The organism is Janthinobacterium sp. JF4 (assembly GCF_059617925.1).
In genome coordinates this window covers 1-57,671 of the sequence record NZ_JCAQAV010000034.1, presented here as the reverse complement: position 1 = coordinate 57,671, position 57,671 = coordinate 1, and the positions used below count along the sequence as shown (strand labels likewise).

The 57,671-nt window shown below is 62.4% G+C and carries 51 protein-coding genes, 1 pseudogene and 1 riboswitch (1 of these 53 running past the window's edge); of the genes and pseudogenes, 16 read left to right on the top strand and 36 right to left on the bottom strand.

The annotated features are described in order from the left end of the window. Together radA and alr are read right to left on the bottom strand one after the other, a co-directional pair. Window positions 1-327: the 5' end (the start) of a DNA repair protein RadA gene (gene radA / locus AC54AF_RS21035; protein ID WP_131687285.1), read on the bottom strand. 1,050 nt of this gene lie to the left of the window's left edge; 327 of the gene's 1,377 nt are visible here — the first part of the coding sequence; it begins with the start codon at window positions 325-327; its stop codon lies off the left edge, out of view. A gap of 80 nt (window positions 328-407) precedes the next feature. After that, window positions 408-1,505 (bottom strand): alanine racemase, encoded by a 1,098-nt coding sequence (gene alr, locus AC54AF_RS21030; protein ID WP_496638082.1) that lies wholly within the window; start codon window positions 1,503-1,505, stop codon window positions 408-410. A 246-nt stretch (window positions 1,506-1,751) separates the two neighbouring features. On the opposite strand from alr, the gene lplT reads away from it, so the two are divergent. Continuing rightward, entirely contained in the window at window positions 1,752-3,014 is a 1,263-nt protein-coding gene (gene lplT / locus AC54AF_RS21025; protein ID WP_496638081.1) for a lysophospholipid transporter LplT, read from the top strand. A 99-nt stretch (window positions 3,015-3,113) separates the two neighbouring features. Here the strand turns inward: lplT and AC54AF_RS21020 are convergent, their stop codons facing one another. Genes AC54AF_RS21020 through tsaB form a run of 4 tightly spaced genes read right to left on the bottom strand, consistent with a single transcriptional unit; the run spans window position 3,114 to window position 6,133 of the window. Continuing rightward, entirely contained in the window at window positions 3,114-4,064 is a 951-nt protein-coding gene (locus AC54AF_RS21020) for a DUF1853 family protein (RefSeq protein WP_496638080.1), read from the bottom strand. Next, entirely contained in the window at window positions 4,045-4,923 is an 879-nt protein-coding gene (locus AC54AF_RS21015; protein WP_496638079.1) for a uracil-DNA glycosylase, read from the bottom strand. The genes AC54AF_RS21020 and AC54AF_RS21015 overlap by 20 nt, the downstream gene beginning before the upstream one ends. Beyond that, window positions 4,920-5,408, bottom strand: a complete 489-nt coding sequence (gene rimI, locus AC54AF_RS21010) for a ribosomal protein S18-alanine N-acetyltransferase (RefSeq protein ID WP_496638091.1) — start codon at window positions 5,406-5,408, stop codon at window positions 4,920-4,922. The genes AC54AF_RS21015 and rimI overlap by 4 nt, the downstream gene beginning before the upstream one ends. After that, window positions 5,408-6,133, bottom strand: coding sequence for a tRNA (adenosine(37)-N6)-threonylcarbamoyltransferase complex dimerization subunit type 1 TsaB (gene tsaB, locus AC54AF_RS21005; protein WP_496638078.1), 726 nt, complete (start codon window positions 6,131-6,133; stop codon window positions 5,408-5,410). Before tsaB ends, rimI begins: the two co-directional genes overlap by 1 nt. A 236-nt stretch (window positions 6,134-6,369) precedes the next feature. Here tsaB and dapC point away from each other — a divergent pair, with 236 nt between their 5' ends. The 8 genes from dapC to AC54AF_RS20965 all read left to right on the top strand — a co-directional run bounded on the left by dapC (window position 6,370) and on the right by AC54AF_RS20965 (window position 15,334). Continuing rightward, entirely contained in the window at window positions 6,370-7,602 is a 1,233-nt protein-coding gene (gene dapC / locus AC54AF_RS21000) for a succinyldiaminopimelate transaminase (protein ID WP_496638077.1), read from the top strand. 13 nt (window positions 7,603-7,615) lie between these two features. Continuing rightward, window positions 7,616-8,443: a 2,3,4,5-tetrahydropyridine-2,6-dicarboxylate N-succinyltransferase gene (dapD, locus tag AC54AF_RS20995; RefSeq protein WP_131687277.1), complete on the top strand. Its 828-nt coding sequence runs from the start codon at window positions 7,616-7,618 to the stop codon at window positions 8,441-8,443. A 100-nt stretch (window positions 8,444-8,543) separates the two neighbouring features. Further along, window positions 8,544-8,984 carry a toxin-antitoxin system YwqK family antitoxin gene (locus AC54AF_RS20990; protein WP_496638076.1) on the top strand — a complete coding sequence of 147 codons (441 nt, stop codon included), beginning with the start codon at window positions 8,544-8,546 and terminating at the stop codon, window positions 8,982-8,984. 55 nt (window positions 8,985-9,039) lie between these two features. Beyond that, window positions 9,040-10,587: an FAD-dependent oxidoreductase gene (locus AC54AF_RS20985; protein WP_496638075.1), complete on the top strand. Its 1,548-nt coding sequence runs from the start codon at window positions 9,040-9,042 to the stop codon at window positions 10,585-10,587. A gap of 132 nt (window positions 10,588-10,719) precedes the next feature. Continuing rightward, the gene (locus AC54AF_RS20980) at window positions 10,720-11,076 is read left to right on the top strand and encodes an ArsC family reductase (RefSeq protein WP_496638074.1); all 357 of its coding nucleotides are present in this window, start codon (window positions 10,720-10,722) and stop codon (window positions 11,074-11,076) included. Between the two features lie 48 nt (window positions 11,077-11,124). After that, window positions 11,125-12,261, top strand: coding sequence for a succinyl-diaminopimelate desuccinylase (dapE, locus tag AC54AF_RS20975; protein WP_496638073.1), 1,137 nt, complete (start codon window positions 11,125-11,127; stop codon window positions 12,259-12,261). A gap of 56 nt (window positions 12,262-12,317) precedes the next feature. Next, a complete protein-coding gene (gene prmB / locus AC54AF_RS20970; RefSeq protein WP_436540537.1) occupies window positions 12,318-13,208 on the top strand; it encodes a 50S ribosomal protein L3 N(5)-glutamine methyltransferase in 891 nt (296 codons plus the stop codon). A gap of 134 nt (window positions 13,209-13,342) precedes the next feature. After that, a complete protein-coding gene (locus AC54AF_RS20965; RefSeq protein WP_131687272.1) occupies window positions 13,343-15,334 on the top strand; it encodes an ATP-binding cassette domain-containing protein in 1,992 nt (663 codons plus the stop codon). Window positions 15,335-15,371: 37 nt separating this feature from the next. Here AC54AF_RS20965 and AC54AF_RS20960 read toward each other — a convergent pair whose 3' ends face one another. Continuing rightward, window positions 15,372-15,854 carry a chemotaxis protein CheW gene (locus AC54AF_RS20960; protein ID WP_496638072.1) on the bottom strand — a complete coding sequence of 161 codons (483 nt, stop codon included), beginning with the start codon at window positions 15,852-15,854 and terminating at the stop codon, window positions 15,372-15,374. A 194-nt stretch (window positions 15,855-16,048) separates the two neighbouring features. Between AC54AF_RS20960 and arfB the strand changes: the two genes are divergently transcribed. Next, window positions 16,049-16,447 (top strand): alternative ribosome rescue aminoacyl-tRNA hydrolase ArfB, encoded by a 399-nt coding sequence (arfB, locus tag AC54AF_RS20955; RefSeq protein ID WP_034779396.1) that lies wholly within the window; start codon window positions 16,049-16,051, stop codon window positions 16,445-16,447. Here the strand turns inward: arfB and AC54AF_RS20950 are convergent, their stop codons facing one another. Together AC54AF_RS20950 and AC54AF_RS20945 are read right to left on the bottom strand one after the other, a co-directional pair. Further along, window positions 16,448-18,307 (bottom strand): flagellar assembly protein A, encoded by a 1,860-nt coding sequence (locus AC54AF_RS20950; RefSeq protein WP_496638071.1) that lies wholly within the window; start codon window positions 18,305-18,307, stop codon window positions 16,448-16,450. A gap of 151 nt (window positions 18,308-18,458) precedes the next feature. Beyond that, window positions 18,459-18,848, bottom strand: a complete 390-nt coding sequence (locus AC54AF_RS20945) for a hypothetical protein (protein ID WP_131687269.1) — start codon at window positions 18,846-18,848, stop codon at window positions 18,459-18,461. A 263-nt stretch (window positions 18,849-19,111) separates the two neighbouring features. Between AC54AF_RS20945 and ompR the strand changes: the two genes are divergently transcribed. Continuing rightward, window positions 19,112-19,813: an osmolarity response regulator transcription factor OmpR gene (ompR, locus tag AC54AF_RS20940; RefSeq protein ID WP_223278807.1), complete on the top strand. Its 702-nt coding sequence runs from the start codon at window positions 19,112-19,114 to the stop codon at window positions 19,811-19,813. A 13-nt stretch (window positions 19,814-19,826) separates the two neighbouring features. Further along, window positions 19,827-21,185: a sensor histidine kinase family protein gene (locus AC54AF_RS20935; RefSeq protein ID WP_496638070.1), complete on the top strand. Its 1,359-nt coding sequence runs from the start codon at window positions 19,827-19,829 to the stop codon at window positions 21,183-21,185. Window positions 21,186-21,240: 55 nt separating this feature from the next. On the opposite strand, the gene AC54AF_RS20930 is transcribed toward AC54AF_RS20935, so the two are convergent. Both AC54AF_RS20930 and AC54AF_RS20925 read right to left on the bottom strand, forming a co-directional pair. Next, window positions 21,241-21,720 (bottom strand): Imm26 family immunity protein, encoded by a 480-nt coding sequence (locus AC54AF_RS20930; protein ID WP_496638069.1) that lies wholly within the window; start codon window positions 21,718-21,720, stop codon window positions 21,241-21,243. Between the two features lie 93 nt (window positions 21,721-21,813). After that, complete coding sequence (locus AC54AF_RS20925) at window positions 21,814-22,119, bottom strand: ferritin family protein (protein WP_496638068.1); 306 nt, start codon at window positions 22,117-22,119, stop codon at window positions 21,814-21,816. A gap of 142 nt (window positions 22,120-22,261) precedes the next feature. On the opposite strand from AC54AF_RS20925, the gene AC54AF_RS20920 reads away from it, so the two are divergent. Beyond that, window positions 22,262-23,419, top strand: a complete 1,158-nt coding sequence (locus AC54AF_RS20920; protein WP_496638067.1) for an iron-containing alcohol dehydrogenase — start codon at window positions 22,262-22,264, stop codon at window positions 23,417-23,419. 66 nt (window positions 23,420-23,485) lie between these two features. Further along, window positions 23,486-23,583, top strand: a riboswitch (TPP riboswitch). 85 nt (window positions 23,584-23,668) lie between these two features. Continuing rightward, on the top strand, window positions 23,669-25,828 hold the full coding sequence (locus AC54AF_RS20915; protein WP_496638066.1) for a TonB-dependent siderophore receptor: 2,160 nt from the start codon (window positions 23,669-23,671) through the stop codon (window positions 25,826-25,828). On the opposite strand, the gene AC54AF_RS20910 is transcribed toward AC54AF_RS20915, so the two are convergent. The 3 genes from AC54AF_RS20910 to AC54AF_RS20900 form a co-directional block, all read right to left on the bottom strand. Continuing rightward, a complete protein-coding gene (locus AC54AF_RS20910) occupies window positions 25,800-26,348 on the bottom strand; it encodes an AAA family ATPase (protein ID WP_496638090.1) in 549 nt (182 codons plus the stop codon). The two genes, AC54AF_RS20915 and AC54AF_RS20910, sit on opposite strands and share 29 nt — an antisense overlap. 17 nt (window positions 26,349-26,365) lie before the next feature. Further along, window positions 26,366-26,977, bottom strand: a complete 612-nt coding sequence (pnuC, locus tag AC54AF_RS20905) for a nicotinamide riboside transporter PnuC (RefSeq protein ID WP_496638065.1) — start codon at window positions 26,975-26,977, stop codon at window positions 26,366-26,368. 65 nt (window positions 26,978-27,042) lie between these two features. Beyond that, window positions 27,043-27,561, bottom strand: coding sequence for a DUF2867 domain-containing protein (locus AC54AF_RS20900; RefSeq protein WP_131687262.1), 519 nt, complete (start codon window positions 27,559-27,561; stop codon window positions 27,043-27,045). 67 nt (window positions 27,562-27,628) lie between these two features. Here AC54AF_RS20900 and AC54AF_RS20895 point away from each other — a divergent pair, with 67 nt between their 5' ends. Continuing rightward, window positions 27,629-28,276 (top strand): TetR/AcrR family transcriptional regulator, encoded by a 648-nt coding sequence (locus tag AC54AF_RS20895; RefSeq protein WP_496638064.1) that lies wholly within the window; start codon window positions 27,629-27,631, stop codon window positions 28,274-28,276. A gap of 39 nt (window positions 28,277-28,315) precedes the next feature. On the opposite strand, the gene AC54AF_RS20890 is transcribed toward AC54AF_RS20895, so the two are convergent. The 21 genes and pseudogenes from AC54AF_RS20890 to AC54AF_RS20790 all read right to left on the bottom strand — a co-directional run bounded on the left by AC54AF_RS20890 (window position 28,316) and on the right by AC54AF_RS20790 (window position 56,346). Then, a complete protein-coding gene (locus AC54AF_RS20890) occupies window positions 28,316-28,846 on the bottom strand; it encodes a hypothetical protein (RefSeq protein ID WP_496638063.1) in 531 nt (176 codons plus the stop codon). A gap of 93 nt (window positions 28,847-28,939) precedes the next feature. After that, the gene (locus AC54AF_RS20885) at window positions 28,940-29,698 is read right to left on the bottom strand and encodes a substrate-binding periplasmic protein (RefSeq protein ID WP_496638062.1); all 759 of its coding nucleotides are present in this window, start codon (window positions 29,696-29,698) and stop codon (window positions 28,940-28,942) included. 198 nt (window positions 29,699-29,896) lie between these two features. After that, entirely contained in the window at window positions 29,897-32,053 is a 2,157-nt protein-coding gene (locus AC54AF_RS20880) for a S46 family peptidase (RefSeq protein WP_496638061.1), read from the bottom strand. 87 nt (window positions 32,054-32,140) lie between these two features. After that, window positions 32,141-34,270 carry a PAS domain-containing sensor histidine kinase gene (locus AC54AF_RS20875; protein WP_496638060.1) on the bottom strand — a complete coding sequence of 710 codons (2,130 nt, stop codon included), beginning with the start codon at window positions 34,268-34,270 and terminating at the stop codon, window positions 32,141-32,143. Then, window positions 34,267-36,861 (bottom strand): chemotaxis protein CheB, encoded by a 2,595-nt coding sequence (locus AC54AF_RS20870; protein WP_496638059.1) that lies wholly within the window; start codon window positions 36,859-36,861, stop codon window positions 34,267-34,269. The genes AC54AF_RS20875 and AC54AF_RS20870 overlap by 4 nt, the downstream gene beginning before the upstream one ends. 128 nt (window positions 36,862-36,989) lie before the next feature. Then, on the bottom strand, window positions 36,990-38,420 hold the full coding sequence (locus AC54AF_RS20865) for an efflux transporter outer membrane subunit (protein WP_496638058.1): 1,431 nt from the start codon (window positions 38,418-38,420) through the stop codon (window positions 36,990-36,992). Further along, window positions 38,417-41,671, bottom strand: a complete 3,255-nt coding sequence (locus tag AC54AF_RS20860; protein ID WP_496638057.1) for an efflux RND transporter permease subunit — start codon at window positions 41,669-41,671, stop codon at window positions 38,417-38,419. The genes AC54AF_RS20865 and AC54AF_RS20860 overlap by 4 nt, the downstream gene beginning before the upstream one ends. Then, a complete protein-coding gene (locus tag AC54AF_RS20855; protein ID WP_496638056.1) occupies window positions 41,668-44,787 on the bottom strand; it encodes an efflux RND transporter permease subunit in 3,120 nt (1,039 codons plus the stop codon). The genes AC54AF_RS20860 and AC54AF_RS20855 overlap by 4 nt, the downstream gene beginning before the upstream one ends. After that, the gene (locus AC54AF_RS20850) at window positions 44,784-46,106 is read right to left on the bottom strand and encodes an efflux RND transporter periplasmic adaptor subunit (RefSeq protein WP_496638055.1); all 1,323 of its coding nucleotides are present in this window, start codon (window positions 46,104-46,106) and stop codon (window positions 44,784-44,786) included. The genes AC54AF_RS20855 and AC54AF_RS20850 overlap by 4 nt, the downstream gene beginning before the upstream one ends. Window positions 46,107-46,544: 438 nt before the next feature. Next, window positions 46,545-47,084, bottom strand: a complete 540-nt coding sequence (locus tag AC54AF_RS20845; protein WP_496638054.1) for a GNAT family N-acetyltransferase — start codon at window positions 47,082-47,084, stop codon at window positions 46,545-46,547. A 75-nt stretch (window positions 47,085-47,159) separates the two neighbouring features. After that, a complete protein-coding gene (gene sppA, locus AC54AF_RS20840; protein ID WP_496638053.1) occupies window positions 47,160-49,034 on the bottom strand; it encodes a signal peptide peptidase SppA in 1,875 nt (624 codons plus the stop codon). 33 nt (window positions 49,035-49,067) lie between these two features. Further along, window positions 49,068-50,588, bottom strand: coding sequence for a sodium:solute symporter (locus tag AC54AF_RS20835; RefSeq protein ID WP_496638052.1), 1,521 nt, complete (start codon window positions 50,586-50,588; stop codon window positions 49,068-49,070). 69 nt (window positions 50,589-50,657) lie between these two features. Then, window positions 50,658-51,875 (bottom strand): YeeE/YedE family protein, encoded by a 1,218-nt coding sequence (locus AC54AF_RS20830; RefSeq protein WP_496638051.1) that lies wholly within the window; start codon window positions 51,873-51,875, stop codon window positions 50,658-50,660. 86 nt (window positions 51,876-51,961) lie between these two features. After that, window positions 51,962-52,798 (bottom strand): annotated as a pseudogene (locus AC54AF_RS20825) (MFS transporter); the annotation flags it as partial. 250 nt (window positions 52,799-53,048) lie between these two features. Beyond that, window positions 53,049-53,393: a hypothetical protein gene (locus tag AC54AF_RS20820; RefSeq protein ID WP_496638050.1), complete on the bottom strand. Its 345-nt coding sequence runs from the start codon at window positions 53,391-53,393 to the stop codon at window positions 53,049-53,051. Window positions 53,394-53,485: 92 nt separating this feature from the next. Then, entirely contained in the window at window positions 53,486-53,926 is a 441-nt protein-coding gene (locus tag AC54AF_RS20815) for a hypothetical protein (protein WP_496638049.1), read from the bottom strand. 180 nt (window positions 53,927-54,106) lie between these two features. After that, a complete protein-coding gene (locus tag AC54AF_RS20810; RefSeq protein ID WP_496638048.1) occupies window positions 54,107-54,592 on the bottom strand; it encodes a hypothetical protein in 486 nt (161 codons plus the stop codon). A gap of 78 nt (window positions 54,593-54,670) precedes the next feature. Further along, window positions 54,671-55,474, bottom strand: a complete 804-nt coding sequence (locus AC54AF_RS20805; protein WP_496638047.1) for a hypothetical protein — start codon at window positions 55,472-55,474, stop codon at window positions 54,671-54,673. 11 nt (window positions 55,475-55,485) lie between these two features. Continuing rightward, a complete protein-coding gene (locus AC54AF_RS20800) occupies window positions 55,486-55,695 on the bottom strand; it encodes a hypothetical protein (RefSeq protein WP_496638046.1) in 210 nt (69 codons plus the stop codon). Between the two features lie 18 nt (window positions 55,696-55,713). Beyond that, window positions 55,714-55,929, bottom strand: a complete 216-nt coding sequence (locus tag AC54AF_RS20795; RefSeq protein WP_496638045.1) for a hypothetical protein — start codon at window positions 55,927-55,929, stop codon at window positions 55,714-55,716. A 174-nt stretch (window positions 55,930-56,103) separates the two neighbouring features. Next, the gene (locus AC54AF_RS20790; protein WP_496638044.1) at window positions 56,104-56,346 is read right to left on the bottom strand and encodes a hypothetical protein; all 243 of its coding nucleotides are present in this window, start codon (window positions 56,344-56,346) and stop codon (window positions 56,104-56,106) included. Window positions 56,347-56,532: 186 nt separating this feature from the next. Between AC54AF_RS20790 and gmtX the strand changes: the two genes are divergently transcribed. Beyond that, window positions 56,533-56,844: a gamma-mobile-trio protein GmtX gene (gene gmtX, locus AC54AF_RS20785; protein ID WP_496638089.1), complete on the top strand. Its 312-nt coding sequence runs from the start codon at window positions 56,533-56,535 to the stop codon at window positions 56,842-56,844. Between the two features lie 198 nt (window positions 56,845-57,042). Here gmtX and AC54AF_RS20780 read toward each other — a convergent pair whose 3' ends face one another. Then, window positions 57,043-57,594, bottom strand: a complete 552-nt coding sequence (locus tag AC54AF_RS20780; RefSeq protein WP_496638043.1) for a hypothetical protein — start codon at window positions 57,592-57,594, stop codon at window positions 57,043-57,045. Window positions 57,595-57,671 lie beyond the last annotated feature (77 nt).

Below are 57,671 nucleotides of genomic sequence, written 5' to 3'. Positions count from 1 at the left end.
CAGCAGGGTCGACTTGCCGATGCCGGGGTCGCCGCCGATCAGCACGACGCCGCCCGCCACCATGCCGCCGCCCAGCACGCGGTCGAATTCCTCGATGCCCGTGCCGAAGCGGGGCACGTCGATGGCGTCGATATCGTCGAGCGACAGCACGGGCGCCGTCTGCGCCAGCGACATATGCTGCGGGTTCGAATAGCGGTTGTTGCCGCCCGTCTCGGGCAGGGTTTCCACCATGGTATTCCACTGGTTGCACGAAGTGCATTGCCCCATCCATTTGTTGCTGATGGCGCCGCAATCGCTGCAGGTGTAGATGGTCTTGACTTTTGCCATGGTGTACTGTGCCCGGGTAAGGTGAATATGCTGTCTATATATACAGTGGATTCACAGTATATACAAACGGCGGGCCGCCGTCACTGTGCCGCTTCGACCACGGGCACGCGCGGCGCCAGGGCGCACATCAGCTCGTAGCCGATGGTGCCGGCGGCCAGGGCCACCTCGTCGATCGGCAGGCCCTCGCCCCACAGGGTGACGGCACTGCCGACTTGTGCGCCCGGCACCTGCGTCAGGTCGACCATCAGCATGTCCATCGAGACGCGACCGATGAGGCCCGTGCGCACGCCGTCGACCAGCACGGGCGTGCCTTCGGGCGCGTGGCGCGGATAGCCGTCCGCATAGCCGCACGCCACCACGCCCACCGTGATATCGCCGGCCGCTTCGTAGCGGCTGCCATAACCCACTACGTCGCCGGCGGCGATATGCTGGATGCCGATAATGCGGCTGCGCAAGGTCATCGTGGGCAGCAAGCCGAACGCTTGCGCGGACGTGCCGCCGGGAGCGCCGCTGGGCGTGCCGCCATACAGCATGATGCCGGGACGCACCCAGTCGCTGTCGAGCTGGTGCAGCAGCACGCCGGCCGAATTGCACAGGCTGCGCGGCAAAGCAGTACCAATGCTGGCCGCGCCCGCTTCAAAACGCAGCATCTGCTGGGCCAGCGGCAAACGCGTGGCCCCCGCCTCGTCCGCATTGGCGAAATGCGTCATCAGGGTGATCGTGCCGATATGCGGCATGGCGCGCAGGCGCGCATAGGCCCCCGCCACGGCTTGCGGCGTGAAGCCCAGGCGATTCATGCCCGTATTCATTTTCAGGTGCACATCGATGGCGTGCGGCAAGCGCGCCGCTGCCAGCATGGCGATCTGTTCTTCGCAATGCACGCTGCCGTTCAGCTTGTGCTGCGCCATGACAGGCAAATCGCTGGCGTCAAAAAAACCTTCCAGCAGCAAGATGGGCTTGGTCCAGCCCAGTTCACGCAAGCGCACGGCGTAATCGACCTCGACCAGCGCCAGGCCATCGGCGTCGGCAAAGCCCCGCATGGCCCGTTCCAGGCCATGGCCGTAGGCGTTCGCCTTGACGACGGCCCACACGTTGGCGCCGCGGGCACCGGCACGCGCGCGCGCCAGATTGTGTTGCATGGCATCGAGATGGATGGTGGCGATGAGGGGCCTGGGCATATGCGTGACACTCGGCGGGTGGGAAAGCCGTATTTTACCGGATGCACAGTACGCGGACACGGCAGACGCCCACGATCGTGTGCAGAGGACATTATTTACAAAATGCTCATATGTGATGTATTTTTCTACGGCAGAAAAATTAAGCTTCGCTTAGGCAAGACGATGCAAAGCAGCCCCTTGCAAACTTGGGGTTTGCCGTTTTTTCGTGGTATAAAGCAAGCCAGATATGATTTCAGGCAATTCAGAATGAATCGTGGTTTTTATACCATCATGGCGGCGCAGTTCTTTTCCTCGCTGGCAGATAACGCCCTCTTTTTTGTCGCCGTCGATTTATTGGTGTCCATGAAATCCCCGGCGTGGATCACGCCGCTGCTCAAATTGTCGTTCGTGCTGTTTTACGTGCTGTTGGCCGCTTTTGTCGGCGCCTTCGCGGATGCTCTGCCGAAAGGCAAGGTCATGTTCATCGCCAACATGGTCAAGATCTTCGGCTGCGCCCTCGTCTTCTTCCATGTGCATCCGCTGCTGGCCTACGCCGTCGTCGGTTTTGGCGCGGCCGTGTACTCGCCCGCCAAGTACGGCATCCTGACGGAACTGCTGCCGCCGGAAAAGCTCGTGGCGGCGAATGGCTGGATCGAAGGCTTGACCGTCACCTCCATCATCCTCGGCACCGTCATGGGTGGCGCGCTCGTCAGCGGCCACGTGTCCGACATGCTGCTGTCCATCGACATCCCCCTGATCAATACGGGCATCACCAGCAAGACGGAAGCGGCCCTGTGCGTGGTGGTCGGCATTTATGTGCTGGCGACCCTGGCCAACCTGAAGATTCCCGACACGGGCTGCGTGTATGCGCACCAGGAACGCAATCCTATCAAACTGATTACCGATTTTGCCAATTGCTATTCCATCCTGTGGAAAGACAAGCTGGGCCAGATCACCCTGGCCGTGACCACCCTGTTCTGGGGCGCTGGCGCCACCTTGCAGCTGATCGTGCTGGAATGGGCCAAGCAATCGTTGAACATGCCGTTCGACAAGGCGACCAGCCTGGTGGGCGTGGTCGCCATCGGCGTGGCCGCCGGCGCCGTGCTATCGGCGCGTTTCATTCCCTTGCGCAAATCGCTGACCGTTATCCCGCTGGGCATCGCCATGGGCGTGATCGTCATGATGATGACGCAAGTACACTCCGTGTGGATCGCCTACCCGCTGCTGATACTCATCGGCGCCCTGTCCGGCTTCTTCGTCGTGCCAATGAATGCATTGCTGCAACACCGCGGCCACGTGCTGATGAGTGCGGGCCATTCCATCGCCGTGCAGAATTTCAATGAAAACCTGTCGATTCTGACCATGCTGGCCGTGTATTCGATCATGATCCGTTTGCACCTGCCGCTCAATATCATCATCACCCTGTTCGGCCTGTTCGTCGCCGGCACCATGTACATGATCATGCGCAAGCACAAGCTGAACCAGCTGGAACATGACAATCTTTCTCTGATTGGCGAGCAGAAACATTAAACCCAAGCAAGGGCTGGGGTCAGACGGGGACGCCGAGTCCCGGCGGGGGAATGTATCCCAATGGGATACATTCCGATCGCAAAGCGACTGACCCCAGCATTACGCTGGCAGCGTACCAGCCAGCCGCCGCGCGGCAGCCTGCTCCGTCCAGTCAGGCGGCACGACAAAACCGCGCGTGCGCTCCACTTCCCAGCCTTCGACAGTATCTACCATGGCCACCATCACCGGTTGCGCCAGATCAAACAACTGCGCGCGCAAGGCATCGGCATCCAGCACCTCCACGTCGCGCCCCTTGAACGGCGCCAGCCATTGCAATCGCGGCAGCACGACATAGCGCCGCGCCGGCAATTGCGTTGGCGTGCACCAGAAGCCGTGTCCGTGTTCCTGGGAAATGCCGTCCATGACGGGCGTGGCGCCCGATGCATAGAACAGCCAGCCCTTGACCAGCGCCTGCGCCGCGCGCACGGGCTGCGTCAGCAGAGTTTGCGCGGCCGGATGACGGGACAAGGCCAATTGCTTATCGAGAATCTTGCGCATCTTCAAGCCCAAAGTATCGGCCAGGTTCGGGCCGATCAAGTGGTTGAAAATGCCGGGATCGGGCGCGCCTTCGAGCAGGTAGAACTTGGTGGCAAATTCCCAGTGCAGCAAGCCATCTCCGTCACGCAGCAGGAAATCGAACTCGCCCACCGTGTCGCTGCGGTTGACTTGCACCTGCAAGCCATGCGCCTGCAGCAGTCCATGCTGTTCAAAATAAAAGGCCAGCAGCTTTTCAGCATACAGGCCCAGGCGGGAATAGAATTTCGGCCCCAGCGCCGCATCGAGCGGCGACGGATCATCCTGCAGCGCTCCCAGCCACGCCGCGACAAAAGGCGTGACGGGCGCAAGGCTGGCGATGCGCCCGCCCCAATGCTGACTGGCCGGATCCAGCAAGTCGGGCGAATCGAGCAGCCAGGCCAGCGCGCGCACCCGGGGGTGCGTCAGATGCCCCCAGCGGCGCTCGAAGCGGGCCTGGAAGGTGCCGGCGGCCGCATCAATCACCGTGCGAATCACCGTGCGTGCTTTTCGCCAGGCACAGGTCGGCCCAGGCGCGGGCCTTGGCCTTGCCCGTCTCGTCCTGCAGCAGCATTTCCGGATGGAAGGTGGCCACGACCGAGGCATTGCCCAGCTGGCGCACGGTGCCGCGCACGGGTTTTTCGCCAGGACGGATGCCGGCGGCGGCCATCGAACCGAGCGTCAAGATAGTGCGCGGCTGCAGCAGGGCCAGTTCGCGCTCAAAATACGGGCGGCAGGCGGCCGACTCGGTTGCTGTCGGCAAGCGTTCCTGCCCCGCCTCGTCGAGCGGACGGCATTTCAGCAAATGCGTGATGTACACGTCGCGACCCGCATCGAGGTCGATGGCTTTCAGCATATTGTCGAGCAGTTTGCCCTGCTCTCCCGGCAAGGCGCGTCCTTCCCGTTCTTCCGCGCGCGAGGGGCTGCTGGCCAGCATCAGCCAATCGGCCTGGCGCTCGCCACGGCCCATGACGACGCCCTTGCGCGTCTTGCACAAGTCGCAGCGCGCGCACTTGGCGACGGCGGCCGTCAAGCCATCCCAGTCGAGGGCGGCGATATCGGCATCGCTCAGCGGTCTGGCGGGCGGCGGTGGCGGCGCATCGTCGAACCAGGCCGTGTCGTCCGACTCCGTGGCAGGAACTGGCGTGGCGGCCACGGCGACGGGCGCTTCGGCCTGCACCTCGGCGACCACCTCCATCACTGCTTCAACGGCTTCGGCAGCAGGTGGCACCACGGCGACGTCCATCTCCACGGCAGCCTCGACGACGGCGTCAACGGCCTCGGGCGCGCCACCCTGGCGCAAGCGCCACAGGGGGCCGACGCCCATTTCATCGAGGAAAACGGCGCTGCGGCTCATAAGGTATAACGCATCACGATGGCGTCCTCACGTTGCGAGTTGCTGGCCGGATAGTATCCCTTGCGCCGGCCGATCTGTTCAAATCCATAACGCTGATAAATATCGAGCGCGCGCACGTTCGACGGACGCACTTCCAGCAGCATCGATTCCATGCCCAGCTGGCGCGCGCAGGCGCAGGACTGGTTCAGCAGGAAGCGGCCCAGTCCCTGCCCCTGGATGGCGCCCTCGACGGCCACGTTGAGCAAGTGCGCTTCATCGACGACCAGCATCAGCAAAAAGTAGCCGAGCAAGGTGCCATCGACGTCGCGCAGCACCCAGGCCGGGTAGCCGCTCTTGAGCGAATCGACGAAGTTGCCGTGCGTCCAGGGATGCGGATACACGCGCTGTTCCAGCGCCAGCACTTCCGCCAAGTCCGCTTCCTGCATCGGCTGATAGTCGAGGCGCAGCAAGTCCCAGCCGGCAGCGCGGTCCTGGCCCGCTTCCATCATTGCGCCGACTCCGCGGCGGCCTTGGCAGCCTGCATGTCGAGGCGTTCCGCGCTCGTGTAGGCGATCTTGTTGCGCAAATACAAAGGCTGCGCCTCGGCCGCCGTGACGAAACGGCCGGCCGCGAAGGCGATGCGCGCCAGCTGCGCCACCTGCACGGCGTGCGGCATGATGGCCGCGTCCGCGCTGGCGGCACATGGCAGCGCGGCCAGTGCTTCGGCGTATGCACTAAAACCGTTGCCACAACCGGTGACGTCGCCTTGCGGCGCCACGCCAGCCGGCGCGCTCAGGGCCGGCGGCAACACGGCTTGCAAGCCATCTTGATAATCATATTGCGCCCAGTACACTTCACCCATGCGGGCGTCAAGCACGGTCACGATGCGCTGCGCGCCATGCTGCTGGTGGCATGCGAGCGCCATGGCGTCGAGCGTGACGACGGGCACGACGGGCAAGCTGGCGCCGTAGGCCAGGCCTTGCGCGATGCCGCAGGCCGTGCGCACGCCCGTAAACGAGCCGGGGCCGGAGCCGTAGGCGATGGCGTCGACGTCGGCCAGGGTCACGCCAGCTTCAGCGAGCAATTCCTGCACCATCGGCAAGATGGACTGGGAATGGGTGCGCACGCCGGACGACGAACGGGACAGAACGGCATCGCCGCGCAACAAGGCGCAGGAGGCCAGTTCGGACGAGGTTTCAATAGCAAGCAGGGTGGGAAGTAAGGTAGACATAGCGTATTTTACCTTGCCGCGCCATGCTGCGGCACTCCCCGGCATGGCATGCATGAACCAGCCGGGCAGCGGTCAGGCCGATGCGGCTTGCACAGCGGGCCCGCGAGGACGGCTATAATGAAAGACGCAGCTTATTATTTGACCGGCATCAAGTCTGCCGCGCCAAGCATTGGCTCAGCCATTATTCAGCCATTACTAAGCCACATTGTCTTCCCACTCTTGCCCTGGTCCGTTCCGTGAATCCACTTCTTGCTAAACTGCAACCATATCCATTTGAAAAGCTGCGCCAGCTGTTTGCCAGCGTGACGGTCAATCCCGAGTATGCGCCCATCAGCCTGGGCATGGGCGAACCCAAGCATCCGACGCCAGTCTTCATCGAGCAGGCATTGACCGACAATATCCATGGCCTGGCCAGCTATCCGACCACCATCGGTTCGGAAGCCTTGCGCAGCGCCATCGCCGGGTGGCTGGAGCGCCGCTACGGTATCCCCAAGCTCAATCCTGCCACGCAAATCCTGCCCGTGAACGGTTCGCGCGAAGCGCTGTTTGCGCTGGCGCAAACGGTGATCGATCCGTCGGCCCGTTCGCTCGTGATCAGCCCGAACCCGTTTTACCAGATCTATGAAGGCGCGGCCTACCTGGCCGGCGCCGAACCATATTTCGTCAATTCCGACCCGGCGCGCAATTTCGGCTGCGACTACGACAGCGTGCCGGCCAGCGTATGGGAAAAGGTCAAGCTGCTGTTCCTGTGTTCGCCCGGCAACCCGACGGGCGCCGTGCTGACCCTGACGGACTGGGAACACCTGTTCGCCCTGTCCGAGCGCTACGATTTCGTCATCGCCGCCGACGAGTGCTATTCCGAGATCTACCACGGCGACACGCCCCCGCTGGGCGCGCTGCAGGCGGCGCACATGCTGGGCCTGTCCACCATCGAACGCCCGTACGCGCGCCTGGTGGTGTTTTCCAGCCTGTCGAAGCGCTCGAACGTGCCGGGCATGCGCTCGGGCTTCGTTGCGGGCGACGCGGAAGTGCTGAAAAAATTCCTGCTCTACCGAACCTACCACGGCGGCGCCATGAGCCCTGCCGTGCAGGCGGCCTCCGTCGCGGCCTGGAACGACGAAACCCATGTCGAGGAAAATCGCGCCAAGTACCGCGCCAAGTTCGACGCCATCACGCCGTTGCTGCAAGCGGTGATGGACGTGCAATTGCCGGACGCCGGCTTCTACCTGTGGGCCGACGTCAGCCGCACGGGACTGTCCGACACGCAATTCGCGCAACGCCTGTACGCCGAATATAATGTCACGGTATTGCCTGGCAGCTACCTGGCGCGCGACGCGCACGGCATCAATCCGGGACGCAACCGCATCCGCATGGCCCTGGTGGCCGAAACGGCCGAAGGGCTGGAAGCGGCCTTACGCATAGTAAAATTCTGCCAGCAGCTTTCCGCATCCGCATCAACCCCTACATAAACAAGACATCATCATGAGCCAACAACTGCAAACCATCATCGACCAGGCCTGGGAAAACCGCGCCGAGATCAATCCAGGCAACGGCACGGCCGAACTGCGCGACGCCGTGTCCCACGTCATCAATGGCCTGGACAACGGCAGCATCCGCGTGGCGGAAAAAACCTCGGGCGACTGGGTCGTCAACCAGTGGGTCAAGAAAGCCGTGCTGCTGTCGTTCCGCCTGGAAGACAACGTCGTCCTGCCATCGGATGGCACGATGCAGTTCTACGACAAGGTCCCGACCAAGTTCGCCAATTACACCAAGGAAGACTTCGCCAAGGGCGGTTTCCGCGTGGTGCCGCCAGCCGTCGCCCGCCGCGGCAGCTTCATCGCCAAGAACGTCGTGCTGATGCCGTCCTACGTCAACATCGGCGCCTACGTCGATGAAGGCGCCATGGTCGACACCTGGGCCACCGTCGGCTCCTGCGCCCAGATCGGCAAGAACGTCCACCTGTCCGGCGGCGTCGGCATCGGCGGCGTGCTGGAACCGATGCAAGCGAACCCGACCATCATCGAAGACAACTGCTTCATCGGCGCCCGCTCGGAAATCGTCGAAGGCGTGATCGTCGAAGAAAACTCGGTCATCTCGATGGGCGTGTACATCGGCCAGTCGACCAAGATCTACGACCGCGCCACGGGCGAAGTCACGTACGGCCGCGTGCCAGCCGGCTCCGTCGTGGTCTCGGGCAACCTGCCATCGGAAGACGGCAAGTACTCGCTGTACTGCGCCGTGATCGTCAAGCGCGTGGATGCGAAGACGCGCGCCAAGACCGGCATCAACGAGTTGCTGCGCGGCATCTAAATACTGCGCCGCAAGGCGCACGTAGCCCCCTGAATGTCCCGCCCCGGCGGGACATTGTCGTTTCCGTCCACCCCGGCGCAACACTTGTTGAAGGTAAAGCATGTCCAGAGTCGATTACGAAGCGTTGGAACCATCAGAGGATTTCCTGCTGATGTGCTACACCGGCAAGCCGTTTAGCGGCGTGGCATTTGAAAACGATTATAATGGCATATTAATAACAGAAACCAGTTTTATTGATGGCCAAAAAAGCGGGATCTCCCGGCAATGGTCGGCTGCAAGCAGACTTATTCTCGAAGAATGGTTTGCCCTGAATGCGCTACATGGCACGGCCCGTGAATGGCATGACAATGGTGCACGCAAATCCGATGGCCACTATGAACTCGGAATATGTATCCAGGAACAAGTGTGGGACGCGCAGGGGACTCTGCTCAAGGACTATCGGATAGATGAAGCAGGCGCGCAATTTGCAACGCTGAAAAAACTGCGAAGCAGTCAGATTGGCGCCATTGCCGGCGCCGCGCATCTCCTGAACAGCGCCTGAGCACCCTCTCCAATCGTCCCGCAGCCTTACGCCATCCTGTCCTATACTGGATGGCATGCATACTCCTCCCGTCCTGATCGTCGGCGCCGGTCCTACCGGCCTCATGCTTGCCTTGCGCCTGGCGCGCCATGGCGTCGATTGCCGCATCATCGACAAGAACAGCGGCCCCGGGCAGGCGTCGCGGGCCATGGCCGTGCATGCGCGCACCCTGGAGTTTTACCAGCAGCTGGGCTTTGCCGACGAGCTGGTGCAGCTGGGCATCAAGATCAATGCCGTGCACATCCATGAAGGGGGCGAGGAGCTGGTGAAACTGGCGCTGGGCGAGATCGGCGAAGGCTTGAGCCCCTACCCTTTCGTGCTGAGCCTGCCCCAGGACGAGCATGAACGCTTCCTGATCAGCAAGCTGGCGGCGGCCGGCGTGCACGTGGAATGGAACGTGGCGCTGGACCTGTGGACGCAGGACGATAGCGAAGTGCAAGCCATTCTGCTCAAGGAAGGCGAACGTCAATATTGCACGTTTGACTACATCTGCGGCTGCGACGGCGCCCGCAGCACCGTGCGCGAGATCGCCGGCTTCGAGTTCTCTGGCGGCACCTACGACCACCTGTATTACGTGGCCGATGCGCAAGTGGCCGGCAACAACACGGATTTGCACGCCCACCTGGGCGCGAACGCATTTGCGCTGATGCTGCCCGTGCGCACCAGCGGCATGCAGCGCCTGATCGGCATCCTGCCCGATGTGCCCGATGGCGCGCCGGCGCCCATCTTCGACGACGTGCGGGAACAGGTACAAGCCTTGCTGAATATCCGGGTCGAGCACGTGAACTGGTTTTCCACCTATAAAGTCCATCACCGGGTGGCGGCGCAGTTTCGCGAACGGCGCTGCTTCATCCTCGGCGACGCGGCCCATTTGCACAGCCCCGTGGGCGGCCAGGGCATGAACACGGGCCTGGGCGACGCCGTCAACCTGGCCTGGAAACTGGCGCAAAAGCTGCGGGGACAAGGCAACGACGCCCTGCTCGACACCTATGAAAGCGAGCGCAGCGTGTTTGCCCGCAAGCTCGTCGCCACCACCGACCGCGCCTTCCAGGCCATCGTCGCGCAAGGCATGGCCGGGCAATTCCTCCGGCGCTGGCTGGTGCCGCACGCGCTGCCCTTCCTCTCCGGCTTCGGGCGCGCGCGCCGGCTGCTGTTCCAGACCGTGTCACAAATCCAGATCAGCTATGAAGACAGCGCCCTGTCCGCGGGCCATGCGCAATACCTGCGCGGCGGCGACCGCCTGCCATGGTTCTCCGATGGCACGCAAGACAATTTCATCGCCCTGCGCAGCATGGCGTGGCAATTGCACGTCTACGGCGAGCCGGCGCCCGAACTGCTGGACGAAGCGCGCGTGCTGAAACTGCCCGTGCATTGCTATACCTATAACGTGGCCGCCAAGCTGGCCGGCCTGGGCCGCGACGCGGCCTACCTCGTGCGCCCGGACGGCCACATCGCGCTGGCCCTGCACCTGCAGGAAAGCGGCGCCCTGCGCGCCCTGGCCCTGCGGCTGGGCCTGCATTTCGGTCCGGCGGAGTCAAGCAAGGCGGCGCCACGGCCCGTGTAGGGGAATCACGGGGCCGTGTTGCACTGCCGCATCGACTCCGCATCGACTGTATAATGTCGGCTACCATCGCATTTTGTCCTGGCGCAAGCGCCGCGATCAAGCGAACCGCATTCATTCCCCTTGGCCCTACCCATGACGACCATTACACTCTACGGTATCCCCAACTGCGATACCGTCAAAAAGGCCCGCACCTGGCTGGCCGCGCAGCAACGCGATTTCACTTTCCACGACTTCAAGAAGCAGGGCCTGGAACGCGCCACCGTCGAGGCGTGGCTGCAGCAATTGCCGTGGGATGTGCTGGTCAACAGGAAAGGCACGACCTGGCGCGCCCTGTCCGACGAGCGCAAAGCTTCGATCACCGATGCGGCCAGCGCCGTGGAACTGATGCTGGAAAACCCGTCCATCATCAAGCGCCCCGTGCTGGACAAGGATGGCAAGTTCAGCGTGGCGTTTTCGGATGCGCAATACAAGACCCTTTTCTCGCTGTAACCATACTTAGTTGACCACCGGAACGCTGTTGCCGGCACGACCTTACCCATGACCACCTCCAAAACCCTCGCCCTGACCGAAAAACTGATCGCCCTGTCTTCGGTCACGCCCGATGACAAGGGCTGCCAGCAGCACCTGATCGACATCCTCACGCCGCTGGGCTTTGTCTGCGAGACGATACAGTCGAACGACGTCACCAATCTGTGGGCGCGCCGCGGCACCACCTCGCCCGTGTTCGTCTTTGCCGGCCATACGGACGTGGTGCCCACGGGGCCTGTCGAGCAATGGCGCTCGGAACCGTTCATCCCCACCCACCGCGACGGCAAGCTGTACGGCCGTGGCGCAGCCGACATGAAGACGTCGATCGCCGCCATGGTGGTCGCTTGCGAGGAATTCATCGCCGCCACGCCCGACCACACGGGTTCGATCGCCTTTTTGATCACCAGCGACGAGGAAGGCCCGGCCACGGATGGCACCGTCATCGTCTGCGACAAACTGAAAGCGCGCGGCGAGCAGATCGACTATTGCCTGGTGGGCGAGCCGACGTCGAGCGCGCAGCTGGGCGACATGATCAAGAATGGCCGCCGCGGTTCGCTGTCGGGCCGCCTGACGATCAAGGGCGTGCAAGGCCATATCGCCTATCCGCACCTGGCGCAGAACCCCATCCACGAAGCGGCGCAGGCGCTGGCCGACCTGGTCGAGGAAAAGTGGGATGCGGGCAACGAATATTACCTGCCGACCTCGTGGCAAATGTCCAACATCAATGCGGGCACGGGCGCCAATAACGTTATTCCCGGCGACATGGTGATCGACTTCAATTTCCGCTTTTCCACGGCCAGCACGGCGGAAAGCCTGCAGGAGCGGGTGCACGCCATCCTCGACCAGCACGACTTGCAGTACGACTTGCAGTGGACCCTGAGCGGCCTGCCCTTCCTCACGCCGCGCGGCACCTTGAGCGATGCGCTGTCGTCCGCCATCCTGGAAGAAACGGGCATCGCGACGGCGCTGTCGACCACGGGCGGCACCTCGGATGGCCGGTTTATCGCGCAAATCTGCCCTCAAGTGATAGAATTCGGGCCGCCCAATGCCAGTATTCACAAGATCGACGAGCACATCGAACTGCGCCACATCGATCCCCTGAAGAATATTTACCGGCGCACGCTGGAGCATTTGCTGCCCGCCTGAAGCAGAATACCGAGGCCCGTCACGGCGGGCCAGAACACCGTCTTTTCGAGAATGCCATGACCCCGAACCCGTTTTCCACGCCACGCGACCTGCTGCGCTACGCCGTTACCCGTTTCAATACCGCCAAGCTGTTTTTCGGCCACGGCAGCGCCGAAGCGTTCGACGAAGCGGCCTATCTGATCCTGCACACGTTGAAGTTGCCGCTTGACAAGCTCGAACCTTTCCTCGACGCCAAGCTGCTGCCATCGGAAGTGGCCAGCGTGATGACGGTCATCGACCGCCGCAGCATCGACCGCGTGCCGGCCGCCTACATCACCAAGGAAGGCTGGCTGGGCACGTACAATTTTTATGTCGACGAGCGCGTGATCGTGCCCCGCTCCTTCATCGCCGAGCTGATCCCTGAATACTTCTCGCCATGGGTGGCGGAACCGGAAGCCGTGGAAAACATCCTGGAACTGTGCACCGGCTCGGGCTGCCTGTCCATCATGATGGCCGACGCCTTCCCGAACGCCGCAGTCGACGCCGTGGACATTTCCGCCGACGCGCTGGCCGTGGCCAAGCGCAACGTCGACACGTACAAATTGCAGGACCGCGTCAACCTGATCGAATCGGACCTGTACGCCAACGTGCCGGCCAAGAAATACGATTTGATCATCAGCAACCCGCCGTACGTGAATTCCGCATCGATGGGCGCCCTGCCCCAGGAATACCTGGCCGAGCCGCAAATCGCCCTCGACGGCGGCAGCGACGGCATGGATCTGGTGCGCAAGATCATCGCCGGCGCGGCCGAGCGCCTGACGGACGACGGCATCCTGATGATTGAAATCGGCAACGAACGCGCCTACGCGGAAGCGGCTTTCGGCGAGCTGGGCCTGACCTGGCTGACGACGAGCGCCGGCGACGACATGGTATTCCTGCTGACGGCCGAGCAGCTCAAGCTGGTTTAATCGACTTGGTAGGTCGGATTAGCCCGCAGGGCGTAATCCGACGGGCAGCGGCCACTTGTCGGATTACGCTACGCTAATCCGACCTACCTGAATTTTACGGCGCGGGTTCATTCCCAGCCTTTACAAAGAAAAAAATGATACGTTTCCTACAAGTAAGCCTGATGCGCGGCATCAAACCGTTGCTCGAACAAGTCGATGTCACCCTCAATCCGGGCGACAAGATCGGCCTGATCGGCGCCAATGGCGCGGGCAAATCGAGCCTGTTCGCCATGATGCGCGGCGAATTGCACCCTGACCAGGGCGAGATCGATTTCCCGGCCAAATGGCGCGTGGCTTACGTGGCGCAGGAAACGCCGCCGCTGGACCGTGCCGCGCTCGACTACGCGATCGATGGCGACATCACCCTGCGCAAACTGGAAGCGGAACTGGCGCGCCTGGAAGCGGAGCCGGCCACGTCGGAAAACGGTATCGCCATCGGCGAAATCTACAGCGCCATGGCCGATGCCGACGCGTATACCGTGCAGTCGCGCGGCGAGCAATTGCTGCTGGGCCTGGGCTTTACCCTGGACCAGATGCAGCAACCGGTTGCGAGTTTTTCCGGCGGCTGGCGCATGCGTTTGAACCTGGCGCAAGCGCTGATGTGCCCATCCGACCTGCTGCTGCTCGATGAACCGACCAACCATTTGGATCTGGACGCCATCATCTGGCTGGAAGACTGGCTCAAACGCTACGCCGGCACCTTGCTGATCATTTCCCATGACCGCGACTTCCTCGATGAAGTGGTCAACGTCGTCGTGCATATCGACGAACGCAAGCTGAAGCGCTACTCGGGCAACTACTCGAGCTTCGAGCGCCAACGCGCGGCGCAGATGATCCTGGCCGCCGGCGCGCTGGAAAAGCAGCAGCGCAAGCGTGCCCACCTGGAATCGTTCGTGAACCGCTTCAAGGCGCAAGCGTCGAAGGCGCGCCAGGCGCAAAGCCGCATGAAGGCGCTGGCGAAGATGGAAGAGCTGGCGCCCTTGCGCGCCGCCGCCGAATTCTCTTTCGAGTTCCGCGAGCCTTTGAGCGCACCGAATCCGCTGCTGGTGATGGAAGACGTCGATGCGGGCTACAAGATCGAGAACGAAGCGACGGGCGAAATCACGCATAAGACCATCGTCAACGGCATCAAGTTTTCGCTGCAGATCGGCCAGCGCATCGGCCTCCTGGGCCAGAACGGCGCCGGCAAATCGACGCTGATCAAGACCATCGCCGGCGAACTGATGCCACTGACGGGCGACGCCACCATGGGCAAGGGCTTGAACATCGGCTACTTCGCCCAGCACCAGGTGGAAATGCTGCGCCACGACGAATCGCCGCTGTGGCATCTGGCCAAGATCGCCCCGACCGTGCGCGAGCAGGAACTGCGCAACTTCCTGGGCGGCTTCAATTTCCCGGGCAACATGGTCACCGCTTCGATCGCGCCGTTCTCGGGCGGCGAAAAAGCCCGCCTGGCACTGGCCCTGATCGTCTGGCAGCGTCCTAACCTGCTGCTGCTCGATGAACCGACCAACCATTTGGATCTGGAAACGCGCGAAGCGCTGACGGAAGCGCTGGCCCAGTTCGAAGGCACCTTGGTCGTCGTATCCCATGATCGCCACTTGCTGCGCGCCACCACCGACGAATTCATCATCGTTGCCGACGGCAAGCTGCAGCCGTTCGACGGCGACCTGGACGACTACAAGGACTGGCTGTTCAAGACCAAGCTGGGCAAGGGTACGGACGTGCTGCCAGCCGCAGGCAAGGCCAACAAGACGGACTTTCCTGTCGTTTCGCCAGTAGCCGCCGCCCCTGCCCCCGCCGCGCCCGTGCGCGACAAGCGCAAGGAAGCGGAAGAGCGCCAGAAAGCGGCCGCCCTGCGCAAGCCGATCGAAAACAAGCTCAAGCGCCAGGAAGAGCAGATCGCCAAGCGCAATGCGCAAAAGGCGGAAACCGACGCCAAGCTGGGCGAGCCGACCATCTATGACGCCGCCAACAAGGCCAAGCTGAAGCAATTGCTGGCCGACCAGACCTTCTTCACCAAGGACCTGGCGCAGCTGGAAGCGGAATGGCTCGATCTGCAGGATCAGTTAGAGAAACTCGGCTAACGCAAGACAAAAAGACGACTCCCCGGTCGTCTTTTTTTTAGGCCACCTGCATGGGGCTGGGGCTGCGGATGGCCATCAGGCGGTCGATGTCGACGAGGATCAGGCGGCGCCCCGCCACCGTGCCCAGGCCCAGCAGATAATCGGCTTCCGCCTCGCCCAGGCCGGGCACGTCGGCGATGTCGGCGGGGGCCAGGCTGACGATGTCGGTGACGCCATCGACCACCATGCCCATCACACCATTGCTCAGCTGCAAGATGATCACGTCGGTGGCCGGGTCGGGCGTGCCGTGGGCGCTGCCGAACGCGGCGCGCATGTCGACGATAGGGATGATCACGCCGCGCGAGACAGCCACGCTGTGCAGTACTTCCCCTTCCGAGGAAAAGCGGTCGAGTTCCTTCAGCGGACGCAATTCCCGCACGCAGCGGTAATCGAGGCCGTATTCCAGACCGCCCAGCCGGAAGCTCAAGTACTGCGTCAGATATTGGGCCGTTGTGGCGCCAGGCGTGGTCGTCGGCTGCATGGTATTCCTTTCATCCGGTAGGCGCTGCCAGGATGCGCAGTGGCGCAACGTTGGCCCCATGCTAACCAGCATCGCCGCCGCCAGCGTTGAGAAACATCAACTTTCCCGGAAGGCAGCCTGATCTCAGCGCCCGGCCTTGCGCCGGCGCAGCCATCTTCCCTTACAATACCCACATCACTCCCCACAGGCAGGCCATGCAACACCTCGTCAATCCCGCTGAAGTTGAATTTTCCGCCATCCGCGCCCAGGGCCCGGGCGGGCAAAATGTCAACAAGGTGTCCAGCGCCATCCATTTGCGCTTCCCCATCGCCGCCTCGTCGCTGCCGGAAGCGTACAAGGAACGGCTGCTGGCCCTGCGCGACAGCCGCATCAGCAAGGATGGCGTGCTGGTGCTCAAGGCGCAGCAGTCGCGCAGCCAGGAGCAGAACAAGGAAGAAGCGTTGCGGCGCCTGCAGGAAATCATCGACAGCGTGACTTTCCTGCCCGCCGTGCGGCGCGCCACCAAGCCCACGCGCAGCTCGCAGCGGCGCCGCCTCGACAGCAAGAGCACGCACAGCGTGCTGAAACAGTCGCGCGGCAAGGTGATCGACTGATCAGGGTGGTGGCTGGTAAGTCCAGTCCAGGCTGCCCGTGCTGTCGGCAAACACGCTCTGCGTGGCCGGCGTGGCGCTGCGCAGCAAGGCCTTGATTTCTTTCGGCGGCCGGTCGTAGACCTTGGCCGGTCCGGGCGGCACGACCAGGGTGCGCACTGCCGTTTCGCCATCGACCAGGCCCACGCTGCAGCGCGACTGGCCGGCCGTCGCCTGACGCTCCTGGCGCACTTGCGCCACCAGGGCCAGCATCTGCGCCTGCAGGATTTCCGACTGTTTCACTTCCACGCGCAGCCGCGCCACCTCCTTCAGCACGGGCGCGATGCGCGCCGCCAGCTTGTCGTACTGCAGCTGTTGCGCAGGCTGCAGCTGCAATTCGCCGCGCCGCAGCTGGCCCGCCAGGGTCAGGTAATTACGCACCTCGGGCAATTGCGCGATGGCGTCGATTTCCTGCTGGCGCTTGTGCTGCAGCTGCTGGTAGTGCGCGGCCTTGGCCAGGCTGTCCGCAATCTTTTGCTCCAGGGCGCTCAAATCGGGTACCAGCGGGAACAGCAGCATCTCCACCTGCTTGCGGGGACCGGCGCTGCCGATGCGGATGGTGCGCGCCGCCACGGCGCAGCCTTCGGCCAGTTCGATGACGACCTCGTCGGCAATGATCTCGCAATTGCTGGCGCTGTCGATCACCACGCGCGTGCCGGCGATGACGCAGCTTTCCGCGCGCTTCACATGCACTTCGCCGCTCAGCGCCTGCAGCACGGAGCCGGACGCGACGCCCTCGACGCGCACGTCGCCATGCTCATTGAAGGCCGTGCCGCCCACCAGGTTGCGCTGCAACAGGATCAGCCCGCCATGCGAGTGCAAGTGGCCGTAGACGTCGCCATGGATGGTGATGTCGCTGCCGTCGAGCTGGCGCTGCTCCTGCACTTCGCCATACTCCTCGTAGGCGGCGCGCAGCTTCAGATTGCCCGTCGTGCGGCTGCTGACGCCTTCACGGCTGACGATCTTGTTTTCGATCGACATCTTGCCGTGCTCATCGACATTCACATAGCCATCTTGCGTGGCGACGAGGAAATCGCCATCGCTAAAATGCTCGACGGCCGTGCCCGGCCCCGCCACCGTGGCCAGGTCCAGTTCCAGCGGCGCGGGCGGCGGCAGCAGCGTGCCGGCCAGGTCGTAGCCAGGCAAGCCGGGCATGCCCGGCAGCAGACGCAGCAGGCGCGCGTGCTTTTTCACTTGCGGAAAGCGATTCTTGAAGCTGAGCAAATCCAGGCGGCCATCGGAGCGTTCGCGCGGCGCATCGTCGCGGTGCATGCCTTGCGACACTTCCACCAGCTGGGCGTCGCGCCCCGGCTGCGGCGGCAGCACCCGCGCCACCGTGATGCGCTCGGCCTTGCCGCTGGCGAGCATGCCGCGCACGGCCGCGCCATCGATGCCGTAGTGCACGCCCTTGCACCACAGGTCGGCCACCAGCTCGTCAAACTCGCGGCGCGCCGGCACCTGGCCATCCGCATCAGCGGACAAGGTTTCAAAGTAAAACTCGGCGCTGTCGCCGCGGATCTTGACCTGTTGATACAGCGCGCGGCGCGGCGGCGGGAATGGCGCCACGCTGGCGGCGATGCGCAGCAAGGCGTCGCCCTTGGGCGCGGCGCGGGGAGTGGGGGCATGGAACAGGGTCAGCAGGAACAACGCGTAATCGAGGCCGGCCAGCAGCAGGCCCGACTGGAACAACTGGCCGACGGCGGCGCGCAGCTGCGCCGGCGCCAGCGACAGGTCAAGGAACACGCCGTCGTCGCGCTGGAGCAGGCCGTGCGGCAAGCCGCCTGCGGGGGCCGCATCAGGAACGGGTGTGTCGTCGTCGCTCACCACTTGCCTCCCCAAAAACCGAGAATTTCCTCATTGCGTTAGAACAATATCACGGGGCGGGGCCGTGTGCCTGACTGAGCAACAATGTTGGCGGCCAGATGCAAACAGGGCCATGTCTTGCGAGATGGCCCTGTCGGAGGGGGATGGCTGCCTAGCGGCGCGGCGGGTTGGAGTAAATATCCTGGCCCACTTCATTGATCTGGCGGCGCAGGTCGCGGCGCTCGTCGGGCGTCATGCGGCCCGTGCGGCGCGAGGCGTCGGCGCCATCGCTGGCGCGGCGCTGCTCTTCGGCGCGCGTCTCGAAACTGCGTGCGTCACGCTGTTCGCGCAGTCGCGTATCATTGCTATTACTGCGCTGTACCTGTTCATACCGCTGGGCCTGCATTTGCTGCTGGTCGTCACGGCGTGGCGGCGGCTGGTTTTGCGCTGACGCCAGGCTGGCGGCAAACACGGAGCAAACGGCAAATGCGGACAGCACAGCCGTACGTGCGGCGATAGCTGCGCTGGGAGCGGCGTGAATTTTTTTAGTAAAGATATTCATTGGGTTCCTCTTCCGCGATGCCGTATAAACTAAAGCTGATTTCCACTGTGGCCCCAGTGTATGATGCTTTACACGGTGCAGTAAGAGTAATTGGGTAAAGTTTGTAACACTTTGTAATGGGTCGCCACAGCCCCTTGCCGACGCCGCGCGAGGCGTTACTATAGCAACTAATATAAGATAACACGACACCTTAAATGACCACAACCTCCACTTCCGGCAGCAATACAACAACGCAATCGATCCACGGCCACCAGGCAAAAATCATGGTGGTCGATGACGATGTGCGCCTGCGCGACCTGCTGCGGCGCTACCTGACCGAACAGGGCTTCAATGTCTTCACGGCAGAGAGCGCGACGGCCATGAACAAGCTGTGGCTGCGCGAACGCTACGACCTGCTGGTGCTCGATTTGATGCTGCCGGGCGAAGACGGCCTGTCGATCTGCCGCCGCCTGCGCGGCGCGGGCGACCAGACGCCGATCATCATGCTGACGGCCAAGGGCGAGGACGTGGACCGCATCGTGGGCCTGGAAATGGGTGCCGACGATTACCTGCCGAAACCGTTCAATCCGCGCGAGCTGGTGGCCCGCATCGGCGCCGTGCTGCGCCGCAAGGGTCCCGATGAAATCCCGGGCGCGCCATCGGAAACGCCGCAAACCTTCGAATTCGGCGACTTCGTGCTGGACCTGGGCACACGCACCCTGAAAAAGAATGGCGAAACGGTGCCGCTGACGACCGGTGAATTTTCCGTGCTAAAAGTGTTTGCCCGCCATGCGCGCCAGCCGCTGTCGCGCGAGAAACTGATGGAACTGGCGCGCGGCCGCGAATACGAAGTGTTCGACCGCAGCCTGGACGTGCAAATCTCGCGCCTGCGTAAACTCATCGAACCCGATCCATCGAGCCCGCTGTTCATTCAGACCGTGTGGGGCCTCGGTTATGTCTTCATCCCGGACGGACAGCCGCGCTGATCGCAGGCGAGGCATGATGAAGCTTGTTCCCGATATCAGCCTGGCGCGGCTGAAAAGCGGCCTGTTCTGGCGCACCTTTTTGCTGCTCGGCACCCTGACCACGGTCAGCATGATCACCTGGATCGGCATGATTTCCGTCATCCAGCGCGAGCCGCAGGCGCAGCAGATTTCCGCACAGATCATTTCCGTCGTCACCATCACGCATGCGGCACTGACGCACTCGGCTCCCGAGCTGCGGCGCGAGCTGCTGTTCGACCTCGTCAGCAATGAAGGCATCCGCATCTTCTCGCTGGAAGAGGACGACCGCATCGAGCCGCCGCCCGACAATTACCTGATGCCCGACATCGAGGCGCTGGTGAAGGCCAAGCTGGGCAAGGACACGCGCTTTTCCGCGCGCGTCAACGGCGTGGCCGGCTTCTGGGTCAGCTTCAAGATCGACGACGATGAGTACTGGCTGATGCTGGACCGCGAGCGCCTGCGCGGCCTGACGGGCTTCCAGTGGCTGGGCTGGGCCAGCCTGGTGTCGCTGCTGTCCCTGCTGGGCGCGGCCATCATTTCCAGCCTGATCAATCTGCCGCTGTCGCGTTTGACGGCGGCTGCGCGCGACATCGCCAAGGGCAAGCAGCCGGCGCCGCTGCCGGAAAAGGGCCCGATCGAAATCATCGAGGCGAACCGCAGCTTCAACCAGATGGTCGACGACCTGAAACAGGTGGAATCGGACCGCGCCGTGATTTTGGCCGGCATTTCGCACGACTTGCGCACGCCGCTGGCGCGCATGCAGCTGGAGGTGGAAATGGCGAACCTGTCGGACGAGGCGCGCGAAGGCATCCAGTCCGATATCGGGCAAATGGACGCCATCATCGGCCAGTTCCTCGACTATGCCAAGCCGACGGAAGCATCGAGCTTCACCGATGTCGACCTGAGCGGCCTGCTGACCGACATGACACGCGAAGCGATGCGCCTACCGGACGTGAAGATCAACGCCAGCATCGCCGACGGCGCGCATGCGATGGGCAATCCCACCGACCTGCGCCGCGTACTCAACAACCTGATCGAGAATGCGCGCCGCTATGGCAAGACGCCCGGCAGCGACGTGACGGAAATCGACATCGCCTGCCAGGTGCGCACCAGCCACGGCGCGAAAAAGGTCATCCTCGAGATACAGGACCACGGCACGGGCGTGCCGGCGGAAAAGATCGAGCAACTGTTGAAACCGTTCACCCGTCTCGACACGGCGCGCGGGCAAGCAAATGGTGCCGGCCTGGGCCTGGCCATCGTCGACCGCGTGCTGCTGCGCCATGGCGCTGACTTACAAGTGCGCAACCGCGAAGGCGGCGGCCTGGCGTTTCAGATCAGCTTGCCAGCGGCGTAGGTCGGATTAGCGAGGCCTTGCCTCGCGTAATCCGACCTACGCCGCCCGACAACGGTCAAGCGGACGCCTGCTCCTGCGCCAGCAATTTATTCATCAACAATTCCGTCGCCCCGTAACCGTACAGGGAATCGCTTTCCATGCCCGGCGTGTCGAAGGGGATCGATTCCTCACGGTTCAACTTGGCGGGATCCGCATCCGCATAGCTGGCGCGCCAGGCGCGCTGCAGGGATTCATTGCGGCGGATAAAGGCCGGCATGGGCCAGTCGTCGCGTTCCCAGTGGCGACTGTCGCCCAGCAGGGGCCAGCGCTCGTTGAGCAGGGCCATGTCGCCCGTGCGCAGGCGGCGCACGGCCTGTTCCGGCCGCAAGCCTTCCAACTCTTCCAGCGCAGGCAAGCTGTCGCGCTTCGGCCCGAACATATACGCCAGCATGATGCGCCCGGCAGGCGCCCTGCGCGCCACCACGCCGACGGCATAGCCGCCGCCCGGCAAGGGCACGGCAAACCAGCTGCCTTCTCGGTATGGTAATGATTTCATCTCTGTAAACTCCCCCAAAATCGTGTTCGGGGCACAGTCTACGCGAAACGCGGCGAATGTGGCGTATGGTACGCCACAGCAACAAACCAATAGTTACAATATTTTCTCGTCATAGTGATATTGGGCAACAATCGGCCCCGCCTTGAACAGCGCTTCCTTCATGGCCGCATCCAGGCGCGCGTCGCGGCGGCGCATCCATTCGAGCAGCATGGCCGCTTCCTTGCGGCTGGTGTCGCCCGCATGCGCGAGCACGCGGCGCAGTTCCGGGTCCGTGCACGCCTCGAAGCGCTGGCTGTTCAAGTCCAGCGCCTGCAGCGCGGCGATGGTGGCGCCGATGGCGCGGTGCATGTCGAGCGCGGTGGCGGGCAAGCCCGCTTCTTCCAGTGGGACGGTGGTCATGCACATTCCTTTTCGCGTGGTGGTGATATCGGCTGCATTCTCCACCGCGCAGGCGAAAAGCTCAAGCGTCGACGACACGTTTCCACCCATTCGGCCATAATCATGGCTCAGCAACAGCCTAAACCTCAGCGGCAGGAGCCCCATGTTCAATTTCGACTTTTACAATCCGACGCAAATCCTCTTCGGCCAGGGCCAGATCGCCGCCATCGCCGGCCTGATCCCGCCGCAGGCGCGGGTCCTGATGACCTACGGCGGCGGCAGCATCAAGCAGAACGGCGTCTACGATGAAGTCAAGGCGGCGCTGGCCGGCCATACCCTGCTGGAATTTGCCGGCATCGAACCCAATCCCAGCTATGAAACCCTGATGCAGGCCGTGGCCATGGTGAAAAGCGAGCGCATCGATTTCCTGCTGGCCGTGGGCGGCGGTTCCGTGGTCGACGGCACCAAGTTCATCGCCGCCGCCGCCCTGCATGAGGGCGAGGCGTGGGACATCCTGGCGAAAGGCGGCAAGATCGTCGAGGCCGCCCTGCCCTTCGGCACGGTCTTGACCTTGCCGGCCACGGGTTCCGAAATGAATGGTTCGGCCGTGATCACGCGCAAGGCCACGCAGGAAAAGCGCTCGTTCATGAGCCGCAAGGTGTATCCGAAATTTTCCGTGCTGGACCCGTCGAAGACGTTCACCTTGCCGTTGCGCCAGGTGGGCAATGGCGTCGTCGACGCGTTCGCGCATGTGATGGAACAGTATTTGACCTACCCTGTGAACGCGTCCGTGCAGGACCGCTTCGCCGAAGGCATTTTATTGACCCTGATCGAGGAAGGCCCGAAAGCCCTGTCGCAGCCGGACGACTACGACGTGCGCGCCAACGTGATGTGGAGCGCCACCCTGGCCTTGAACGGCCTGATCGGCGTGGGTGTGCCACAGGACTGGTCCACGCATGCCATCGGCCACGAATTGACGGCCTTGTACGAGCTCGACCATGCGCAAACCCTGGCCATCATCCTGCCCAGCATGCTGCGCGTGCGCAAGCAGTCCAAGCGCGCCAAGCTGCTGCAATACGCGGCCCGCGTCTGGGGTCTCGATGGCGGCGACGAGGATGGCCGCATCGAGGCGGCCATCGCGCGCACGGAATTTTTCTTCCGCCACATGGGCGTCAAGACGCGTCTGGCCGACTACGGCCTCAATCACGCCAGCGTGGATGCCGTCGTGTCCGCCCTGGAAGCGCACGGCATGACGGCCCTGGGCGAACAGCGCGAAGTGACGCCCGCCGTCAGCCGCAAGGTGCTGGAACTCAGTTTGTAGATTCGCACCACACTGTTGTAAAACGGTCGGCCAGGGGGACAGCTGGCCGTGGTTCATGCTAAGCTATCAATTCGCTAGGGGTCCTGGAGCAGTCATCCGGGTGAGAGATACCCTTCGTACCTGATCTGGATAATGCCAGCGAAGGAAAGCGCAAAGTACCTCCCTCCTTTGATAGCTCCTGCGTTGGCGCCAGCCGAACAAGCAGCCTGCCGTGCTCTTTACAGAGTCGGCTTGAACCACGAGCAATCTATGTCCACACCGAATTTATCTGCGCATTTTTCCCGTCCTGTACTGACCCTGGCGATCCTGCACGCGTTTGCCGCGCCCGCCTTTGCCGCGCATGACTCCGCCGAAGCGGCCGGTCCGCAGGCCCAAAGCATGGCCGAAGTCGTCGTCACGGCCAGCAAGGCGCCAGCCGCCAGGCGCGCCTCCGTGGGCGGTTTTTCCGACGCGCCGCTGCTGCAGACGCCCGCGTCCGTCACGGTCATTGCGCAAAAAGACATGCAGGACTTACAGATCCGCAACCTCAGCGACGCCGTCAAGCTCGACGCCAGCATCAACGACGCCTACAACGCCGTCGGCTATGCGGAACAGTTTTCCATCCGCGGCTTCAAGCTCGACAACAATTCCAGCTACCGCAAGGATGGCGTGGCCATTCCTGGCGACACGCAAATCCCGCTGGAAAACAAGGAACGCATCGAAGTGCTGAAGGGCCTGGCCGGCTTGCAGGCAGGCGTGGCCGCGCCCGGCGGCGTGATCGACTTCATCGTCAAGCGCCCGACCAGCGCGCCGCTGCGTACCGTCACGGTGGAAACGCGCGAGCGGGGCACGCTGTACGGCGCCGTCGACCTGGGCGGACGCCTGGAAGACACGCGCTTCGGCTACCGGGTCAATGTGGCGGCCGAGCGCCTGCGCTCCTACATCAAGGGCGCGGACGGCAACCGCAAGTTCATTTCCGGCGCCTTCGACTGGCAGATTTCGCCGCAAGCCCTGCTGCAGCTCGATGCCGACTACCAGGACAAGGCGCAGGCGACGGCGCCCGGCTTCCAGCTGCTGAACAATAAAACCTTGCCAACCGGCATCAGCGCCGACGCCATGCTCAACCTGCAGCCATGGACGCGCCCCGTGGAAACCGTCACCAGCAATCTCGGCCTGCGCTTCCAGTACGCCTTCAATGACGACTGGCACGCCACCTTGTCGGCCAACCAGCATTCGTTCAAGCGCGACGATTACACGGCCTTCCCGTACGGCTGCAGCGGACAAGACCTGTACCCTGGCTTTTGCGGCAATGGCGATTACGACGTGTATGACTACCGCAGCCTGGGCGAGACGAAAAAGCCGCTGAGCGCGCAAGCCATGATCCAGGGCAAGTTCGCCACCGGCGCCCTGCGCCATGCATTCACGGCAGGCGTCTCGACCTTCCGCCGCAAGGACCGTGCCGGCCTGTACGTGTATGACTGGGCTGGCGTGAGCAATATCTACCGTCCGCAAATCGTCGACATGTCAACGGGCGTGCAAGGCCCCGTGCGCCTGGTGCGCAAGGATACGGAAAACTCCGTCTTCGTGCAGGACATCGTCAGCCTGGCGCCGAACTGGAAGCTGCATGGCGGCTTGCGCCATATCAATGTCGACGGCTACCAGTATGTGCTGAAGGCCGACACGGAAATCCGCGCCAAGCACGATTTCCTGCTGCCGAACGTGTCGCTCGTCTACACCCCGCTCGACAATGTCTCCATCTATGCAGCCTACTCGCAGGGCATGGAACATGGCGGCACGGCCGACCGCAAGGCGATGAATGCCAACGTGGAATTGTCGCCGAGCCGTTCGAAGCAGATCGAACTGGGCGCGAAGATGGATGTGACGCCGGACTTCATGCTGGCGGCCAGCCTGTTCCAGATCCGCAAGGGCCTGGAATTCCAGAATGCGGCCGGCTACTTCGTGCGCGCAGGCCAGGCGCAGCACCGTGGGCTGGAATTGTCCGCGCAAGGCAAGGCGACCCGCGACCTGAACCTGGGCATCTCGCTGACGGCCCTGAACAGCCAGCAATCGAACACGGGCGAAGCATCGCTCGACGGCAAGCGCGTGCCCAACGTGCCCGCCTTCAAGGCGGCCGTGCATGCGGACTACGCCGTGCAGCAAGTGGCGGGCTTGAGCGTCAATGGCAGCTGGGAATATGCGGGCAAGAAAGCGTTTGAGTACAACAACACGACCTTCGTGCCGTCCTACCACGTCTTCAACCTGGGCGCCGCCTGGGCCACGCGCCTGGCCGGCAAGACAGCCGTGCTGCGCGCCAGCGTCAACAACGTGGCAGACAAGTTCTACTGGCGCGACGTGACGCCGGAATCGGACGGTTATCTGTATCCGGGCGCCAGCCGCACCTTTAAAGTCTCGGCGCAGTTCGACTTTTAATTATGGCAGGCGCGGCAGCGAGCGCCTGCCGCAGCAAAGGCGCGGCCTGTTCCAGGCGCGCCTCCAGGCTGTCGTGCAGCACGTGGTAGGCGATGCCGCGCGCGTCGAGCTCGTCGAGCAGGTAGCGGTAGATCAGCTGGCGCACGGCTTCCGACTCGCGCTGCAAGCCGTCCGCCACCCACGGGCTGTCGGGCGCCGTCACCAGGGTCACGTCGTACCGCGTGGCGTCCGCCAGCGCCGCCAGCGGCGCATCGGCGCCAGCGAAATAATGGCGGCTGTAGACGGCCGTCATCAGCGGCGTGGTGTCGCAAAACAGGAAGTTGCGGGCTTGCGCGGCGGCTGCCGCTTCGCGTTCGACTTGCGTGCGCGCAATCCCAAACTGGTCGGCCGCGACGGGTACCCTGCCCTGCGTTTCGACAAATTCGCGCAAGTATTCGGGCACCCAGACGGTGCCATAGCGCTCGGCCAGGGCCGCCGCCAGGGTCGATTTCCCTGACGATTCCGCGCCCAGGATGGCCACGCGCACGCAATTGCCTATCACTTGAGGACCATCGCGCCGGGCGCGGCCGGTGCCGACTTCTTCCACGCCAGCAAGCCGATCGTGGCCATGACGACGAAAACGGCATACAGGATGGCCGTCAGGGTCAGGCCCTTGTGCAGGTACAGCCACACATACAGCACGTCGACGATGATCCAGGCGATCCAGTTTTCCAGCTTCTTGCGCGACAGCAGGAATTGCCCTACCAGGCTGCCTGCCGTGAGGAAGCCATCGGCATGGGGCACGTCCGTGTCCGTCGTCGTCAGCAGCCAGGCGATGAGCAGGAAGCCGATCAGCCAGCCTGCGCCGCAGGCCAGCCAGCCGCGTCCATCGAGGCGCGTGACGGGCAGGACCTTGCCGCCGCTGGCCGGGTGCAGCCACTGATACCAGCCCCAGAACGAGACGCTGATGAACAGCAGTTGCAAGGCCATGTCGCCATACAGGCGCGACTCGAAAAACACGACACCGTAAGCGGCCGAGGAAATGATGGCGAACAGCCACGCCCAGTGGTTCTGGCGGATGTTCAGCGCAACGGTTGTCAGTGCCAGGACAAAGGAAATCAGTTCAAGCGGCGTGGTGGCAAAACCCAGCAGGAGAAGCGTATCGTTCATGGGAATCGTGATGAGGCTGGTGGTGCAGTATGCAATACCAGCCATGAATAAGCAAGATTGCCCGCTCAGGCCAAGCCCCCCTTGACGGCGCGCGCCAGCGAACGCCGCACGATCAGCTTGTGGAAAGGCCGGATCAGCAGGATGTAGGCGCGCCCCACCCAGTTGTGGCAATGCACGACGCTGGACATGGTGATGCTGCCATGCCGTCCCGCGTCGCGGTGGCGCAGCACCGACAGGCGGAAGTCCAGGTGACTGTCATCCTCGCCCACGATGATTTCATCGTCACTGACGGCAAAGATGCGGAAGATGCCGATGCGCTTGCCGGGCCTGGCTTCCATCTGCTTTGCCGTCCGGATGCCGAAGCGCGCCACGATGGCGTCGCGCAGCACCATCAGCTTGAGCGCCCAGCCCGGCTGGCTGCCCAGCAGCACGCGCGCCAGGCTTTCCATGTCCATCTGGCGCGCCTGCGCAGTCGGCAGCGCAACGGCATACGCGTCGGCCAGGTTGCTGCCCGGGTACAAGGGGGCGATGCTGGCGCCTGGCGGCAAGGCCACGGCGCGTACCACGTTGCTTATCTCTTGCATGTGCTCTCCATGTGTTCAGTGATAACATGAGCATCATACACGACAATGTGAACAGCGATAACATAGAATGACGACAACGAGCACCTATCATCACGGCAACTTGCGCGACACCCTGGTCGCCGCCACCATCGCGCAACTGGCGCAGCAGCACGACGCCGCCCTCTCGCTGCGCGAACTGGCGCGCACGGTGGGCGTATCGATCGCCGCCGTGTACCGCCACTTTCCCAGCAAGGAAGCCTTGCTGGCCGAGGTGGCGGCGGCCGGCTTCGCCAGCCTGATCGCCAAATGGGAGGCCGAACTGCCGCCACCGGGCAGCCTGCCCTCCGAGCAGCGTTTTCAGCTGCTGGGCCAGCAGTACATCGAATTCGCCCTGGCCGCGCCGGCCCACTACCGGCTGATGTTCGAACACCAGGACGTGCGCCAGTTCCCCGCCCTGCAGCAAGCGGCGCAAGCGTGCTTCCAGTACGTGCTGCAGACGGCCGGCGCAGCCGTGCGCGAAGCGGGCCTAGATGCGCGCTGGGACAAGGCCGCCGCCAGCGCCGGCTGGTCGCTGGGCCACGGTTACGTGATGCTGCTGCTGAGTGGCCGCCTGGCCATGGCGGACAGCGGCGACGAGCTGTCGCCGGCGATGGTGCCGCGGTTTTTTCAGTTGCCGGTGGAGGCGTTGCGGCAGGCTGCCTTGCCAGGCGGGACAAGCGTAATCAAGTCACATTGACCCGGTTATCGGCAGGCGCCACCATCAGGCGCTGATGATTCAGTCATGCATGAGCCGCACCTGCTCGAGCAGCCGCTCCTCTTCATCCGTATCGGCATCGACTTGCGTGACCACGGTCCAGAATCGCGCGCACGTCTTGATCTGCTCGAAAGCATGGCTCGTTTCAAGCCGCACCATGGTTTTCCTGAGACTGTGCAGATAGCCTTCCTCGATGGCACACAGCAACTCGTCATCGGCAGCGTCGATCAGCGCAAGCAGCGCGCCTTCGATCCTGGCATGGCCCGCTTCCCACAGCTGGCCAATTTCCGGCACATCGACTTCCATGCACTCGTTCGACCAGTCCGGCGGGTAATCACCGCGCTCCCTGTTGTCGGGATCGGTGTCAAAGCTCAGCGAAAGGGAGGGGAACGAGACGGCGTTGAAGGCAAATGCTGAAAATGCCTGATCCTTGAATGGGGAGGCGCCAAGCACTGCCAGCGACGCGCTGGCCAGCCTGAACCAGGTTGCTTCAACGTCGTATGCCGTTTCAAACGTTTGCCAATCAGGCGGCGAATCGGGAGTCAGGGGCATGGAGCGACCGGTCGAAAAAGAAGGCGATGAATGGTAAAAGCCATTATACGTGGCGCTTCCAGCAAGCCAGACGGCAGCATGTGTACAGTCGCTTTATCTCTGTGGCAGATTGACGCTGAATGACTTGCTGTACTTGTCCATGATCTGTTTGATCTCGCCGCTGGCCGAGAGTTTCTTGACCGCTTCTTCCAGTGCCCGCGTCGTTTCCGGCTTTGCGGTTTTCTTGGAAACAAACAAAATGAAATCGTTGCTCCCCAGGACAAGCGGAACGCCAATATCTTCCGGTTTCACGCCGGCCATGTACGCGCCATAAAACAGGCCCAGGCTGGATCCTATCCCTGCGTCCAATCGCCGCATTGCCAACATTTTCGCCATGGTGACATAGTCATTGACGGGATACTTCTGGATCGCATTGTTGGTGTCGAATTGCTCCACATATTTGCTGGTGCGTACCACGCCGACGGTCTTGCCGTGCAATTCGCTCAGCTTGCCGTAGTTCTTGCCGGATGGACCCACGAGGATGATAGGCATGGACACGACAACGCCTGCCGGCACGGCGCCGCGCGTCATTTGATCGTTGCCGAAGCGGATGGTCACGTCGGCGATCCCGTTTTCAATATCGGCGGCGGTTCTGGGATAAGGGACAAGGGAATTGGTGTAGCGCAAGCCGGCAACTTCCGCGACGCGATTGCCGATTTCGTACATCATGCCGGTGGGCTGGCCGTCGCGCCCGATGAATCCCCATGGCGGGCCGAGAATGGTGGCAATCCTGAGCGGTGCGCTGATCGCCTGGCAAGGCAGTGCCAGCAAGATCGCGACAATGGTAAACAGCCTGAGAACTTTCATTTGCATCACTTTTCTAGATTCGTGCATTCCATTGATCCCGCGCATAGTGTATGCCCGATTGGCCTCGATGCACTACATGACGATCAATTTTCCATCATCTTGGTGCTGCCGGAAAGTCCGCGCCCGGCGGAAAACGGGCGGCGCTGCCGCAAAAAAGCCGCATCGGCCCTGCGGCGGATGCGGCTTTTATCTCAGCCAAGAAAGTTACTTCTTCGCAGCCTTGACTGCCTTAGGATACTTGATGGTCATTTCCTGCAGCAGGTTATCCGCATGGTCCACTTCCTTCATCACCCACAGCATGTAGCGGATGTCGAGGTGGATGGCGCGCGTGATGGCCGTGTCGAAGTACCAGTCCTTGGTGATCGATTCATAGGTCGAATCGAAGTTCAGGCCGATCAGTTCGCCACGCTTGTTCATCACGGCCGAGCCGGAATTGCCGCCCGTGGTGTCGGCGCTGGTCAGGAAGTTGACGGGAACCGTGCCCAGCACCGGATCGCGGAACTGGCCGTAGCGTTTTTCCTTGACGGCGTCGAGCAGCGCTTGCGGCGCTTCGAACGGGGCCTTGCCGGTGACTTTCTCGACGATGCCTTCCACGGTCGTGAACGGGCCCTTGGTCAGCCCATCGCGCGGCGAGTACGGCGACACCGTGCCGTAGGTGACGCGCAGGGTCGAGTTGGCGTCAGGATACACCGGCTTGCCTTGCGATTTCTTCCAGTCGATCACGGCTTGCATGTATTGCGGAATCACGCGCTCCAGGTTGCCGTCGATTTCCTTGCGGCGCGCTTCCAGCGCCGCGTCGACCGGCTGCAACTTGATGGCCAGCGCCATGAAGGCGTCGTCGGACTTGGCCACAGCGGCCAGATCCTTTTCCAGCCAGGCCAGGCGCTTGGCCGTGTCAGCCAGCTGCGTCTGCTGGTACAGGGCCGCCACGGCCGCTGGCGCCGGCAGCAGCGCGTCCAGGCCTTGTGGATGGCTCTTCGCCGCCAGTTGCGCGTAACGCTTCAGGCCAGCTGCAAAACGCGCCTGATCGACCTTGTTGACATACGACTGTTCCAGGCGCGCCAGACGGGCCTTGATGAAGGCCAGGTCGCGCTGCTGGAAGCCCGATTCGCGCTCGGCGTCCGCTTTCTGGCGCTCCAGCGACAAACGGTAGAGGGTGCGCGCGCTTTTGAGCAAGTCGCTGTTGGTGGCCACGCTCCAGGCGAACTCTTCTTCGCTCAAGGCCATGTCGCTGGCAATCGCCGCATCCAGTTCGGCCAGCAGGGTCGGCGACACGTTTGGCTGTTTGGCATACCAGGCGCGGAACTCGGCATCCTGCACGTCCTTGATGGCGGCGATGTCCTTGCGGGCGAAACCGTCGAGCAAGCCCTGGGTTTTCTTCAGCACGTTGTTGATGCTTTTGACCACGCTCGCATAGCGCACGGCAGCGGCAGCGTCGCCATGCGTCGCGTCAGCCATCACGGCCAGATCCGCTTGCAGTTCCGACACTTTCAGGGGGAAGGCCGTGTCGCGCGCGAAGCGGATTTCCGCCGGCAGCTTGTAGCGGCTGGTGCGGCCGGGATAGCCCGCCAGCAAGATGCCGTCACCGGCCTTCAAGCCTTCGGCCGAGACCACCAGGAAATCCTTCGATTTGTAGGGCACGTTGTCCGGCGACGGGTCGGCCGGACGGCCATCCTTGCCCACGTAGGCGCGCAGGAACGAATAATCGCCCGTGTGGCGCGGCCATTCGTAGTTGTCGATATCACCGCCGAAGTTGCCGATCTTGTCCGATGGCGCGTACACGAGGCGCACGTCGCGTATCATCATCTGGCGGATGCGGTAGTACTCGAGGCCGCGGTGGAAGGCGGGCACGGAGCAGCGGTACATCTTATCCGTTTCGCATTCGGCGATCAGGTCCTTGACGCGCTTTTCCACGGCTTCGTGGCGCGCGCGGCCGCTCATGTCAGCCGTCAAGCCTTTCAAGACCCGGTCGCTGACGTTCTCCACCTTGTCCGTCACATACACCAGGCTGTTCGGACCGCCCGGCAGCTCGCTGGCGCGCGTCTTGGCCAGGAAGCCATTGGTGATGTAATTGTGTTCCGGCGTGGAATTGCGCTGCACGGCGCCATACGCGCAATGGTGGTTCGTCACCACCAGGCCGGCGTCGGAAACGAAAGCGGCCGAGCAACCGCCCAGCGACACGATGGCGCTCATCGGGTGCTTGCTCAGGTCGGCCAGTTTTTCAGCAGGAATGTCGATGCCGACCCGTTTCAGTTCGGCTTTCAGCTGTGGCAGCTGGTGTGGTTGCCACTGCCCTTCGTCGGCGTGTGCACCGGCGAACGCGCCCAACAAGGCGACTGGTAAAACGATTGTTTTGAACAAGATATGCCCCTCCATAAATAGCAGGCGAAAGTATAGCCTGTCCAGGCGGCATGAGTCGGCAAAAATTAACCCTTTGCAATTTCTGTATCAGGCGGCCGGCCGCCCTGCCCCCTGCAAGGGAATCTGCAGGGTCAGCCGGCAACCGGCGCCCGATGCCGGCAGGCCCACCTCGAAGTGCCCGCCCAGCGCCGTCACCCGCTCGGCGATGCCGATCAGGCCAAAGCACTGCTTCTTGCGCTGCTGCTGCGGCGTGATGCCGATGCCGTTGTCGCTGATGGCCACATACACGGCGCAGGCATCCGAACTGAGTTCGATCTCGACCTGGCTGGCCTGGGCGTGCCGCAGGACGTTGCTGAGCGCTTCCTGCACGATGCGGAACAGCACGATCTCGGCCTGGCTGCCAATGGCGGCAAACAGGGCCTCGTCGCGGATCAGCAGCTGGCAAGCGACGCCGCTGCGCTTGCGGAAGTCGCCCACCTGCCACTCGATGGCCGCTTGCAAGCCCAGATCCAGTGCCATCGGACGCAACTCGTTCATGATGCCGCGCACGCTCTTGATGGTAGTGTCGACATTGCTGAGCACGGCGCCGACCCGGCGGTGCAGGCGCGGATGGGAACCCTCGGTACGGGCGCTGAGCATGGAGATATCGATGCGCAAGGCCAGCAGGTTTTGCCCCAGTTCATCGTGGATATCGCGCGAAATGCGCTTGCGCTCGTCTTCCTTGGCCGTTTCCAGGTGCAGCGCCAGCTGGCGCAGCTGCGCATGCGACTGGCGCAGGGCGCCATCCATCAGCTTGCGTTCGGTAATGTCCGTGTGCGCCACCACCACGCGCAGCGGCCCTTCGCCGAGGAAACGGCTGATCCTGGCCTGCGACCAGCGCGGGCCTGAGCGCGTGGCAAACTCATACTCGAGCGCAAACGTGTCCGCATTGCCGCCGATGACGGCACGGATGCCGGCGGCCAGCTCGCGTCCGGCGCTACGCTGCCAGCGCGGGTCCGTCTCGCAAAATTCCAGGTAGTGCAACGGCCGTGGCGTATGCCCGACGAAGGCCAGGCATGCCTGGTTCGCATGCACGACGCGGCCCGCCCGGTCCAGCACCAGCACCCGGTCCGTCAAGGAATCGATAGTGGCATGAAAGAACCGCTCGGCATCGCGCAAGGCTTCCTGCGCCCGCTCGCGCTGGTGCACTTCCAGCTGCAGATGCTGGTTGGCGCGCAGCAATTCGGCCGTGCGGTCGATGACCCGCTGATCCAGCTCGCGGTGCAGTTCGCGCAAGTCCGCCTCGGCCAGCTTGCGCTCCGTGATGTCGGAAAACACGCCGACAAAATGGCTGATCGCGCCATCCGGACTGCGCATGGGCGTGATCGACAGCGACTCGACGAAACGCTCGCCATTCTTGCGCCGGTTCACCAGTTCACCGTACCAGCTGCCATCCTGGTGCAAGCTGCGCCACATGGCCTCATAGAAATGCGGCAAATGCGTGCCGCCGCCGAGGAAGGACGGATCGCGTCCGATGGCTTCCTCCGCCTGGTAACCGGTGATGGTGGTGAAGGCGGGATTGACGGAAATGATGCGGTTGCCGCTGTCCGTCACCAGCACGCCTTCGCGTATGCTGTCGAGGATGACGAAGGCGCGCCGCAAGGCCGATTCGCGCGCATGCTCGTCGCCCAGGTCCGTCACCACCATGCGCGCCGTGGCGCTGTCTGCATCGAAATTGGCCTCGATGCGCACCATGCCGCCCATGCCGCCCGCTTCGCCTTCGAACAGTTGCGCTTCAAGCACCTGGCGCGCGCCGCTGGCAAAGACGGCATCGAGGAAACGGCGGAAGCTGCCCTGCGCCTGGGCGGCGACGAATTGCTCGAAACGCCGCCCCAGCAGCTGGTTCTTGTCGCGCTGCAACAAGCCGCAGGCCGCCACGTTGACGCGCGTGATGACGCCTTCGCGCGCCAGCGAAAAATAGCTGACGGGCGCCTGTTCATACAGCTGCGCATAACGGTCGCGGCTGCTTTCAAATTCATTCTTCAGCCGCTCCAGCTCGGCCAGGGCCACGCTCTGCATTTCCAGCTCGATCTGGCTGACCTGCAGCTCATGCAGCTGGCGCATCATGTCTTCATTCGACTGCGGCGGCGCTACGGGCTGGCGCTGCTGCGCCGCCAATTGCTCGGCCTGCTCTCGCAACCTGGCCAGCCCGCTCTCCTCGTCGAATGGTTCGTTCATGACGCGCTCTCTCCTGCTTTCCCGTCTGCCACGGCGCCGGACTGGATCTGGCGCAGCTGGGCTTCCAGCAGTTTCGATTCTGTAATGTTGATGAAGGTCACCACCACGCCGTCGATCACATTTTCCACCGTGCGGTAAGGCATGATGCGCACGTTGTACCAGCGCCCGTTCTTGGTCTGCACCTGCCGCTCGCAAAACACCAGGCTGCGGATCACTTCCAGTGCGTCCGCTTCCAGGTTCGGGTAGGCCAGGTCGTTGACGATGTCGCTGAGCGGGCGGCGCAAGTCCGTCTGGATCAGCTTGTAGATTTGCGTGGCCGGCGCCGTGAAGCGGCGAATGCGCAGCTCGCTGTCGAGGAAAATGGTGGCGATATCGGTACTATTGAGCAGATTTTTCATGTCGCTGTTGACCAGCGACAAATCATCGACCTTCGATTGCAGCTCCGCATTGACGGTGTACAACTCCTCATTGAGCGACTGCATTTCCTCCTTCGACGTGGTCAGTTCTTCATTCGCCGATTGCAACTCTTCATTGGTCGACTGCAACTCCTCGTTGGCCGATTTGAGCTCTTCGCGCGAGGTCTGCATTTCGTCGCGCACGGCCTGGATTTCATTGCGCGCCTGGATCAGCTGCTGCTCCAGCTCCAGCATCCTGGGACTCGACGAGCGGCCCCGGCGCGGCGCAGCCGCCAGCGGCGTGCTGGCAAACGTGACGAAGACCATGCCGCTCAGCGCTTCGGGCTGACGCAAGGCTTCCGCCGTCAAGTCCACGCCTTGCGCCTGTCCCGCGTGATCCTTGAGCACCAGGCCTGTCAGGCGTACCACGCTGTCGCTCTGCTGCGCCTGCGTGATCAGGCCCGCCAGCTCGTAGCGCAAACCCTCGCGCGCCATCGCGTGAATATTCCAGTTGGCCTTGCCGGCAGCCGGTTCCAGAAAGGTACCCGTGCGGCCGTTGATGTACAGGATATCCCCATCCTGGTTCAGCAGCACGGCCGCAGGCGAATATTTCTGGAGCAATAATTGCTCGACATGGGATTGGATTTTGGCGGGCATGCTGACTTCTCTCGTGTCGCTGGGGGTAGGAGGCGCGGCCGACGACACCTTCGTGGGAAAGTATGTCAGCAAGCGCTGGCGCGCCAGGTTGTCAAGGCGGCGGTACAGCCTGGTGGATGTCGTCAGGGGCGAAAACAGATCGGAAAAATGTGCCGGCGTGTCGGCGCTGCCCAACAGCAAAATGCCATCGCGGTTCAAGGCGTAGTGAAACAGGGGAATCAAACGCTGTTGCAGCTTGGCATTGAGGTAGATCAACAGGTTGCGGCAGCACAGGATATCGAGCTTGGTGAAGGGCGGGTCCGAAATGATGTTTTGCTGGGCAAAGATGATCATGTTGCGGATCTCTTTCCTGACCAGGTAATCGTTCTTGTCCTGCAAGAAAAACCGTTCCAGGCGCTCGGTCGACACCTCGCTGCTGATCGTTGCCGGAAAACGGCCCTGGCGCGCGCGGTCGATGGCGTCGGCCGACAGGTCGGTGGCAAAGATCTGCAGGCTGTATTTCGACGGCGGGTTGCTGCTGGCCACCACTTCATGGAACACCATGGCCAGCGAATAGGCTTCCTCTCCTGTGGAACAGGCCGGTATCCATGCCTTGAAGGCGCGCCCGTCCGGGTGGGTCGCCAGCATTTGCGGCAAGACCACCGTCTTCAGGTATTCCCACACTTTCGGGTCGCGGAAAAAATTCGTCACGCCGATCAGCAATTCCTTGAACAGCAGGTCGATTTCCGCAGGATTGTTGCGCAGATAGGGAATGTACTCTTCCATCGACGTCATCTGGTACAAGCTCATGCGGCGCTCGATGCGGCGCAGCACCGTATTGATCTTGTAGTCTGAAAAACTGTTGCCCGTATGTTCAGACAGCAAGGCGATAATTTCCTGCAACGCATTGCGTCCGCTCGGCTCCTTGCCTGGCAACGCCAGGAAGCTGCTGCGAAACAGGTAGCTGACGATCTTTTCCGGCATCTTGTCGGGAAAATCGACGAGGTCCACCGCCTCGGCGGCGATGGCGCTTTGCGGCATCATGTCGAACTTGGCCGTATCGGGGTGCTGGGCCAGGGTCAGGCCGCCCGCCTGCTTGATGGCCTGCAAGCCGCGCGTGCCGTCGCTGCCCATGCCGGACAAGACCACGCCCACGGCCAGTTCGCCCAGCTCGGCCGCCAGACTTTCGAAGAAAGTATTGATGGGCAGGCGGTGTCCGCGCAGCTGCAGCGGTTCGCTGAGCAGGAAACGCCCCTTCGACAGGCCCAGGTCGGCATTCGATGGAATCACATAGATGTGGTTCGGCTGCAATGCCGTCTGGTGCGTGATTTCCGTGACGGGAATGCTGGTGGCCCGTTGCAGCAGTTCCGGCAGCAGGGCTTTTTGCGTGGGATCAAGGTGCTGGATCACCACATAGGCGATGCCGCTTTCCACTGGCACATGGGTCAGGAAAGCCACAATCGGGTCGAGACCACCGGCCGACGCGCCGATGGCCACCACGGGAAAATCGATGGCGGCCACCTCATGCGCTGGAGCTTTGCTGTGTTTGCTGCGTGTCATCGTCGGCAAGAATGCAGCCGCGGCACGTGCGCCAGGCTGGCGGATGGATAATCTTGCATTCTAGCACTCAAGGCGCGCGGGAAAACGCGAATTTGGCGCAGGAGTTTTCCCCTGCGCCAGCCTGCCCTCTACTGCGTCTGCGGCACCTGCCAGCCGCCGCCCAGCGACTGGATCAGGGCCACGGCCGTCGTCTGGCGGTCCGCCTGCGCCTGCACCAGCGAACGGCGCGCCGACAGTGCCGTCACTTGCGCCGTCACCACGTCCGTGTAGCCGACCTGGCCCGCGTTGTAGCGGTTCAGCATCTGCTGCTCGACCTGGTCGGCGGCGGACGACGCCTGCTGGCGCAAGGCCAGCTGCTCGGCCAGCGCGCGCGTGGCCGACAACTGGTCTTCCACGGCGCCAAAGGCAGACAGCACCGTCTGGCGGTAGCGCGCCACGGCCGCCTCGTGGCCCGCCTTGGCCGCGTCCACGCTGGCCGTGGTGGCGCCCGCGTTGAACAGGGTTTGCGCGGCCGACACGCCCAGCGACCACAGGCTCGACGAGGCGTTGAACAGGTCGCCCACACGGCTGGCGCCGGAGCCGTACGATCCTGTCAGGTTCAGGCTGGGATAGTAGGCCGAGCGGGCGATGCCGATCTGCTCGTTGGCCACGGCGACTCTACGCTCGGCGGCGGCGATGTCGGGACGGCGCTGCAGCAGGGTCGACGGCACGCCCAGCGGCACGTCCGGCACGGTCAGGGTCCACGGCGCCACGGCCAGGCTGAAGTCGGACGGCGCCTTGCCCAGCAGGATGGCGATCGCGTGTTCGAGCTGGGCGCGCGCGCGCGTCTGGCCCGACAGGTCGATCTGCGCATTGGCCAGCTGCGTCTGCGCCTGCAGCAGGTCGGACTTGGCGGCGATGCCGGCATTGAAGCGGTTGCTGGTGATGTCGAGCACGCGCTTGTAGCCATCGATGGTGGCGTTCAGCAGCGCGATCTGCGCATCGCTCTGGCGCAGTGAAAAATAATTGGTGGCCAGCTCGCCCTGCGCCGACAGGCGCGCCGCGGCCAGGTCCGCCGCACTGGCGGCTGCGCTGGCGTCCGCCCCCGTCACGCCGGCGCGCAGGCGGCCCCAGATATCCGGTTCCCACGATGCGCCGATGGCGGCCTTGAAGTTGTTGTTCGTCTGCTGCTCGCCGCCACCGCCCGAACGGGCGCCGCTGCCCGTCAGGTTCACGCTGGGGAACAGCGAAGCGCGCTGTTCGCGCACCAGCGCGCGCGCCTGCTCGTAGGAAGCGATGGCGGCGGCCACGTTCTGGTTCGATATGTCGATGCCTTCGGCCAGCTGGTTCAGCTGCGCGTCGCCGAACAGGGTCCACCAGGGGCCCCGTTCCAGGGTGTCGGCCGGTACGGCAGGCTGCCAGCCGGCAGCCTCCTTGAATGCGTGCGGCGCGGCGGCCGTTGGCGTTTCATACGTCGGACTGACGGCGCAGCCGGCCAGCAGCAGGAAAGCGGTGGCCGCTGCCAGTGCCGGCAAATGGCGTGCGGGGACGGCGGACGGGATAGGTTTTACTTGCTTCATGATTGTGTGCTCGGGTTATCTGGCCCAGGAATGCGGCTCAATTGCTGCTCGTCGGCGCTGCGCGTGCGCAGCTTGTCGAGCAGGATGTAGACCACCGGGGTGGTCAGCAATGTGAGTAACTGGCTGGCAATCAGGCCGCCGATGATGGCGACCCCCAAGGGCTGGCGTAGCTCTGACCCCTCGCCGAAACCGATCGCCAGCGGCAAGGCGCCAAGCGCCGCCGCCAGGGTGGTCATCAGAATGGGGCGGAAACGCAGCAAACATGCCTCGCGCACCGCGTCCACGGCTGTCAGTCCGCGCGAACGCTCGGCCTCCAGCGCGAAGTCGATGATCAATATAGCATTTTTCTTGACGATACCGATCAACAGGAACACGCCGATCAGGGCGATGATGGAAAATTCCATGCGAAACAGCAGCAATGCCAGCACGGCGCCCACGCCCGCCGACGGCAAGGTCGACAGCACGGTGATCGGGTGGATCAGGCTTTCGTACAGGATGCCCAGCACGATGTAGATCACCACGATGGCCGCCAGGATCAACAGCGGCTGCTCCTTGTTGCTGTCCTGCGCGCTCTTGGCCGAACCCTGGAAGCTGCCGCGCACGTTCACCGGCATGCCGATTTCCGACTCCGCCTGGGCCACGGCCGCCTGGCCCTCGCTGAGCGGATAGCCGTCGGCCAGGTTGAACGACACGGTGGTGGCCAGTTCGCCGCCCTGGTGGTTGATGGAGGTGGCCGTCGCGCTTTCGGCAAAGCTGCTGAACGACGACAGCGGCACCATCGTCGCCAGGGTGGTACTCAATGCCGTGCCGCTGGACGGATCGCGCGCGGCCGTCGTGTTCGACGCCGACACCACGCTGGTGCTGGCCGTGGCGGTACTGGTGCTGGCCGTCGTGCCGGTGGCCGCGACGGCGGCCGCATTCGACGCCGGCACGTACACGGAGCGCAGCGCTTCCGGGCTTTGCGCATAGCGGGGCGCCACCTCCATGATCACGTGGTACTGGTTCAGCTCATCGTAGATGGTCGCCACCTGGCGCTGGCCGAAGCTGTTGTACAGCGCATTGTCGATATCCTTGACCTGCACGCCCAGCTGCGTGGCGCGGTCCTTGTCGATTGACACAAAGGTTTCCACGCCATTTTCCGCTTGGTCCGTGTCCACGTCGATCAGGGCCGGCTGCAGCTTCATCTGGTCGGCCAGCTTGGCCGCCCATTTTTTCAGGTCCGCCTGGTTGTCGCTGATCAGGGTGTACTGGTACGTGGAATTGCTGGCACGCCCGCCCATGCGCAAATCCTGCACGGGGTTGAGGAACAGCGAAATGCCCGTCACCTTGGCCAGTTGCGGGCGCAGCCGCGCGATCACGGCCTGGCCCTTGTCGGTGCGCTGCGACGCGGGCTTCAAGTCGATGAACATGAAGCCGCCCCCTGCCCTGCCGCCGCCCGTGAAACCGACGACGGTGGCGACGGCCGGATCGTCCTTGATGATGTCGACCAGCTGGCGCAATTTACTCTGCATGGCCTGGAACGAGATGCTCTGGTCGGCGCGCATGCCGCCACTGATCTGGCCCGTGTCCTGCTGCGGGAAGAAGCCCTTGGGCGCGGCTGCAAACAGATACACGTTCAGGCCGACGACGAACACGAGGATGGTCATCACCAGCGCGGCGCTGGACAGGGCCCAGTCCAGGCAATGCTCATACACTTTCAGCATGCGCTCGAAGCCCCGCTCGAACCAGCGCGCGACAAGGCCCGGCCGCTTGTGCTGCGCGCCGCTTTTCAGCAGCCAGGCGCACATCATCGGCGTGGTGGTCAAGGAAATGACCAGCGAAATCAGCACGGCGGCCGACAAGGTCACGGCAAATTCGCGGAACAAGCGCCCCACCTGGCCGCCCATGAACAGCAGCGGGATGAAGACGGCCACCAGCGACAGGCTGATCGACAGCACGGTAAAGCCCACTTCGCGCGCGCCCAGCAGGGCCGCCTTGAAGCGGTCCATGCCCGCCTCGATGTGGCGCTGCGTGTTTTCCAGCACCACGATGGCGTCGTCGACGACAAAGCCGGTGGCCACCGTCAGCGCCATCAGCGACAGGTTGTTCAGGGAAAAACCCAGCATGTACATGACGCCGAAGGTGCCCAGCAAGGAAACGATGGTGGCCACGGCGGGGATGATGGTGGCGCGCACGCTGCGCAAAAAAGCGCTGACCACCAGCACGACCAGCACGATGGACAATATCAGCGTGAACTCGATCTCGTGCAGCGAGGAGCGGATGGAATTGGTGCTGTCGGACGCCACCTGCAGCCGGATGTCGTCCGGCAGCTGCGCCTGCAGTTGCGGCAGCAGCGCGCGCACGCCGTCCACCGTGGCGATGACGTTGGCGCCCGGCTGACGCGTGATCAGCACGATGACGGCAGGGTCGCCATTGAACAGGCCCAGAGTATTGTTGTTCTCCACGCCGTCGACAACTTCGGCCACGTCGTCGAGGCGGATGGCGGCGCCGTCGCGCCAGGCCACCACCAGGCCGCGATAATCGGCGGCGCTGCGTCCGCCCGAGGCCGTCGTCGCGCCCGAATAGATCTGCAGGCTGCGCGCGTCGCCGGAAATCGCCCCTTTCGGCCGGTTGGCGTTGCTGGCCTGGATGGCTGCGCGCACGTCTTCCATCGACACGGCATAGTGACTGAGCTGATATGGCAGCAGTTCCACGCGCACGGCCGGCAGCGAGCCGCCGCCCAGTTCCACGTCGCCCACGCCTTTGACTTGCGCCACCTTTTGCTGCACCAGGTTCGACACGGCGTCGTAGATCTGGCCCGGCGTGCGCGTTTTTGACGTCAGCGCCAGGATGATCACGGGCGCGTCGGACGGATTGGCCTTGCGGTAGGTGGGGTTGCTGCGCAGGGTGGCCGGCAAGTCCACGCGCGAGGCGGCAATGGCGGCCTGCACTTCGCGCGCGGCCGAATCGATCTTGCGGTTCAGGTCGAACTGCAGGTTGATGCGCGTCGAGCCCGTGCCCGACGACGACGTCATCTCGTTCACGCCCGAGATCACGCCCAGGCGCCGCTCCAGCGGCGTGGCCACCGAGGTGGCCATGGTCGCTGGGCTGGCGCCGGGCAGGCTGGCGCTGACGGAGATGGTCGGATAATCGACCTGCGGCAGCGGCGAGACGGGCAGCACGAAGAAGGCGCCGACGCCCGCCAGCGCGATGCCGAGAGTCAGCAGCACGGTGGCGATGGGCCGCTTGACGAATGGTTCTGACAGGTTCACGCGGCGCTCCCCGCGTTATCGGCCGGCTTGTCCAGGCTCACGCCCCGCGTTTTCGACGCGAAGCGCTGGCCAAGGCGGTCGAAGCCCAGGTAGATGACAGGCGTGGTAAACAAGGTCAGCACCTGGCTGACGATCAGGCCGCCGAAGATGGCCAGGCCCAGCGGACGGCGCAACTCGGCGCCCTCGCCCCAGCCCAGCATCAGCGGCACGGCCGCGAACAGGGCTGCCAGGGTCGTCATCAGGATAGGACGGAAGCGCAGCAGCGCCGCCTGGTGGATGGCTTCCTGCGGGCTTTTTCCTTCATCGCGCTCGGCCTCGATGGCAAAGTCGATCATCATGATGGCGTTCTTCTTGACGATGCCGATCAAGAGGATGATGCCGATGATGCCGATCACGCCCAGGTCCTGCCCGGAGATCATCAGCGCCAGCAAGGCGCCCACGCCGGCCGACGGCAGGGTCGACAGAATCGTCAGCGGATGGATGTAGCTTTCGTACAGCACGCCCAGCACGATGTACACGCAGACGACGGCGGCCAGGATCAGCCACAGCTGGTTCGACAGCGAATTTTCATACGCGCCGGCCGCGCCGAGGAAGGTCAATGTCACCGATGGCGGCAAGGCGATGTCCTGCGCCGCCTGGCGGATGGCGTCGACGGCGCTGCCCAGGGCCACGCCCTGCGTCGTATCGAAGCCGAGGGTCGTGGCCGGGTATTGCGCCACGTGCGTGATTTGCAGCGGCGCCTGTTTTTCGCTGACGCTGGCAAAGGCGGACAGCGGCGTCGACTTGCCGGAACCCGTGCGCACCTGCAGTTCCGACAGGTCGGCCGGCGTGGTGACGATGCCCGGTTGCGCTTCGAGAATGACGCGGTACTGGTTGGTTTCCGTGAAAATGGTCGAGATGATGCGCTGGCCGAAGGCGTTATATAACGCGTCGTCGACGGTGGCCGTGGTCACCGACATGCGCGCGGCGCTGTCGCGGTCGATGGCCACGGTGACGGCGGCGCCCGTGGCGCCCGCATCCGTGACGACGTTGCGCAGCTGCGACTTTTCACGCATGCGCGCGGCCAGCTTGCCGGCCCACTCGGTGACGGTGGCCGTGTCGGCCCCTTCGAGCGAGACACGGTACTGCGTCGGTCCCGATTCCGCATCGATGGTCAGATCCTGCGTCGGCTGCAGATACAGGGTCACGCCGGCCACCTTGGCCACGCGGTTGCGCAGGCGCTCCATGATCTCGTCCTGGCTGCCGCTGCGCGGGCGCTTCAGGTTGATCAGCATGCTGCCCGTGTGCAGCATGGTGTTGTTGGCCGCATCGACGCCGACGAGGGAACTGAGGGTATCGACAGCGGGGTCTTCCAGCAGCGCGCTGGCGGCCGCCTGCTGCAAGGTGGCCATGCGTTCGTACGAGACGGCTTGCGAGGTTTCGATACGCGCCTTCAGCTGCCCCGTGTCCTGCGTGGGGAACAGGCCTTTCGGGATGGTGATATACAGGACGACGGTCAGCAGCAAGGTGGCCAGGGCCACCAGCAGGGTCAATCCCTGGCGTTTCAGCACCCAGACCAATGCATGGTCGTACTGCACGATGACGCGGTCGAGGAAGGCCTGGATGCGCTGGCCCGTGGCGCTGACCTTTTCATCGGCACGGCTTTTCAGCCAGCGCGCCGACATCATCGGCACCAGCGTCAAGGACACCACGGCGGAAATCAGAATCGTGATGGCCAGGGTCATGGCAAATTCACGGAACAAGCGGCCCACCACGTCGCCCATGAACAGCAGGGGAATCAGCACGGCGATCAAGGAGACCGTCAGCGAGATGATGGTAAAGCCGATCTGCGACGCGCCCTTCAGGGCGGCGGCCATCGGCGTTTCGCCCTCCTCGATGTAGCGGGCGATGTTTTCGATCATGACGATGGCGTCATCGACGACAAAGCCGGTGGCGATGGTCAGCGCCATCAGGGACAGGTTGTTCAGGCTGTAGCCGAGCAAATACATGACGCCGCAGGCGCCGATCAGTGAGATCGGCACGGACAGGCTGGCGATCACCGTGGCGCGCATGCTGTGCAAAAAGGCGAAGATCACCAGCACCACCAGCAGCACGGACAACAGCAGTTCCATTTCCACGTGTTCAACCGAGGCGCGGATGCCCGTGGTGCGGTCACTCAGCACGTCGAGCTTCATGGCCGCCGGCAGGCTGGCCTGCAAGTCCGGCAGCAGGGCCTTGATGGCGTCGACCGTCTTGATGACGTTGGCGCCGGGCTGGCGCTGCACGTTCAGGATGATGGCCGGCTGCTTGCCCGACCAGGCGCCCAGGCGCGTGTTTTCCGCGCTGTCGATCACATTCGCCACATCAAGCAGGCGCACGGGCGCGCCATTTTTATACGTGATGATCAGGCGCTTGTAGTCTTCCGCCGTGACCAGCTGGTCGTTGGCGTTGATGGTGAACGAACGCGTGGGACCGTCGAAACTGCCCTTGGCGCTGTTGACGTTGGCCGCCGCGATGGCCGTGCGCAGGCTGTCGAGGCCCAGGCCGTACGAGGCCAGCAGCCTGGTGTCGCCCTGGATGCGCACGGCCGGACGCTGGCCGCCCGACAGCGAGACGAGGCCGACGCCATTGACCTGGCTGATCTTCAGCGCCAAACGCGTGTTGACGATGTTCTGCACCTGCGTCAGTGGCATCGTGTCGGACGTGATGGCCAGGGTCAGCACGGGCGCGTCGGCCGGGTTGATCTTCGCGTAGACGGGCGGCGCCGGCAAGTCGGTCGGCAGCAGGGAGCCGCCCGCGTTGATGGCCGCCTGCACTTCCTGCTCGGCCACGTCCAGGGTCTGGCCCAGCGTGAACTGCAAGGTGATGATGGAGACGCCGGCCGCGCTGGTGGAGCTCATGCGCTGTAAGCCCGACATCTGCCCGAACTGGCGCTCCAGCGGCGCCGTCACGGTCTGTCCCATCACTTCCGGACTGGCGCCCGGGTACAGCGTCTGCACCTGGATCGTGGGGAAGTCCACCTGCGGCAAGGCGGCCAGCGGCAGGAACTTGAAGCCGACCAGCCCCGCCAGCACGATGGCCAGCATCAGCAGCGCCGTGGCGACGGGGCGCTGGATGAAGGGCGTCGATGGACTCATTGCGCTGCGCCCTTCGCTGGCGCGCTGGCCGGCGCCGATGCGGCAGGTACGCTGGCCGCGCCGTCAGCCTGCTGGCGGCGCTGGCGGCGTTCGCCATTGGCGGCTCCCGCAGCCGGCTTGTCTCCCGGCAGCGTGACTTTCGCGCCTTCCTTCAGGCGGTCGGCGCCTTCCGTGATGACTTGCTCTCCCGCTTCCAGGCCGGCGCGGATTTCCACCATGTCGGTGGTGGCCTGGCCGCGCGTGACCATGCGCACGGTGACGGTTTTATCCGCTTTCAGCACATACACGAAGTCGCCGTTGTTACTGTGCCGCAGGGCCGTGACGGGCACCAGCACGGCGCCCGTGATATTGCCCAGTTCCAGACGCACGTTGACGAACTGGCTGGGGAACAAAGCCATCTTGTCATTCGTGTAGCGGGCCTTGGCGCGCACGGTGCCCGTCTGCACGTCGACCTGGTTATCGAGCGCGCTCAGGCTGCCCTTGTCGAGCGTATGCGTGCGCGTGCGGTCCAGCGCCAGTGCCGCCACGGGCGAACCAGCGTTCAGGCGTTCCTGGATGGTTTGCACCTTGTCTTGCGGCACGGAGAATTCCACGTCGATGGGCGAGAGCTGCGTCACCACCACCACGCCGCCCGTATCGCTGGTGCTCACCAGGTTGCCGATGTCGACCACTTTCAGGCCCGCGCGCCCGCTGATCGGCGACACCACCCTGGTGTAGCCCAGGTTCAGTTTGGCCGTGCCTTCGGCCGCGCGGTCCGTCATGACGGTCCCTTCCAGCTGTTTTACTAATGCAGCCTGCGTGTCGACCTCCTGGCGCGCGATGGAATCCTGGCCCAGCAAGGTTTGATAGCGTTTCAGGGTCAGGCGCGCGTTTTCCAGCTGCGCTTCATCGCGCTGGCGCTGGCCCGTGGCCTGCATCAGCGCCATCTCGAACTGCGCCGGGTCGATCTGCGCCACCACCTGGCCCGCCTTGACCATGCCGCCTTCCTTGAATTTCAGCTCTTTCAAAATACCCGACACTTGCGGGCGCACCGTCACGGTGGACGCCGCCGTCACCGTGCCCAGCGCGTCGAGCACGACGGGCAAGTCGGACTTCACGGCCGTGGCCACGCCAACGGTGGTCGAGGGGCCGCCGCGGCGTCCACCGGGGCCGCCTGGCCCGCCTGGGCCACCGGCGCCAGGCTGCGCGCTGACGCCCGTATGCGTCAAATACCAGGCACCGCCGCCCAGCGCGGCCATCACTGCCAGGGCGATGACACTGCCGACGATTTTCGAGCTGCGGCTGCGCCGTGGGGTATTGGGTGCTGTCTGCGAATCCATCGCTTATCCTTGTATACGCCGCTGGCACGGCGAGTCTGTGGCGCCAGCCGAGGTGGGACACACTCAGGCCGGACGACCGTTTTTCGGGGTTGAATGAGCTACAAAGCGTCGGGAGTCAAGAGCTGAAAATCAGCTGAAAAAGCCGCGCTCCCATCGTGAAACGACTCTAGCATAGTCATGTAACTGTTTCATTTCGACTTGAAACAATTACACACAGTCAGGCAGGCATCGAAGGATCAGGCGGACCGGCAGGCATGCCGCCACTGCGGGGGGAACGGTGGAAAAATCAGGCTTGCGGGGCCAGGCACCGCCGCCATAGGGTTGGACGGACGGCTGGCAAGGCGATACAAACTCGCTACAAAATTTCTGCCAGCCTCCTTGACAGGGGCCGGCACAGCCGTTTCCGGAGGAGAAACGGCGGCGATTCTTTACCTGGATTTACAGCGTCATGCCAAGGATGACATCCTGGTAATCGGTGCAGCCCACGCGGAAGGTGCGCCGGCCCACCTGCGCAAAGCCGCAGCGCGCATAGAACGCCAGCGCGTCGTGGTTTTCCGCGTACACGCCCAGCAGCACCCTGCCCGCTCCGCTGGCGCGCGCCTGGCTCAGCGCCGCCTGCATCAGGCGCTGGCCCACGCGCTGGCCCTGGAAGCGGTGCAGCAGGTAGATGCGCTTGATTTCCAGGTCATTCGGCTGCGGGTTGTCCACCGGCAGGCTGGCGGGACTGAGCACCAGGTAGCCGACGGGGGCGCCACCGGGCGTGGCCTCGGCCAGCCACAGCCGCATGGCCGGCAGGGCCAGCCAGTCGCGGTACAGCTGCACGTCGTGCTGGCGCTGGCAATGGGCGATGACGTCGGCGCCATCGAGGATGCCGGCGAAGGTCTCGAGAAAAGTCGATTGCCCCACCAGCGCCAGCGCCGCTTCATCGCCCTTGGCGCAAGGGCGGATCGTGATCGCCGTGTCAATGTGTGTACTCATGTCACTTGCCATATTCTGCTCCTCAAGGAAAACAAGCCGGGCGTAGCCGGCCTGGGTATGCTGTTGATGTAGGTGTTACTTGCCGCCCAAAGGCACCTCGCACAGGCAGTGCGTGAGGGCCATGAACGGTTTGTGCTCGCGCGTGATGCCCGACAGCCAGGAGAGGTCCTGCGCCATGCCCAGCGCCGCGCCGGCCGGCAAGCCGGTCGTGGCCAGGCCCAGCTTCACGTGCTCGCCCAGTCCCAGCGAGGCCATGGCCTTGGCGCCGAACATGCCGATCAGGCGGTCCACGTTCGACGTTTCCTGCTCCAGGTACGTCACGCGGTAGTCGCCGCCCAGCTTGGCGCGCTTGGCCGCCGAGGCCAGCGCATCGCCATAGCTGCCGATGCGGTCGACCAGGTTGCGCTCTTTCGCCTGCAAACCCGTCCAGACGCGCCCCTGCGCCACTTCATTGATCTTTTCCGGCGTCGTCTTGCGCGCCTTGGCGGCCAGATTCAGGAAGTCGCCATACACGTGGTTGATCGAGCCCTGGATCACTTGCGCGAAGCGGGGGTCGAGCGGGCGCAATGGGTTGCCCGCGTCGGCCAGCCAGGTGGTCGGCGAGCCGGCCGTGTGGATGCCCAGCTTTTCCACCACCTTGTCGGCCGTCGGCAGAATCGCGAACACGCCGATGGAACCGGTGATGGTGGCCGCGTCGGCGATCACTTCATCGGCCGAGGTGCTGATCCAGTAGCCGCCCGAAGCGGCCACGTTGCCCATCGAGACGACCACGGGTTTGCCGGCGGCGCGCGTCAGTTCCAGTTCGCGGCGGATCAGTTCCGAGCCGAAGGCGCTGCCGCCCGGCGAATCGACGCGCAGCACGATGGCCTTGATCGATTTGTCTTCGCGTGCCTGGCGGATCAGGCGCGAGGTGGACAGGCCGCCGATGGCGCCCGGTGGCGCGATGCCGTCGCCGATCTCGCCCGAGGCAATGACCACGCCGACGGCGTCGCCGATGTGCACGGGGCGCAGACGCGCCAGGTAGTCTGTGTAATTGACCTGGCGGAAATTGGTGCCTTCCGTATTCTTGGCGCCGCGCGCCATCATGAACTGGCGCAGTTCATCGCGCGTTTTCAGGCCGTCGACCAGTTTGGCGTCCAGCGACAGCTTGCCCAGGTCGCCGCCTGCCGCCGTCATCATGGCGGGCAGGTTGTCGATCGACTGCATGATGGCGCCGGCCGGCAGCTTGCGCGCCTTTTCCACGTCCGTCGTGTAGGTGGTCCACAGGCCGCTGTTCAGGTAGCGGTCCGCTTCGGCCGCCGCTTCGGACGGGCCGTTGGCGATGAAAGGCTCGGCTGCGCTCTTGTAGGTGCCCACTTTCAGCAGGTTGACCGTCACGCCTACCTTGTCGAGCGCATCGCGGTAGTAATTGCGGTAGCGGCCAAAGCCTTCCAGCATGACGCCGCCCATCGGATGCACGAATACTTCGTCGGCCTTGGCCGCCACCAGGTACTGGCGCTGGTTGTAGCTCGAACCCCAGGCCGTGACCTTCTTGCCCGTGGCGCGGAAGCGTTCCACGCCTGCCGCCACTTCGCGCAGCGAAGCGAGGCCGCCGCCCTGCAACTCGTCGAGCAGGATCACCATGGAGCCGATGTGCTTGTCCTTGGCCGCCGTGTCGAGCACTGCCAGCACGTCGCGCAGCTGCACGCTTTTCTTGACTTCGCCGCTGACATTGGCCAGCACGGCCTCGCGCACGCCGCCCGGGGTTTCCTCGACCAGCGGGCCTTGCAAGTCCAGCACCAGCGTGGTCTTTTCCGCCAGGGGCTTGGCGCCGCCGCCAAAGATGGCGATCAGGATGGCGATGACGATCAGCAGGAAAATCAGATTGATGACCGCGCGGCGGGTGGCGTCCAGCGCGCGCCAGAATGCGCCAAAGCCGCGGCGCAGCGGCGGGAAGGGGTTGAGTGACATTGATGCTCCGTGGGGTTATGTACCGAAAGGAACTCAATATAGCTGAAAATGGCCGCGATCGTCTTGGGATTCGTCTTGTTTTGACAAGTATTGCGCGCCCTGGGCGCCCCGCCCTACCGGCGTGGAAATGAGGAACAGCCCCCCCAGCACCAGGGCGCCATTCAGGATCAGCAATTCCAGGCCGATGCGGTAATGCTCGAACAGCCGCGTTTGCTCCTGCTCGATCAGCGCGCACAGCAATGGCCCGGCCACGGCCACCAGCGGCACCCAGCGGTCGCGCACGCCGCGCCGGCTCAGCAGGCCGAAGGCAAACAGACCCAGCAACGGACCATAGGTATAGCTGGCCAGCTTCAGGATCACGATGATCATGCTGGGACTGTCAATCCACTTGAAGGCCATGATCAGGATCAAAAACAGTGCCGCAAAGCCCAGGTGGACACGGCGGCGCCAGCGCATCTGCACCGCCGGGCTCAAGTCCTGCCGTCGCTGCACGCCCAGGATGTCGATGCAGAAGGTGGATGTCAAGGCAGTGAGCGCCCCGTCCACGCTGGGAAACAGGGCGGAAATGAGGGCGATGAAGAAAATCAGCTGCACCACGGCAGGGAAATGCCCGAGCACCACGGCGGGAAACAGCTTGTCTCCCGTCGCCGTCACGCCCGCCAGCGGCGCATACAGGTGCAGCAAGCCGCCGAGAAAGAGGAACAGCAGCAGCACGCCGGTCAGCACCACGGTCAGGCTGAGCATATTCTTTTGCGAATCGCGCAAGGTCCGCACGGAGATATTCTTTTGCATCATCTCCTGGTCCATGCCCGTCATGGCAATCGTGATGAACATGCCGGCGAGAATGTGTTTCCACACATAGGCAGGACTGTCAGGGTCGACGGTGAAGATGCGCGTGAGGCCTTGCGCGCGCATGCGCTCGAGGCTGTCGATGAGGGACAGGTCCATTGCGCGCAGCAAAAATACGCTGCAAATGACGAGGCCCGCCAGCATGCACGCCGTTTGCAGGGTATCGGTCCAGACGATGGTCTTGACGCCACCCTCGTACGTATAGAGCAGGATCAGCAGCAGCACGACGCACGACGTCAGCCAGAATGGCACGCCCAGGCTGTCGAGAATGGTGGCTTGCAGGATATTGACCACCAGATACAGCCGCGCCGTGGCGCCCAGCAGGCGCGAGACGATGAAAAACGCCGCCCCGCTCTGGTAGGAACGCCGGCCCAGGCGCAGCTCCAGGTAGCGGTAAATCGACGTGAGCTGCAGCCGGTAGTACAGCGGCAGCAGGATGAAGGTGATGGCCAGGTAGCCGAGCACATAGCCGAGCATCAGCTGGATGTAGCCGAAGCCGTTGCTGCCAACGGCGCCGGGCACGCTGATGAAGGTCACGCCCGTGAGCGTCGTGCCCACCATGCCAAAGGCCACCAGCATCCAGTTGCTGTCCTTGTTGCCGATGAAAAAACTGTCGTTGGTGGCGTGGCGCGAGGTGCGCCAGGCCACGCCCAGCAAGATCAGGAAATACGCGAGGACGACGGCAAACAGGGTGAGGGGGGACATGAGCGATACGGCGTTGAGTAAGGTGGGCGGCAATATACACTGGTTTGGCGCTTCCCATGCAAGCCGGTATCAGCAGCCGCTCGGTTTCACGCGCTCCACTTCGAGGCCGAACCACGGACGCAAGCGCGTGCCGACGACGTTGCCGAGGAAGGCGCACACCAGCCACAGCCAGCCGTGCAGGCTGCCAGAGATAATGCCGCTGAAGTAAGCGCCGATATTGCAGCCGTAGGCCAGGCGCGCGCCGTAGCCGAGCAGCAGGCCGCCCACCACGGCGGCAATGATCGAGCGCCGCGGGATGCGCCACACGGGCGCATAGCGGCCGGCCAGCGCCGCTGCCAGCATGGCGCCCAGCACGATGCCGATGTCCATCACGGACGTCTTGTCTTGCATCAGCGGCGCGGCCAGGGCGGTCGCGTTGGCCTTGGTCGACCAGTAAGCCCAGCTGGCCGTATCGATGCCGATCACGGACGCGGCTTTCGCGCCCCACAGGGCGAACGCGGACGTCACGCCCCACGGCTTGCCCGACAGCGCCAGGGTGGCGAAGTTCAGCACGACGAGGGCAACGGCGCCCGCCACCAGCGGCCACGGGCCATGCAGCCACGGCGACGCTTGCACCGGGCGCAGCGGCGTGGCGACGAGCTTGCCATGGCGGCGCTTTTCAACGAAAACCGTGATGCCGGCGATCAATGCAAAAACGATCCAGTTCAGCGCCAGCGCGGGTACCAGGCCCAGGCTTGTGACGAGGGAAATCGGCTTGAGCTGCGGCAGCGCCGTCCAGAACGACATGTGCGCCGTGCCGATCACGGAGCCGACGATGAAGGCGGCCAGGGTGATGAGCATGCGCGTGCTGCCGCCACCGACCGTATACAGGGTGCCGGAAGCGCAACCGCCGCCCAGCTGCATGCCGATGCCGAAGATGAAGGCGCCAAAGATGACGGAGGTGCCGGCGGGAGCAACCAGGCCCGCGACGGGCGTGCCGAACAGGGTCCCGGCCGACAGCGCGGGAAAGAACAGCGCCACGCCGACGGCCAGCATCAGCATTTGCGCGCGCAAGCCGTCGCCGCGGCCATCGGCGATGAAGACGCGCCAGGCCGACGTAAAGCCGAAGGCCGCGTGATACAGGGTGATGCCGAGCAAGGCGCCCACCACATACAGCGCGGCCTGGTTGATGCCGACCGTTTGCGCCAGGTACCACGCGCCGAGCACGATGAGCACTAGCGCGACGCCCAGCGGTTTCGGATTGATGGCGGCGCGCAGGCGCAGCGGTGACATTGCTGTATCGGACATGGGGAGTATGGGCAAAAGGAAGGTAAGCCCTATTCTCGCCCGTTTTGGTGTTTTCTGCCAGAAACTTACTGGCAGACCAGGCTAGCTTAGTGCCCCACCGCATGAATCGACTTTTCACCGCCCGCCCGTACGGGAATCGGATTCAAGCGATCCAGACGTCCACTCAGCACCGTCAAACCGAACGCGCCCAGCACGACCAGCGCACCGATCCAGCCCGTATGCACGAGGCCCAGGTGCTCGACGATCAGGCCGCCGCCCCAGGCGCCGCCGGCGATGCCCAGATTGAAGGCGGCGATATTCAGGCCCGACGCCACGTCGACGGCGCGGGGCGTGAAGTGTTCCGCCTGCTGCACGACATACACTTGCAAACCGGCTACATTACCGAAGGCCACGGCGCCCCACAGCAGCACGGTGATGACGACGAGCACGGGATGCGGCGCCGTGAAGGTCAACAGCAGCAAAACAAACGCCAGCAGCAGGAAAATCAATTTCAGGGCGCTGACAGGACCTTTCTTGTCGGCCAGCTTGCCGCCCCAGATATTGCCGAACGCCACGGACACGCCATACACGAGCATCACCGCGCCCACGGCGCCGGCGCTGAAGCCGGACACCTGCTGCAAAATCGGCGCCAGATACGTAAAGGCGATGAAGGAGCCGCCATAGCCGACGGCCGTCATCGCGTACACCAGCAGCAGGCGCGGCTGGCCCAGCACCTGCACTTGCTGCAGCAAGGAAGCAGGTTTGCTGTGCTTGATGGTCGACGGCACGTACAGCAGACTGCCGATGAACGCCACGAGACCCAGCGCCGAGACGGCGAGGAAGGTTTCGCGCCAGCCGAAATGCTGGCCAATGAAGGTGCCCAGCGGCACGCCCGTCACCAGGGCCACGGTCAAGCCCGTAAACATGATGGCAATCGCGCTGGCTCTGAGTCCCATCCCCAAAGAATATACTAATTGTTCAAGATCAATCACTTACATAAGTAGACAATACTTTTTAGCATACTCGACTATCTAAGTAAGAAATGGGCCAGCTCTGGTGTCTTCGATGGGTACGTTCGCACGCCTTGCCCGATGATCTAGAGCGCTGGCGGCGAGCCCGCATCAGAGAGTTTCAATTTAGTCGCTGCTGTAAGGCTGAGTCTGAGTCTGAGTCTGAAGTCCAGACTGCCATAGGTTAATTAGTAGATCGTTGCTCTAACGACTGCTCATGCAGGCGTAGACGTTGATAAATGACCACCTTCTGGCCAGACAAAGGAGCACGTTCCGCGTCCTCATGCCAGTCGGTCATGAAAACTTCTGACGAAGTCACATTTTTTTCCCAAAGCAAATCAGCTAATTCAACGGCGTCAGCATGCGATAAGCGAAGGCCGTCTTCGCGTTCCGCAACAAGTATATCGTTAGCAAGATAAATTGTGACTCTCACATAAGTCCTTTTAGTCAAGCGCTCAGTGATGTTTAACCTGCTTCTCGGATATTGTTCGATGGCTATTATTCGCAGTACTATCGAGTTCTGTTGCATTCAGTATTCGGATCGCACTCGCAGCACTTTAGCATAGTGTATCAAGCCCCAATCCACCTAGCATAAAAAAATACTTTAGCATGATTTTTGTGTCATCGGTTTATACGGTTTTGGCTGATTTTTCTTGGTTTGGACAGTCCCGGTTTGTTGAAGAAGGTCTGTCTAGCAGTGAGCGCCATGGCCTTGCGCAGCAGTTCGGCAGCAGTGCCGAAGCACAGCAGCAACGAAGGCAACAATTTGTTCTTGCAGGCCCGAACGCAGGAAGTCGCGCACCCAAGCGAAGCTGGTGTTGCTAGCCTTCTCGACGCGCATGCAAAAGCCGATGTGGGGTTTGTTGAGCAAAGCGACCAGCCGGCGGCAAGGTAGCCCCGGTCTATCAGTAATACGTCGCCGATGCCGGGCAGATCGAAGTGCTCGAACGGTATCTGCCGTTCGTTCTCGTGGACGCTGTGCAGCGATACTGCGATGCGCGATTGAGCGATGTCGGCCAACTGTGCGGCGTGCGGCTTGAACGGCTCGACGTAAGTCAGCACAGCCTCTATCAGTGGATAAAGCGTTTCAGTGTTCCGCCACCATTCTGGCCGTTCCTTCCGTCACAGCTCTCGCTACATAATTCGTACCGGATTCTCACTCACTTGGCCAACGCCGCGATGCATGGCCTTCTCATAGCACTATGTCGTCATGCGCGGCGGTGAGTGCTACTTCGAGGCGGTTTACCTATTTTGGAGTTGGATCTCAGCCTCTGACACATTCGAGAGTAGCGAGAAATACCGCGATCGCGATGTCGTCGTGAGCTTTTCAAATGGACCCAAGCTATGAAGAGTCGCTAACGCGTCGATGTTGTTTTTTTGTGATGTGAAAGGTGCTCGACGCTCAGTAAAATACACCTTTTCGGAAGCGACCGCTGCATCTAGAAGCTCTCTCACTTCCGAATACCTTGGATAGCGAGCGGCGGATAAAAATGCACCATCGAAGACAACGGCCACTTTAGCGCCGGCGAAAGTTCCAATTGCAAGTGCCGCTACTTCCGGCAAATTGGCTTCTGCAGCATCTGAATTGCTGTAATCCGAAGTAGCCTCTCTTGGAGTGGCAAACAACATTACCTGTTCGACGTTAGAGTCAGCTATGGTTGAGAGGAGACACGCCAGTTTATCGCCAGTATTTGCTGATCGCGTCGAGTATCGCAGTGCTTGTGTCATCATATATCCGCTACGAGGCGGCCTTTCAATTTGTTGGCTTCCGGCCAACACGGTGCGCCAGGTGGCGCGGGAACTTTCCTATGATTTGCTAAAAGAAGGAGATATTAGGGTCATTAGCTCGTCCATCTCACCAGGAGAGAACGCATGTAGTGGCTCGTACTTCCCGTGATCTCCAGCAAATACGTAGTGAGCGCATTCGCAATCGTCAGGTGACTCCTCGCAGTTCGCACAGACAGAGTTGCATAACTCAATCATCCGATCGATAGCGGTAGACGGATCACTCGCATCATAGTGATCGTAGTCATCGATAACCAAATCGTCCCCTTTTGCGAAATCCAAGACATCCTCATCAGAATCTAACGTCCATCTTGACAATGCCTTGAGTCCTGGCAAAAGTACTACACGGCAGTAATCAAAGCGGTACTCTGAAAGGTGACAGAAAACACGCCCGTCGTGCGGGGCTAGGCTCCGTGCGGAAATCTGACCATATTGTGTGAGAACGTCTTTGTACCGATCAGGATGCAATTGGATGTGCTTCAAGCCGTTATTTATGGCGTCTATCAATTGCATTTTCCGGTTGCGGATGTAGGCTCCAGAAACCGCAAAATTCTCGTCAAATTTGACGATCAAGTCTTTCCTGCCTCCCGGTATACCACCAGCTTTTCTCACAGCTAATAGGTAATCGACGCTATGTGCACATATAAGATTCGCGCCATAAGCTTCGTGGACAGCAACCGTGTTCGCGCGTACTTTTATTTCCAAATCATGCGAAGCAGGTTTGAGAATATGCTCCACATAATACCGGTAGTCGCCGCAAGCCTGCTTCAGCTCTGGACTAAACACAATCGGAAGTTCTTGTTCGAAATCTTTTATGAAAGCCATGTTTTCCGATATCAATGGTGTGGATTGAGAAGCTCGATTTTGTAGCCCGGCATCACCCGCAGGCCGTCATCGGCCGATTGGAGCAGCACCACAGCGCAGTTTTTGCCGGTCGCAAATGCAATCTGCGATGCCAAGTACGCAAGCTCCTTCTTCCAATCCTGAACTTGCTTGTCCAGTGGCGCCTGTTGCTCTTTGGTGGTCAGAGAGATATTCGTTAACATTGACCTTTCATCGCTTACTTAGCGTATGTCCGCGATTAATGTATCGGTACTCTTGATAAGGAATAATTCGACGCTATCGGGATGACGCTCTAGCACTTCACCGGTCGCCTCTAGTGAGAAGGTGTCGACGTAGCCATCCGGCAGCGCGAACGTCGCGTGGGGCTGCCGCTCCTGGATTACGAGGTACTTGGTTCCGTTCTGGGCATAGGCAGTGAATTTGTCAAAAATGTGCATAATATTCCTTGGTGAATTGTCGCGACCAGCGCGTACTCGGGCTGTGCGTGGAACGGGGTTGCCTTGCCAATCGCCGCCACCGTACTCTCTGGTAAATCTAAAAAATTTTGGAGACGATTTGAGCGGTGCTAGGCCCAACTCTTTCCTGAGTTCGTCGCGTAGGTATTTCAATACCTAGTCGATACTTTTCTCTTTATGCGAATCGAGCCATTTGGAAATAGCTTCCACCTCGGCAGGTGAGCCTAACAACTGAATATCTGCGATGGCCGATTCGAACGCCACAGCTTGCTCTTCCGTCTTGTCTTCTCGATTTTCCGCCGCCTCCAGTCGCCGGTAAGCGTCCAATAGATATGCGGTGATTAGCTCTCGCCTTTTACTGGCTCGATCTCGCGTCACGTTCAATCCGTGGGCGATCATCCCACCCAACGCCGCGACGAGCGCAGCTAAGCTAGGTGTCAACACATAAAAAAGTTTGACACAAGTAGCCTATACAAATCAATGATTTACGAAAAATCCGTAAAAACGACTTTAGAAAAAAGTTTGACACAAACAAATCAGATTTTAAACGATATCGATATCTTGCAATAAAAAGTTTGACACAATATTATCGCCGAACGAGACAAGCTTAAGGCACAACTCAATACCCTAAAATCCAATAGCCACGTCATTGTAGACCGACGCCCTCTAGGCGCTTCAGTAGTAACAAAGCCGGGTACGGCCCCCTTGACGGTATTAGTGATGAATGCACAACTGACGGCATCGGAACGAACGGCACTCCAGAAAGCTATTTCGCCAGAATTTTTGGAGCATCAAGGGTGGCGAGAAGGGAGCCATGGTGACATCCTGAACGACCGAGGACGGACACTCTTCGATATCGGATTTGCGCGCGCGATCCGCAAGGTACTGGGTGACTGAGCCATCACTTCCTTATTTCGACCACTGCCATCAGCAAAATGGGAGATACTCGAAGGTGCGCAAGGCGATTGCATTATCCGATTAAAGCAGCACCCGAAAGCAATTTTTATCTACCGCTTGCAACAGCTGTCCAACCATAGCTTGTGAGCAGTTCAGCAGTGTCTAGTGAATTCGTGGCGATTCAGATTGAATAGTGGATCAGTCCGTAGCCGTCGATTTTGACGTTTTTTTTCGTTGAATTGAAGAAGACAACGATGGCAAGCACTCAAATAAACGTTCCGCATATACGAATCCCATCCGCCTAACCGCTCCCTGATCAAAATACAGCAGCCAGGCAGCAAGTAGCGCAACCGAAACAAGTAGCGTCAAGCCAGCAGCGAGGCCGGGATCGGCAAAATTGACTGGGGAAAAATGCGGAGGCGCTACATGCAAGACCTTCGCAATCAACAATCCGTAGAGAATACCCAAGAGGCACGACAAGATGCCGACGGGCTTCATCGCCAGCATATTGCGGTGAAATCCATAGGCAATGTTTTCTTTCAGTAGAAGTTGCTTGTTGGAACGGGTGAGTTCGCGGAGTCGCTTGGTTGCCCCCATGTAGATATCGTCTGCTTTGTCGTAATCTGCCGACTCCTCTTCCACAGTTGGAATGATAATACCCAACTTAGCTGTAATCGCAGCGTGATATCGCTGCTTGCTGACACTATCCAAAAATTTATCACGATGGCGCAAGGCGATGGTTGTTGGCATTCCACCCCATTTCTTCACTAGGTGTCCAGTCCCGTTTGATCATAAACGCGCTTAACGAATAGCTCCGGTTTCTTTTG

Coding starts and splice junctions, on each gene's coding strand:
- AC54AF_RS20810 (WP_496638048.1), bottom strand. CDS start 54,592: ATGACACAAGCACTGCGATACTCGACGCGATCAGCAAATACTGGCGAT.
- lplT (WP_496638081.1), top strand. CDS start 1,752: ATGAATCGTGGTTTTTATACCATCATGGCGGCGCAGTTCTTTTCCTCG.
- AC54AF_RS20830 (WP_496638051.1), bottom strand. CDS start 51,875: ATGTCCGATACAGCAATGTCACCGCTGCGCCTGCGCGCCGCCATCAAT.
- AC54AF_RS20855 (WP_496638056.1), bottom strand. CDS start 44,787: ATGAGTCCATCGACGCCCTTCATCCAGCGCCCCGTCGCCACGGCGCTG.
- dapE (WP_496638073.1), top strand. CDS start 11,125: ATGACCACCTCCAAAACCCTCGCCCTGACCGAAAAACTGATCGCCCTG.
- AC54AF_RS20800 (WP_496638046.1), bottom strand. CDS start 55,695: ATGTTAACGAATATCTCTCTGACCACCAAAGAGCAACAGGCGCCACTG.
- AC54AF_RS20945 (WP_131687269.1), bottom strand. CDS start 18,848: ATGAATATCTTTACTAAAAAAATTCACGCCGCTCCCAGCGCAGCTATC.
- AC54AF_RS20835 (WP_496638052.1), bottom strand. CDS start 50,588: ATGTCCCCCCTCACCCTGTTTGCCGTCGTCCTCGCGTATTTCCTGATC.
- alr (WP_496638082.1), bottom strand. CDS start 1,505: ATGCCCAGGCCCCTCATCGCCACCATCCATCTCGATGCCATGCAACAC.
- AC54AF_RS20960 (WP_496638072.1), bottom strand. CDS start 15,854: ATGCAGCCGACGACCACGCCTGGCGCCACAACGGCCCAATATCTGACG.
- sppA (WP_496638053.1), bottom strand. CDS start 49,034: ATGTCACTCAACCCCTTCCCGCCGCTGCGCCGCGGCTTTGGCGCATTC.
- AC54AF_RS20795 (WP_496638045.1), bottom strand. CDS start 55,929: ATGCACATTTTTGACAAATTCACTGCCTATGCCCAGAACGGAACCAAG.
- AC54AF_RS20865 (WP_496638058.1), bottom strand. CDS start 38,420: ATGAAGCAAGTAAAACCTATCCCGTCCGCCGTCCCCGCACGCCATTTG.
- AC54AF_RS20920 (WP_496638067.1), top strand. CDS start 22,262: ATGTTCAATTTCGACTTTTACAATCCGACGCAAATCCTCTTCGGCCAG.
- AC54AF_RS20780 (WP_496638043.1), bottom strand. CDS start 57,594: ATGCCAACAACCATCGCCTTGCGCCATCGTGATAAATTTTTGGATAGT.
- AC54AF_RS20990 (WP_496638076.1), top strand. CDS start 8,544: ATGTCCAGAGTCGATTACGAAGCGTTGGAACCATCAGAGGATTTCCTG.
- AC54AF_RS20935 (WP_496638070.1), top strand. CDS start 19,827: ATGATGAAGCTTGTTCCCGATATCAGCCTGGCGCGGCTGAAAAGCGGC.
- AC54AF_RS20890 (WP_496638063.1), bottom strand. CDS start 28,846: ATGCCCCTGACTCCCGATTCGCCGCCTGATTGGCAAACGTTTGAAACG.
- AC54AF_RS20900 (WP_131687262.1), bottom strand. CDS start 27,561: ATGCAAGAGATAAGCAACGTGGTACGCGCCGTGGCCTTGCCGCCAGGC.
- AC54AF_RS20875 (WP_496638060.1), bottom strand. CDS start 34,270: ATGAACGAACCATTCGACGAGGAGAGCGGGCTGGCCAGGTTGCGAGAG.
- dapD (WP_131687277.1), top strand. CDS start 7,616: ATGAGCCAACAACTGCAAACCATCATCGACCAGGCCTGGGAAAACCGC.
- rimI (WP_496638091.1), bottom strand. CDS start 5,408: ATGGAAGCGGGCCAGGACCGCGCTGCCGGCTGGGACTTGCTGCGCCTC.
- AC54AF_RS20965 (WP_131687272.1), top strand. CDS start 13,343: ATGATACGTTTCCTACAAGTAAGCCTGATGCGCGGCATCAAACCGTTG.
- AC54AF_RS20980 (WP_496638074.1), top strand. CDS start 10,720: ATGACGACCATTACACTCTACGGTATCCCCAACTGCGATACCGTCAAA.
- AC54AF_RS20925 (WP_496638068.1), bottom strand. CDS start 22,119: ATGACCACCGTCCCACTGGAAGAAGCGGGCTTGCCCGCCACCGCGCTC.
- AC54AF_RS20820 (WP_496638050.1), bottom strand. CDS start 53,393: ATGCAACAGAACTCGATAGTACTGCGAATAATAGCCATCGAACAATAT.
- arfB (WP_034779396.1), top strand. CDS start 16,049: ATGCAACACCTCGTCAATCCCGCTGAAGTTGAATTTTCCGCCATCCGC.
- prmB (WP_436540537.1), top strand. CDS start 12,318: ATGACCCCGAACCCGTTTTCCACGCCACGCGACCTGCTGCGCTACGCC.
- AC54AF_RS20805 (WP_496638047.1), bottom strand. CDS start 55,474: ATGGCTTTCATAAAAGATTTCGAACAAGAACTTCCGATTGTGTTTAGT.
- AC54AF_RS20885 (WP_496638062.1), bottom strand. CDS start 29,698: ATGCAAATGAAAGTTCTCAGGCTGTTTACCATTGTCGCGATCTTGCTG.
- AC54AF_RS20915 (WP_496638066.1), top strand. CDS start 23,669: ATGTCCACACCGAATTTATCTGCGCATTTTTCCCGTCCTGTACTGACC.
- AC54AF_RS20850 (WP_496638055.1), bottom strand. CDS start 46,106: ATGGATTCGCAGACAGCACCCAATACCCCACGGCGCAGCCGCAGCTCG.
- pnuC (WP_496638065.1), bottom strand. CDS start 26,977: ATGAACGATACGCTTCTCCTGCTGGGTTTTGCCACCACGCCGCTTGAA.
- AC54AF_RS20930 (WP_496638069.1), bottom strand. CDS start 21,720: ATGAAATCATTACCATACCGAGAAGGCAGCTGGTTTGCCGTGCCCTTG.
- AC54AF_RS21015 (WP_496638079.1), bottom strand. CDS start 4,923: ATGAGCCGCAGCGCCGTTTTCCTCGATGAAATGGGCGTCGGCCCCCTG.
- AC54AF_RS20895 (WP_496638064.1), top strand. CDS start 27,629: ATGACGACAACGAGCACCTATCATCACGGCAACTTGCGCGACACCCTG.
- tsaB (WP_496638078.1), bottom strand. CDS start 6,133: ATGTCTACCTTACTTCCCACCCTGCTTGCTATTGAAACCTCGTCCGAA.
- AC54AF_RS20845 (WP_496638054.1), bottom strand. CDS start 47,084: ATGAGTACACACATTGACACGGCGATCACGATCCGCCCTTGCGCCAAG.
- ompR (WP_223278807.1), top strand. CDS start 19,112: ATGGTGGTCGATGACGATGTGCGCCTGCGCGACCTGCTGCGGCGCTAC.
- AC54AF_RS20870 (WP_496638059.1), bottom strand. CDS start 36,861: ATGACACGCAGCAAACACAGCAAAGCTCCAGCGCATGAGGTGGCCGCC.
- AC54AF_RS20985 (WP_496638075.1), top strand. CDS start 9,040: ATGCATACTCCTCCCGTCCTGATCGTCGGCGCCGGTCCTACCGGCCTC.
- AC54AF_RS20790 (WP_496638044.1), bottom strand. CDS start 56,346: ATGATCGCCCACGGATTGAACGTGACGCGAGATCGAGCCAGTAAAAGG.